The organism is Legionella cardiaca, assembly GCF_029026145.1.
GTDB lineage: Bacteria > Pseudomonadota > Gammaproteobacteria > Legionellales > Legionellaceae > Tatlockia > Tatlockia cardiaca.
In genome coordinates this window covers 1,190,588-1,248,258 of record NZ_CP119078.1, presented here as the reverse complement: position 1 = coordinate 1,248,258, position 57,671 = coordinate 1,190,588, and the positions used below count along the sequence as shown (strand labels likewise).

Below are 57,671 nucleotides of genomic sequence, written 5' to 3'. Positions count from 1 at the left end.
AAATATTAGTCCAGCTATTTCGCAAATCTTCCAGGCGCTTAATTCCGCCATTAATGTCGTTCTCCATAAGATAAACATGAGCCAAGGTATGATGACTCCAGGGCGTAATTGGTCCCATCGCAATTGCTTGCTCAGCCACAGCTTTGGCTTGAGGATAATGACCACATAATTCCAGTGCAAACGAATGGATCGCTAAAAAATGAGACTCATCTTGATTATGTTGTGAACAGCTTTCACAAAGTGCAAGAAATTGCTTCGCTTGAAAAGCCTGGCCACTGCAATAAAAAAGCCATTCAGCAAATTTTATTGCTAAGGTATCCCGTGGATAAAGTTCAATAATGGTAGTCAACAAGGTAATAGCAGCAGCATAATCCAAGCGTAACCAGGCTCGTGCTGCATAATAAGTCAATTTTTCGCGAAGATTTGCTTGCCTTAGTTGTTTTTCAGCTTGTAAAAGATAATTTGCTGCAATTTCAGTTGCCGCGTTTTCCTGAGCATATAAATAAAAAGCTGCAGCATAAGTCTGTAAAAGCAGATTGTCTGGATTTCTCTTTACAGCATCAAGAATTGCGATGGCATTATTACCAGAGCCCAATATCTGGTTATGGAAATAATTAATATCATCGATGACTTGATCTGAATTAGTAGTGACTTTTAAACCTCTGTATGTTTCCATGGTTTATATGCGAGATAAGTTATAAATGAAATCTTAGCATATTATTCCATTTCTCTTTAAACAACACTCCCAAATCGGGTTTTAAGTAAAAAATCCCCGCCAAAACCTGGCCCTTTCTCAAAGCCAGGCGTAGACAATTCTTTTTTCTTAATGTTGTGGTGTTTGGTGATGTCCTGGGTGCGATTCTTTCAATATAAACATTGCAATAATTAAACTGGCCAAAAAGCACAACGGCATCACTAATAACGCTTTGTTATAGCTTGCGACGGAATAGACTGGAATACCATTCATTAGTGACCAGGCATTACTATGATGTAAAATCACCCCTACAAGCGGCTGAAAAATTGCCCCGCCAACAAGCACTGACAAATTATTAAATCCTGAAGCTGTACCTACTAATTCAGGCGGATTATTATCTTTTACCACAGCAAAACTAACCGTTTGCCCACCAGCACCGAACCCCAGCATAAACAACACCGCATACATCCAATTAATGGACACATTAGGTAAATACAATAAGACCAATGTGGCGACTAATCCAAATAAAGAGCTGAGAGCTAAAGCTAAACGGCGACTATAAAAACGATCACTTACCCATCCAAGCAAAGGACTACCTATACCAATACCCAGCCATATCATGCTACATAAACCAGAAGCCATAATGACACTAATTTGATATTTTTGCTGTAGATAAGGTACACCCCATAATGCAGCAAAAACAGCTATTGGAGTCCAAATTGAGAACGCATAAGCACCCGTTAACCAAGTGTAAGAACGTTTACAGACGCTAACAAGTCGATGCCACTCATCAATAAATTGACGCTTTGGAGGGCTTTGGGTAGGTTGATGAGGATAATCTCGAATAACACACCAGATTAGCGCAGCTAACGCTAAGCCAATTACTGCCAAAATAAAACTTGCATTTCGCCATCCCACTTGTGCAATAAGGGCAGCTAAAGGCATTTCCCCAAACATAGCTCCTACAGAGCTCATTAACTGTGCTATCCCCGCCAGAAGAGCAAATTGTTGCGGTGGAAACCAGCGAGACACTAATACTAATACCCCTATAAAGGAAAATGCAGAGGCAATACCAATTAGAAAACGTCCTAAAGCCGCTGTAAATAAACTATCGGTTGATGCAAAAAAGAATGAGCCAACTGCACATAAAACCAATGCAAAAGTCATTAATTTACGTGGTCCATAGCGATCAAATAATAATCCTGCGGGCAACTGCATCGGTGCATAGGCATAAAAATAGAAAGCAGAAACAATACCAAAGCCGGCAGCGCTTACCTTAAATGTTTTCATCATCGATTCAGCCATGACGCTGGGGGCTACCTGCAAAACAAATTCATATAAGTAAAAAGACGCGGACAATAAAAAAATCATGTACGCCGTAAATTTGCCAGGATGTTGATAATTTGATTGGTGTGCGTTCAAAATAGCTTCTTGTTAAATTGGAAAATGCACATTACACCCCAAGCGAATTTCATTTGTCAATGCCTGCTGGATAGATTGTTCCCAATATTGCTAAATGCTTGGCACCGGTGATTTGCCTCATATCTAAAGGAATGTTATTTAATGTTTTTTCAGCCAGCCAAGCAAACATGAGAGCTTCGATGAAATCGGGATTAATGCCATAAGCATGCGTACTCTCAACAGGAGTTGTAGGTAATAATTTTTTTAAAGCATGTAGCAAAGCGTGATTATGCGCCCCGCCACCACAGATTAATACCTGTTGTGAACGTTGTTGCTCCTTATTCACTGCTTCAGCAATAGTATGAGCAGTTAGCATTAGCAATGTTGCTTGGATATCTACAGCGGAATAGGAGGATTGCAAATGCTTATCAAGCCAGAAGAGAGAAAAGTACTCTTTTCCAATACTCTTAGGCAGTTCTCTTTTAAAATAAAAGTCATGTAAAAGCGATTCCAAGAGAGGTTCAATAATTTGACCTGAATTTGCCCAATCCCCATTACGATCATAATCCTGCCCTAGATGTCTTTTGATCCAGGCATCCATGAGACAATTTCCGGGGCCAATATCATAACCATAAATTGTTGACTCATCAGCAAGATAAGTAATATTAGCGATTCCGCCTATGTTAATTACAGCTAAGGGAAAGTGATGATTTTTAAACAGGGCCTGGTGGTAAATAGGGGCAAATGGCGCTCCTTGGCCCCCAACAATAAGATCACGAGTTCTAAAATCCGCGACAACCGTCACGCCAGTTCGCTCAGCAATAGTATGAGGGCAGCCCAGTTGCAGCGTATAGGGAATTTCAGCAGTCGCATCATGACACAAGGTTTGGCCATGACTTCCAATCGCTTTAATTTGAGCTGCTGATATATTTGTTTTTTCCATCAAATCAAGGCTTGCTTGAGCAAACTCCCTCCCTAATAGGGTGTTTAACTGACTGACAGCTTTTAAAGTCAATGATTCTTCTGACAAAACTTGATTGAGAAAATCCTTGGCTATCCCACTATAAGGGCGAGTAAGTCCAGCTATGAACTGATTTCTCTCTAAATCAATTAAAGCAGCATCAACTCCATCCATGCTGGTTCCCGACATTAGACCCATGTATAGTTTTTTTGTATTCGCCATAATTAGTTTCTTTTTTTGATTTTTAATACTGCTTGAGCCACACGGCAACAAAATTGATTTGAAATCACAATAAGCTCTAAATTAAGCTATTAGATCTGCCGTATCAAGTTTAAGTAAGAACTATGCAGAATAAAGCATCTTCTCAACCACATAAAAAAACACCTTTTTTATTTTTAGGGTCTCTTTCTGCATTTTCTTTGCTTACTTTCGATTTATATCAGCCTGCATTACCCGCAATTACTGCCTATTTTAATACAAGTTATGAATTGGGTCAGTTAACATTGAGCTTATTCTTTTTTATTTTTGGATTTTCTCAATTATTCTGGGGACCGCTGATTGACCATTTTGGTCGCAGAAAAACTTTGCGTATTGGTTTAATTCTATTCCTAGTTGCCACATTAGGATGTATTTTTTCAAGGAATATTGAAATGCTCATTGTGGCACGTGCACTACAAGGGTTTACTGTATGCTGCGCTCATGTCGTTGCTTTTTCATCTTCTCGGGATGAAGAAGATAGCACTGATCGTGCCCGGATTTTATCTCATATTGCGATGATTGTTTCAGTATCACCTATTTTTGCACCGCTGGCAGGCTCCCTGATCTTCATGCATTATGGTTGGCAAGCAACTTTTATTTTAATAGGTCTTCTCTGTATCATTTTGTTTGTTTTTGCAGAAAATGTCTTATGCGAATCCCCTTACTGGCTAAAAAAAACTGATTTTGGTTTTCTATGGCAAACGTCATGGAACTCTTATAAAGAAATATTAAAACATAAACGCTTTTGGATTAGTGTTTTTATTGTTACCAGCTCTTATTCGTGTGTCATGATAGTTATTGTCAACGCTGCTTACCTCATCATCGATAAATTAAAAATTTCACCTCTTAATTTTGCTATTCTTTTTGCAAGTAACGGCATTGTTCTCATTCTGGGAAACTATTTAGGTATACGCTTGCGCGAAAAAAAATCTCTGTTTTGGAATATTCATACAGCCAGTGAACTAATGGTTTTCGGCTCAGGCCTAATGATTATCTTATTCTACTTCCAGGGTTTAAGTTTATTGAGTTTAGCTCCTACTTTGCTCATCAACTTAGGGGTTAGTTTATTAAATCCACCTGTTTTTGCTTTAGCCCTGTCTGATTATCAACACCAAGCGGGAACAGCCACAGCGGTTCTCAATACCGTTAGAATGACTTGTTCTGCGATTGTCGGTGGTGGTATCGGGATTTTGATTGTAAAACACAGCATTTTTTTAGCACTCGGCTTGTTCTTTTGCTCTTTAATTTGTCTGTTATTAAGTTTTTTTGTAACGCCGCCAACCCCGTCATCCTGAAATGGCGCAGCTGTTTCAAGGATAACGAGCCAGAATGTTAAGTTGGATTGAGAGCGTGTTAAAAAGAATTAAGGCGGGAAACCCTCATTTAGCGGAGTTTTTAAATCAGGCGACAAATTGAAGCACCGATAAAAATTATCTGTTGTTTGTTGAGCAATTTCTTCATAGGTTACTTGTCGTAACTCACTTAATGCCATAGCCACGTGCTTAACTAGAGCAGGATGATTTTGCTTACCGCGATAGGGAACTGGGGCGAGATAAGGAGAATCGGTTTCAATTAATAGCCGATTCATAGGGACTTTTTTAGCCACCTCATGCAAATTTGTGGCATTTTTAAAAGTCAAAATACCGGATAAAGAAATATAGAAATTCAAATCCAAAGCACGCTGAGCAATATCCCAATCCTCAGCAAAACAATGCATTACCCCTCCTACCTCACTTGCCCTCTCCTCCCTCATCAACAGTAACGTATCCTCTGCTGCCTGACGTGTATGAATAATTAGTGGTTTAGAAGAGCTCAATGCAGCATGAATATGCGTACGAAATCGTTCTCTTTGCTGCTCTTGAGCCTGAACACTTTCAGTGCGGTAATAATCAAGCCCAGTCTCACCAATAGCAATGCAGGCAGGATGTTCTGCGAGTTGACACAAGGTCCTCACATCTGGCTCCCTGGCGACTGCACTGTTAGGATGAAGCCCAACAGAAATACTAATGTCCGTATACTTATCCGCCAATTTGCATAATATAGGATAATCACTGAGTTCAACACAAACACACAGGAAATGTTTAACGTCATTTTCCTTAGCAGCAATGATGACATTAGCTAACTCATTGTTAAAATCGGTTAAATCAATGAAATTGAGATGACAATGTGAATCAACAAGCATATTTTTTACATAGTATCAGTAGCATGTATTGATTCTAGCATGTTAGCGAGATACGTCTCTATTTTATTACTAAAATCTTGATGATTTTCATCCACAAATTGTAAACCAATCCCTGCAACTCTATTCCCTAAAGCGCCAGTTGGCGTGGACCAGATAACTTTAGCCCTTATTTTATAGTTTAGGGGTTCCTTCAATAAAGAGATACACAAAATAACAAAAGTTCCTGGCTTAATATGTTGATAGTTTCGAATAAATAATCCGCCATTTTCAATAAATGGCATATAGGCAAGATACAGTGAGTTTTTATCATTAAAAGAACAGCTTATCTTTTGGTCTGTGGTAGACATGATTTAGTAATCCATTAATTATCCGGGAAATATTTTATCTTATAAAAGAACGACTTCAAGTTCTGTAAAGATTAATTTATAGCGCAGTAGCCTAATAATAGGTTTTCTAAGACCAATAGCTGATTGATGGAAGTATTCTGATTTAATTTTCTTATAATGCTATTTAATTCATCTATTTGATGGAACAATTGCGGCGGCTTAAAATACTTCGACAAATGTTGCAATGGTTTGGTTGAACTTTTCTCTTCAGAGAGACCAATTAAATGATAGTAAAGCATTTGTGAATTAATTAAGTACATTAGCCAAATTAAATCATTTAATTCATAGGCGGCCCATTTTGCTGCCAAACCACAGACCGAAATCTTTTGGCTTACCAAATTCTGTAAGTCACCGAGAATAGTATGCAGTTCGCTAAAAATTTTCCCCCGTTCACTTTCAGGTGTATAACATTCGCCAATTGCCAAATAATCAACAGGTAACGATTCAGTGCGTGAGAGGTGCCACTGTTGGCATCGACTCAATATCGTCGGCAATACAGTGCTAAGCTGCTCAACAATCAATACAAAAATAACACACTCCGGGGGCTCTTCAAGTAGTTTCAATAGAGCATTTGCAGCAGCAGCATTCATTTTTTCAGCAGGATGAATAATAATAAGACGCTTGTCACCCAGTTGTGGCGAATTATATACAACAGTCTGTAACTCCCTAATTTGATCTATCTTTATGATCCCGCCTGCTTTTTCAGGTTGTAAATAATATAAATCAGGATGCTCTTTTGAGCGCATTAAGCGACAGGATTTACATTCCCCGCAGGGTTTTTCTTCTTGAGCACAGAGTAACGCGGTAGCCATTTTGTAAGAAAAATCAATAATACCTGCATGTTGAGAGCCAATTAATAGCAGGGCATGAGGGAAGCGCTGACGTCTATTAATAGTAGAAAATTGCTCCCACCAGTCAGCGTAGGTAGTTTCCATAGATTTAAGCGATTGCATTATGGGCTATGAACGTTTGAAGTTGCATAATTATGGATTTTTGCACCATTTCTAATGGTTGGCTAGCATCTATACAAACTACATTATCCATTGTCTTGATCATTCGATGATAACTATTATAGACATCAGTAAAAAATGACAATGCCTCTTCCTCCATGCGATCAGTAGCTCCACGCTGTTTTACTCGATGCATACCCTGTTCTGGATCAATATCTAAAAAAATAACCAGATCGGGCTTAAAATCTTTTAAACAAAACGAAGATAGGGCTGAAATCATGTTCTCATCAAGATGCCGACCTCCTCCTTGATAGGCATAAGTGGACAATTCAAAACGATCGGCCAGTACCCATTGCCCCCTATTTAGCGCTGGATAAATCACTTGTTCTAACAGTTGCACTCTTGCTGCATAAAACAATAACAATTCAGCACGAGCGTCTAACGTTTCTTCATTAATTTTCTCTTTAATGAGTTTCCGTATGATTTCACCTACCCTTGTGCCACCTGGCTCACGAGTTAATAAAATCTCGGGAAGAAAGCTTTCTAAGTATTCTTTAATAGTCTGGATAGCAGTTGACTTGCCTGCTCCTTCAAGACCCTCAACAACGATAAAACGGCCGCGTTTTGTCATGATGGTCCCTTATTTCGATAACGAGATATTGCTTTTTTTTGCTCTTCATAGGTCACTGAAAAATGATGAGAACCATCACCTTTTGCTACAAAATAAAGGTAATCGGTTGCCTGTGGATGAGCAGCAGCATCAATTGCATCCTTACCTACCATTGCTATGGGGCCAGGCGGTAATCCACGATAACGGTAAGTGTTGTAGGGAGAAGCCACGGCCATATCATTATGGGACAATTTGCCATGATAATTTGGTCCTAAAGCATAAATCACAGTAGGATCCATTTGTAAAGGCATGTTTTTTTTCAGACGATTAGCGACTACACCAGAAATTAATTTTCTTTCCTCAGGAATAGAACTTTCCTTTTCCAGAATCGAGGCAGCAATTAATAATTCATAAGAAGACTTATACGGTAATCCGGGAGTCCGATTTTTCCAACAATCGTCTAAATATTGCAATAAATTTTGATTTGCAAGTAATAACAAGTGTTTAGCATCACTACCTGCATCATAGTGATACGTATCGGCTAACAGCAAGCCTTCTAAATTAGAATTCTGAGTTCTAATAACCAACCAATCATTTACATCATATTTTAAATATTGTGCACTAATTAAATTAGCTTTAACCTGACTAAGCGTTGTTCCTTCTATTATGCTGAACGATTCAACGAGTACATTGCCTGTAACTACTTTTTCAAGAAATTGGATAGCAGTTTCCCCTGGAAGTGCCTCATAGATCCCGGCTTTTAATTGAGGGGCAAGCCCTTTTGCACGAATAAATGCCAAAAATAAACGAGGAGATTCAATGAGATGTTTAGATTTTAAAGTATGAACAAATGCAGAAGCTGAGGTATTTTTATTAATTGAAACGATGACTGGTTTTCCACCAGCCATCGGTTTTGTAAACAATAAATAGAGTTGATAACCAACTATTGAGAAGCTAACGAAACTGAGAATAATAGAGCTCAGTAAAACAAAGCGTAACCAACCTCTCATTTATACACGCTTAAATATCAAGCTTCCGTTAGTGCCGCCAAATCCAAGCGAATTACTTAACGCAATATCAATTCGCCTTTCTTGCGGCTTATGTGGCACGTAATTTAAATCACAATCTTCGTCCGGGTTATCTAAATTGATTGTTGGAGGTGCTACCTGATCTTTAATGGCAAGAATACTAAAAATAGCTTCAACTGCTCCTGCTGCTCCTAATAAATGCCCAGTCATGGACTTGGTTGAGCTAATTGCCAACTCATAAGCGTGGTCTTTAAATAGACGTTTTACAGCTTTTGTTTCGTTTAAATCATTTAAATACGTTGATGTTCCGTGGGCATTAATGTAATCAATCGCACTAATATCAAGTCCGGCATCATTAACTGCTGCTTCCATTGCACGAGTAGCACCATCTGCATCCTCATCTGGGGCAGTAATATGATAGGCATCCCCAGACATTCCAAAACCAACTAGTTCTGCATAAATTTTGGCACCTCGAGCTTTTGCATGCTCATATTCTTCAAGAATTAATATACCAGCACCCTCGCCCATCACAAATCCATCGCGATCTTTATCCCAGGGACGGGAGGCTTTTTCTGGTTCATCATTTCGCTTCGATAATGAACGAACAGCCGAAAAACCAGCAAGGCACAAAGGGGTTGTTGTCATTTCTGCACCACCGCAGATCATAACATCAGCATCACCATAGGCAATCATACGTCCTGCCAAACCAATGTTATGTGTGCCTGTTGTACAAGCAGTTACCACAGAAATATTTGGGCCTTTCAATTTATGTTTAATTGAAATCTGTCCTGCAACCATGTTGATAATGCCAGCAGGAATAAAAAATGGCGATACTTTACGTGGTCCGCCTGCCACTAATCTATCCTGGTTGTTGGTAATGGTTTCAATACCACCGATTCCAGCACCAACAGCGACGCCAGCTCGTAAAGAAAGCTGCTCATCAATAACCAAACCCGAATCAGCCAGCGCCTCATCTGCAGCCGCCATGCCGTATTGGGTAAATACATCCATCTTGCGAGCTTCTTTAAGCGGCACGTGGTTTTCAATATTAAAGTTTTTAACCTTAGCCCAAATTTTTGTCGGATAATCTGTTGTATCGAACCCTTCAACCATTCCGACACCACTTTTACCTGCTAAAATATTTTGCCAGGTTTGCTCTACATTTAAACCGACTGGGGTAATCATCCCCATGCCGGTAATAACAACACGCCGCTTAGTCAATGAAAACTCCTTGAAGTTATCAAGCTTCTTCTTTATTAAGATTTGATTCGATGTAATCAATAGCTTCTTGAATAGTAGTAATTTTCTCAGCTTTTTCATCTGGAATTTCAGTTTCAAACTCTTCTTCCAGAGCCATCACTAATTCCACAGTATCAAGTGAGTCTGCACCTAAGTCATCAACAAACGATGCGTCATTTTTCAACTCTTCATCTTTAACGCCCAATTGCTCAATAACAATCTTGCGAACTCGTTCTTCAACTGTACTCATAACTTGTATTTCCTCTTCGGTTAAAAAAATTTCTGTAGGCTAGTTTATTCAATTATACAAAGAACGCAAGCCTATTTAATCCATGTACATCCCACCATTTACATGGATGGTTGCACCTGTAATATAATTTGCACTATCAGAAGCTAAGAAAGCAACTGCTTCGGCAACATCTTCTGCAGTTCCCAAACGCTTCATGGGAATTCGTTTAAGCATTTCTTCCTTTACCATATCGGGCAAAGCACTTGTCATATCAGTATCAATAAAACCCGGGGCTACCACATTAACAGTAATGTTGCGACTTCCAATTTCCTGTGCAAGTGATTTTGTAAACCCTGTCACACCTGCCTTTGCTGCAGTATAGTTCGCCTGCCCAGAATTACCACTGGCTCCCACAACAGAACCAATACTGATAATACGTCCCCATCGTGCACGAAACATTGGCTTAAGACAAGCTTTACTTAATCGAAATATAGCACTTAAATTAGTTTCTATAACTTTATACCACTCTTCGTCGTCCATTCTTAAGAGTAGATTATCGCAGGTAATACCTGCATTGTTAACTAAAATGGAGGGAACTTTTTCTGAGTCGGAAAGTTCTGTCATTAAATTATCCACACCCTCTCTGCTTGTTACATCAAGGATTTTTCCTTCCCCTTGTAAATTTTCTTGCGCGAATAACGCGGTAATGCTCTCAGCGCCTGACTCTGTAGTAGCAGTTCCAATTACGTAAGCACCTTTTTTTGCCAGATTTAAGGCAATTGCCTTACCAATCCCCCTACTGGCACCAGTAACCAGCGCAATTTTGCCTTGTAAATTTCCCATGCAAGATCCTTAATAAGATTTTTCAAGTAATTGCGATAAAGCCTGCTCTAAACTTGCATTATCGTTAATACTAATTGCTGTCAAACTTTTATCAATGCGTTTAACTAGGCCACTTAATACTTTACCTGGCCCGCACTCAATAACTCGTTCAATACCACGCTTTTTCATCAACTGGATTGTCTCAACCCATCGCACGGGGCTATAGAGCTGCTCTTTTAGCATAAGACGCATTTGCTCAGGTGATTTATAAATACTTAAATCAACGTTTGATATTACTGCAATCTCCGGTGTTTTAAAATTCGCACGCTCGAGATACTCTGCAAACGCATTAGCAGCATTAACCAGTAATGGACAATGACAGGGCACACTCACAGGTATAATTTTCGCCATGCGAGCATCCATATCCTCAGCAAGCACTAAAGCCTTTTCGACTGCTTCAATATGTCCAGCAATAACCACTTGTCCTATAGCATTATAGTTAGCTGGTGTTACTTGATATTTTGAATCGCTGGCTTGCCTGCAAATTGCATCAACCTGTTCATCAGTCAATCCAACTATCGCGGCCATAGCGCCTTGTCCCAATGGAACATATTCCTGCATTAATTGGCCACGTTTAGCTACAAGTTGTGCAGCATCAGTCAAACTAATCGCATTAGCACAAACTAAAGCGGCATATTCACCCAGGCTATGCCCAGCCATTATTTGAGCTTGTTCAACACCTAATTTTTGTAAAAGCTTAAACACGGCGACATCAGCAGTAAGCATAGCCACCTGAGTGTTTTCAGTTTGATTTAATATTGACTCCGGCCCTTCTTGGGTCAATTGCCATAAATCATAACCGACTTTGTCAGAAACGAGGGAAAATAAGTCCTGAATTAGAGGATACCTGGCAGCAAGTTCAGATAACATGCCGACGAATTGAGAACCTTGACCAGGAAAGATAAATGCAGAATTAATCATTAATTATAACTCCAACAAGCAGTCTACTTAATAACGAACAACCATTGCACCCCAAGTCATTCCTCCGCCGAAAGACTCTAGTAAAAGCAAATCACCGCGCTTAATACGGTTTTCTCGGATTGAGTAGTCCAGCGCCAAAGGAATAGAGGCTGCTGAAGTATTACCTTGCTTTTCAATAGTCACAATAACTTGCGACATAGAAAGATTTAATTTTTTGGCAATTGCTTGAATAATTCGGATATTAGCCTGATGAGGAATTAGCCAATTTATATCTGATTTTTGTAAATGACAAGTTTGCAGGACTTCATCAACGATATCTCCCATAATGTTCACGGCAATCTTAAAAACTTCATTACCCCGCATACCAATGAAAGCTTTTTCATCAAGAGATGCATAATTTGGGAGAGTTAACAATCCATCAGCATCATGCGAAGCATGAAGTGTGCTTGCCAAGATACCTGGCTTATCACTCGCACTTAAAATAACCGCACCCGCACCGTCACCGAATAACACACACGTCGTCCTATCGGTCCAATCCAAAGCACGAGACATACTTTCACTACCCACCACCAAAACGTGCTTGGCACTTCCAGTGCCAATATATTGTTTTGCAATATCCATAGCATAAACAAAACCACTACATGCCGCACTGACATCAAACGCTGGAATAGGCCGTTTTATCTTTAGCGCATGCTGCACATGGCAAGCCATACTGGGAAAAAAATGATTAGGAGTACACGTAGCAACTAAAATCAAATCAATATCATCAGCCTCGATATCTGAAGCGGCAAGTGCCTTTATTGCTGCTTGAGAAGCCATAAATGAAGTTGTTTCGTGTGGGGACGCAACGTGCCGACTACTAATACCCGTTCGTGTATAAATCCACTCATGACTAGTATCTAGACTGGATTCTAATTCTTGATTAGTAACAAATCGCTCAGGTAAATAACTGCCTGTTCCATTAATAACGGCATTTTTCATAGTAATAAACCTTGATTGATAAAGTCAGTAATTTGATCGCGAACTAAATCGACCACATTATTTTTTACCTGACGAACCGCCTCTTCAATAGCATATTCAAAAGCTATGTCACTGGCTCCGCCATGACTTTTAACCACAATACCATTTAAACCAAGCATACTAGCTCCATTATATCGAGCTGGATCCATGCGTTTTTTTAAATGACCTAGAGCAGGCTTCGCGAGTAATCCCACAAATTTGGTAAGAACGTTTTGCGAAAATGCTTCTTTAAGAACAGAAATCATCAATTTAGCTAAACCTTCGCTAGCTTTCAAAGCAACATTGCCCACAAAGCCATCGCAAACCACCAAATCAACCTGTCCAGAATAGAACTGATCACCTTCTACATAGCCAACATAATTCATTAAACTACATTCAGCCAGCATATGAGCTGTACGCTTAACTTGATCATTTCCTTTAATTTCTTCGACACCAATATTGAGCAAAGCAATTTTTGGATTGGTTTTTTTGTCAACAGCCTGAATAAGAGCAGAACCCATTACAGCAAATTGAAAAAGATGCTCAGCACATGAATCAACGTTTGCGCCAAGATCAATTACACGCGTTTTCCCTTGCATGGTAGGCAGTTCTGTAATAATTGCAGGCCTGTCTATACCTGGCAAAGTTTTTAAAACAAAACGGGCAGTAGCCATCAAAGCGCCGGTGTTTCCTGCGCTCACACATGCCTGTGCATGCCCCTCTTTCACTAAATTGATAGCAACGCGCATTGATGAGTCTTTTTTGTTACGCATTGCCTGCGATGGAAGTTCATCCATAGCAACAACTTCTGAAGCATGAATGACAGAAAATTGATTACTATTGGCAACGCCAAATTTTTTTAGATGCGCAGTTACCTGATTTTGATCACCAACCAACAACAACTTCAAATCAGGGTTGTGTCGAACAGCACGGACACAAGCAGGAATCACAATTTTTAAACCATGATCCCCGCCCATCGCATCGATAGCAATGGTGATATTTTTCAAGCGATTACTCTTTATCTTCTTCGTAAACGTTTTCAGGATTGTCTAATACTTTCTTGCCACGATAGTAACCATCGGGGGTAATGTGGTGACGTCGATGAGTTTCACCAGTTGTAGGATCTACTGATAATGTAGGTAAACCTAAAGCATCGTGCGAGCGACGCATATCACGACGTGAGCGTGATTTCTTATTTTGTTGTACAGCCATTGTATTACTCCTAAACAATTTGCATTCGTTGGGGCGGAATATTACCGATTTTTTAATGGTAATCCAAGTGTTACAGCGATAATTTACGATTTTATTGTGTTATCAGCTACAATAAAACGATTAATTTCACTATCACAGTAGGTAATTTCAGGATGTGCTTCTGGGCTATATAGATGTAATTCATCCGTCACTAACTCATTTAAATCTACCTGATTGTCTTTAGCAATTATACATTCATACTGCTCCATTAGCTTTTCAGCCATTTCGTCTGAATAACAAACAGCTAACGCGGTTGTATTAATGTATTGATAATTAAACTCTTTTAGACATCGCTGGCAAATTATAGTTAATGTAGAATCAACAACTAAATTTAAAAGATAATAATTATTGAGCTTCTCAACCGTATATTTGCAGTTGACCACACAAGGTGACTTGACATGTATGGGCAATCTTTCCAACAACTCTAGTTTTACATGCCCTGGCTCGGCACTTGCTGCCATGCTTTTTAAATTTATTAACATAATTTCACTTAAAACAATAACTTGTGTCCAAAAATAAAACTGTGTAGGTAATAATTATCTACAAAAATGAGATAATAAAATAATCGCTAAATAACATAAACAACATTTTAAAACTTATGCATAAAATATATTTATCATCGAATATGAACCGAATTTCATATTAATAATGCATAAAGAATTTTAAAATACTCTATTATAGCGTAAAATTAGATTTTTTTTTATACATCTTGATAATCTATGAAAGCCAAAGTTATTGTTGGTATGTCCGGCGGCGTTGATTCATCCGTTGCCGCCTGGCTATTGCTTGAACAAGGCTACCAGGTCGAAGGCCTTTTTATGAAAAATTGGGAACAGGATGATAGCGAAGGCTATTGTGCTGCAGCCGAAGATTTAGCTGATGCACAAGCAGTCTGTAACCAATTACATATACCCCTTCATAGTGTTAACTTTGCCAAAGAATATTGGGATCGCGTATTTGCACATTTCCTTAATGAATATCAACAAGGCCGAACCCCTAATCCAGATGTTCTCTGTAATAAAGAAATTAAATTTAATGCTTTTTTAAATCATGCTCTAACCCTTGGAGCCGATTACATTGCTACCGGACATTATGCAAAAGTTCGTGTAGATAATGGAATTGGTACATTATTAAAAGCAAAGGACAGGGAAAAAGATCAGACTTATTTTCTGCATGCAGTTGAGCCTACAGCGCTAGCCAAGACACTCTTTCCTATTGGAGACTATCACAAAAGTCAAATTAGAGAATTTGCTAAAGCACTAGGCTTGGTTACTCATAATAAAAAAGATTCTACAGGAATATGCTTTATTGGTGAAAAACGTTTTAAAGCCTTTCTTAAAGAATTTATTTTAGCCAAACCCGGTGACATTAAGAGTAGTGTTGGCGAATTACTGGGACGACATGATGGTTTAATGTTTTATACTCTAGGGCAACGTCAAGGTCTAGGAATAGGTGGTCGCCAGAGTGCAAATGATGAACCTTGGTATGTTGTTGATAAGGAAATACCAACAAATACATTGATTGTTGCTCAAGGCAGTGACCATCCCATGTTGTACGCTCAGGGATTAGTGTGTGGTCCACTCCATTGGTTAGATGATCGCAGTGAAAATTTGCCATTAACTTGCTATGCAAAAACACGCTATCGTCAACTTGAGCAAGCTTGTGTTGTATCACCTGCCAGTAATGGGCAGCATTATGTAATGTTTTCTACTCCACAGCGAGCAGTGACACCTGGCCAATATATTGTGTTTTATGAAAAAAACCAATGTTTAGGTGGTACGACGATAGAACAAATTATTCGATAATATTGTACAATTAGAATAATTACCGCTTTAGTACATAACTAAATATCTTTTGGAGTAAATAATGGCCGCAATTAATGCTTCTTCTGCTTCAGGTATTCATTTTTCGGTAAGTGCAGCAGATAAAGTTGCATCACTTATTGCTGAAGAAGAAAATCCTAATTTAAATCTGCGCGTTTTCGTAACCGGCGGAGGGTGTTCAGGATTTCAATATGGGTTTACTTTTGATGAAAAAATTCAAGATGATGACACTGTAATTGAACAAACCTGTTCCAATGGTGAGTCTTCAGTCAAACTTTTAGTTGATTCAATGAGTTATCAATATCTCAGTGACGCTGAAATAGATTACGTACAAAATATACAAGGCGAGCAATTCGTTATTCGCAATCCTAATGCCAAAACAACCTGTGGTTGCGGATCATCTTTCAGCATGGATGATGAAGATGAATAAGATTACAAAAATAGTCGTTAATCATAGCGATTAACGACTATTTTTTTAATAGGGCAATACCACTACTTTAGTCCCAATCTTTATAAAATTTCGATGCAACCAAAGTGCATCACTGGGCCTTACACGAATGCAGCCATGGCTTGCATTGTAATTAGGTACATCATAAGAGCCATGAATAGCATAGTATTTACTGTAAAACATGCAGTATGGCATTTTAGCCCCACCCCCTCCCAAAGGATATCGACTCGAACGACAATTCGCGCCGCCTTTACTAATGATATGATAGGTGCCTGAAGGAGTTCGGCAAGCACGTTTTATATCACGACAATAATTGCTCCCTCCGGAAGCTTTGCCGGTTTTCACCACCTTCCCATTTTGAACAGCTTTCCAGCTTCGTGAGCGAGGATTGAAAATAAAAGTGTTTGATGCGAGGGTTAAATAAGGACCATTTGCCGGGAAGGATGATGCGTGTAGGGGATTTTCAGCCCCTGAAAGCAAAAAAATCAAGCTAAACAAAGAAATAGACCAATACTTACGACTCTTTACTTCTTCCATGATTGTCCTTTTGAACTAAGTAAGCCTGACTTAAATATAGTTCAATAATTAGACAATTTCCTCATCGGTACTCCACAAATTAATTCCAGCTTTTTTTGTTAAAAAATTAATAAAATCCTCATGTCTTTGTTTTTCTTCTTCTGTGGCAAGGATAATTGGGGAGCGACTTATCAGGGCATTTAAATTCTCAACGACGTTATGAGCAGTAGTTTTTACTGACTCTTCTTCATCACCAAAAAGAGTTCCTTGGCCACCAGTCATTGCCAGATAGACAGAAGCCAAAATCTCAGCGTCTAACAAAGCCCCGTGCAACGTACGGTTTGAGTTATCTATTTCATAGCGCTTACAAAGCGCATCGAGACTATTTCTTTGCCCAGGATGCTTCTCTCTGGCGAGCATTAATGTGTCACAAACCGAGCAATAATCATTAATAACAGCGGGCCAATTAAGTCTTTTGAATTCAGCATCAAGAAAGCCTACGTCAAACGCAGCATTGTGAATAATTAATTCAGATCCTTGAATGAATTCTACAAAATCTTTAACAATGTCTTTATACAAAGGTTTGTCTTGCAGAAACTCATTACTAATTCCGTGAACGCGAAATGCACCTTCATCGACTGCTCGTTCAGGATTAATATAAACATGAAAATGATTTCCGGTTAATTTACGATCGAATAGCTCAACACAACCAATCTCAATGATTCGATGACCTAATTCGTGCCCAATACCTGTGGTCTCAGTGTCTAAAACTACTTGGCGCATAAAAAAACTCGAGAAAATAGGAACAGCACGATTCTATCGTAAATAAACATGAACTTAAATCTAAGTAAGGGACTATTTAGAAACACCACTTAAGGGGTGCTCATGAGTTCAATAATCGCTATATTAGCTAATTCATCGGCTCGTTCATTTTCAGGGTGCCCGGCATGACCTTTTACCCAATGCCAATGAATAGTATGGGTTTGAGTTAATACATCCAATTCCTGCCATAAATCAGCATTTTTTACTGCTTCTCGCTTAGAGTTACGCCAGTTATTTTTTTTCCATTGCGCAATCCAAGTAGTCATACCAAGGCGTAAGTATTGGGAATCAGTATATAAATCAACTTCACAAGGACGTTTTAAAGCCTCTAGTGCTTTAATTGCAGCAGTTAATTCCATGCGGTTATTGGTTGTATGGGGTTCAGCGCCATAAAGGGTTTTCTCATGGCCGTTATAACGCAGCAACGCTCCCCAGCCACCTACCCCAGGATTTCCCTTGCAGGCACCATCTGTATAAATTTTTATGGTCATATAAAAAGATCTTGGTAAGGCTCAATATTAGGGTCAATAGCATACCTTGAAAAATCTGTAATACCAGCTTTTACTAGTACTTCTTCATCAATAAAAAACTGTCCAGTGAGCATGTTTGCCGGTTGAGTTAAAATCCAATAAGCCGCATCAGCAACAATCTCAGGCTTTCTACTGGCCTTGTAAATTTGTTCAGGAAAATTAACGCGGATGGCTGCTGTTCCGATGGTTGTTCTAGGCCATAGAGAATTTGCAGCAATACCAGAGGATTTTAATTCTTCAGCAAGGCCTAAAGTACACATACTCATGCCATATTTACTGATGGTGTAGGCAAGGTGCGGTGCAAACCACTTACTATTCATCGTTAGTGGCGGAGATAGCGTTAAAATGTGAGGATTTTTTGATTTCTTTAAATGGGGAATTGCAGCTTGCGCACAGGCAAAGGTTGCTCTCGCGTTGACAGACTGCATTAAATCATAACGTTTCATCGGTGTAGAAACAGTATCGGTTAAACTGATAGCACTGGCATTATTGATCAAAATATCAAGTTGTCCGAAAGTATCAACTGTCTTTTCTATAGCACGATGAATTTGCTCTTCATCCCTTACATCCACCATCAATGGTAAAGCTTTTCCTCCGAGTTGTTCAATCTCCTCGGCGACGCTATGTATGGTTCCTTCAAGCGTTGGATGAGGCGTGTCAGTTTTGGCGGCAATGGTGATACATGTCTTTTCCTTTGCAAATCGATGAGCAATAGCTCGCCCTATTCCACGACTACCGCCCGTAATAAATAGAACCTTTGTCATCATTTCTCCTTAAGATTAATTCCAGCTATCCATCCAAGTACAAATCTGATAAGCCGTCCATGAGGTGGATAAAACCAAGAAACCGTTGTAAAGCGTCGCTGTATAAAAACAGGTTTTAATTTGGAAAAAATATCAAACCCTTCTTGACCATGATAATGTCCCATGCCACTTTGCCCCACTCCACCAAATGGCAAAGAATCAATGGCAACATGAGTTAGGGTGTCATTGACCGTCAATGCGCCGGACAGTGTTTTCTTTTCCAATAGTCTTATTTCATTAGAATCTGTACCAAAATAGTAAATCACTAAAGGATTAGGCAAGGAATTAATTTTTTCAATTGCCTGTGTTAAAGAATCGTAACTTACAACGGGTAATATTGGTCCAAATATTTCTTCTTGCATAACCCTCATCGTGCTATTTACATCAAACAGTAAGTAAAAAGGCAGTCTTCTACTGTAATTACCACCATTTTTGCCGATTTGCACAAGACGAGCGCCTTTTTGGCATGCATCGTCGATAATACGAAGCAACCTCTCTTGATGAGTCATTGAAATAATACTGGTATAATCCTGATTGCTTAATAATTGTGGGTAGTGATTAGCAATAAACTCCTGTGCAAAATTTTCAATTTGTTCTTCCCACGATTTTGGTGCTAATAAATAGTCAGGAGCGATGCAGGTTTGCCCAGCATTGACCATCTTTCCCATAAAAAGTCGCTCAAAATAGTTGTGATGCATTGTTGTAGAAACAAAAGCTGGTGACTTCCCTCCCAGTTCCAAAGTAACGGGTGTCAGATTCTCGGCAGCCTCTTTCATCACTAACTTGCCAACTTTTGGTGAGCCCGTAAACAAGAGATGTCCAAAAGGCAGATTGGTAAATTTTTGAGCAATTTCACTATCACCATTAATTATGATAATTTGTTTTGCAAGACTTGAGGTGCTTATTAATTTTTCCAAAAACGCACCTGTCTGAGGTGTCAACTCGGAGCATTTGATCATGACCCGATTGCCTGCGGCCAAGGCATAGGCTAATGGGCCTAAGGCTAAAAGAATGGGATAGTTCCACGGGACAATAATACCAACAATACCTAAAGGCTGAGGATATAAATAACAGTATGCTGGTTTAAAAAGCCAGGAAACATGGCGTTTACGGGCTTTGGTCCATTTTTTAAGATGCTTTACACAATAGTTAATAGCATTAATTGTTGGAAAAATTTCTAGCAACAATGTTTCATAACGAGATCGATGAGAAAAATCCTGACTAATGGTCTTTGCGATTTCTTCAGCATTGATTTGTAAAATTTTTTTTAAGGTAACCAGGTGGTTTAATCGCTCTTTAACAGAGGGATAAGGATGTTTTGCAAACTCCTCTTTCAACTGGGCGAATAAAAAACTCAACTCCATTTGCTTATATCCTTATCCATGAATGCATGCTCGCTAAATATTGAATCAAGAGCCTGCCAACGTCAATGAGCAGTCTCTTGAGGCAACGAAGTTCACATGCATTGATTAATTACAAACTCACCTTTGAAAATCATTTGCTTAACTACCTCAATATCAGGTGCAAAATAGCGATCTTTGTCATAAGGCTTAACATACTCTCTTAGTTTTTCATAAATTTTTTGTAAACGAGGTGATGTCGTTAAGGGTTTATGAAACTCTAATCCCTGGCAGGCAGCTAAAAGTTCAATGGCAAGAATAGTAGCAGTGTTATCAACCATTGCATGCAATCTTCGCCCAGCATTCGTAGCCATGGATACATGATCTTCCTGATTTGCAGATGTTGGTATGCTATCCACGGAATGTGGATGCGCAAGAGCCTTATTATCGCTGGCACAAGCAGCAGCGGTAACATGAGCAATCATAAAGCCTGAATTTAAACCACCTTCTTTTACTAAATACGCCGGAAGACCACTGAAATTTTTATCGATTAATAAAGCAATACGACGCTCAGAATTTGCTCCAATTTCTGCAACAGCAAGCGCTAAATTGTCTGCAGCCATAGCGACAATTTCTCCATGAAAATTACCACCGGACAAAACGTCTTCTTGCTCGACAAAAACCAGGGGATTATCTGATACAGCGTTTGCTTCCACTTGTAATGTTTGTCCAACAAACTGCATCTGGTGTAAAACTGCCCCCATGATTTGTGGCTGACATCTCAAAGAATAAGGATCCTGCACCCGGGAACAATCCCTATGTGACTCTCTGATAGGGCTGTCAATTAACAATTCTCTATACATTGCTGCTACATCTATTTGCGCTTGATGACCACGTGCTTTATGAATACGCTCATCAAAAGGCACATCACTACCACTCGTGGCATCGACAGATAAGCTACCAGCCATTATTGCAGTTTCAAAAAGCAATTCACTGGCAAAAAATGCTTCCATACACAATGCAGTTGATGCCTGTAGTCCATTTAACAGGGCTAATCCTTCTTTAGGAGCTAATTCTAGTGGTTTTATGCCAGCCAACTTCAATCCTTCTGCTGCACTGATGATTTCACCAGCAACACGGACTTCTCCTTCACCCAATAAGGGAAGCGCTAAATGAGCAAGAGGGGCTAAATCACCCGAGGCACCTACTGACCCTTTTGCAGGGATACATGGATAAATGCGCTTATTATAAAGAGTAGATAAGGCTTCAATCAGTTCTTGACGAACCCCCGAGTAGCCTTGTGCCAAGTTATTAATTTTAAGAAGTAAGATCAAGGAAACTTGATTATCCGACAATAATTCGCCCGTTCCGCAGGCATGAGAAAGGACAATATTTCGCTGGAGTTGTTTCAGATGTTCGGCACTTATTGATTGTTTCGCCAAAGAACCGAAACCGGTATTCACGCCATAAACCGTTCTTTTATCATGAAGAATTTGCTGAATAACTTCACATGAAGCTTGAATCAACGGCAAAGAGCTCTCATCGATTACAAATGGTTGCTGCTTACTTAACAACATTCTAATTTCTTGAAGAGTCAATTGTCCGGGAACAAGAGTAAAAACATCAGTCATTGTTAGGACCTCCAATTGATTCCATCGGTAACCATAGATTATTTTCTTTAGCGCATTGTTTGGCTATTTCATAACCCGCATCTGCATGTCGCATAACCCCTGAGGCCGGATCATTATGAAGAACTCGCTTAAGTCTTCGGGCAGCTTTGTCAGTACCATCCGCGACAATTACCATCCCCGCATGCTGAGAAAAACCTAAACCAACACCCCCACCATGATGGATACTGACCCAAGTAGCCCCACTAGCGCAATTTAATAAGGCATTTAATAAAGGCCAATCAGAAACCGCGTCGCTACCGTCTATCATCGCTTCAGTTTCACGATTGGGGCTTGCTACAGAACCTGAATCCAAGTGATCACGACCAATTACGATCGGTGCTTTCACTTCTTTATTTCTAACCATTTCATTAAATGCCAAAGCCAGGCGTGCTCTATCTTTTAATCCTACCCAACAAATCCTGGCTGGCAATCCCTGAAAGGCTATCTTGTGGCGTGCCATATCCAACCAACGATGTAAATGCTTATCATCCGGGATAAGGCTCTTTACTTTTTCATCTGTTGCATAAATATCTTCAGGATCACCTGATAAAGCAACCCAGCGAAATGGTCCTGTTCCTTCACAAAATAGTGGACGAATATAAGTTGGCACGAAACCAGGGATAGTAAACGCGTCAGTCACCCCTTCTTCATAAGCCATTTGACGAATATTATTGCCATAATCAAAGACAGGGATACCACGTTGTTGAAAGGCCAACATTGCTCGAACCTGCTCGGCCATTGATTTCTTAGCAGCAGTAATAACCTTTTGTGGCGCTGTTTCCCGCATCTTTGCAGCTTCCTCCAAAGTCCATCCGAGGGGCAAATAACCATTCAATGGATCATGGGCGCTTGTTTGATCTGTTACTAAAAAGGGTTTAATACCGCGTCGAACTAATTCAGGATAAATTTCTGCGGCATTCCCTAAAAGCCCTACGGAGAGCGGTTTTCGCTGCTGACAAGATTCGTTTATCCAGGTTAATGCTTCATCAAGATTTTCTGTATACTTATCTAAATAACGCGTTTTTAAGCGTTTTTTAAGACGTGCTATATCACACTCTACCGCAAGTACGCTTGCTCCTGCCATGATTGCTGCCAAGGGTTGAGCGCCCCCCATCCCTCCCAGACCAGCAGTCAAAACCCACTTTCCAGAAAGATCTCCATGATAGTGTTTTTTGGCACAAGCAACAAAGGTCTCATAGGTTCCCTGAACAATCCCCTGAGAACCAATATAGATCCAGCTTCCTGCCGTCATCTGCCCATACATCATCAGCCCTTTTTTATCGAGCTCGTTAAAATGCTCCCAGGTAGCCCAGCGAGGTACCAAATTAGAATTTGCTATTAATACACGCGGAGCATCTTCATGGGTTGTAAATACACCCACAGGTTTACCTGATTGAATAAGTAATGTTTGGTTTTCTTCAAGCTTCTTTAAAACTTCTACAATTTTATCGAAAGAAGGCCAATTGCGTGCTGCACGACCAATACCCCCATAGACGACAAGTGATTCAGGGGCTTCAGCTACCTCAGGATCCAAATTATTACGTAGCATTCGCAGAGCGGCCTCGGTAAGCCAGTTTTTTGCTTCCAGGTGCTGTCCTCTTTGAGCAGAAATATGGCGCTCTTTATCGTTTATATTCATTATCTTACTCCATCCTAGGAATTCCAGTGCGTTATCATACTGGCGGAAATGACTAAATGACAAGCCATACTGTCAAAGGAACCATCAACATGGTAAACTGGAGGGATGTTTTAAAAAATTTAGAGCCTTATCTTGAACAATCTACAAGCAAAGCATCCACCGTCTCTAGGTATTTTTTTTGCAACTGAAATGTGGGAGCGATATGGCTTTTATGTAGTACAAACATTACTAGCACTCTATCTGGCGTTTCACTTCAAATGGCAAGATGAGCGCGTGTATGCCCTAGTTGGCACCTTTACTGCGCTAACTTATCTTTCACCGGTGATTGGTGGTTGGATTGCCGATCATTTACTAGGCCAAAAAAGAGCTATTTTAGTCGGTGCAGTTTTTTTATTTTTTAGTTATTTGTCTCTTTTCCTGATAGCGTCAGATAATGCGCTTACTGCAGCTCTGGCAGGAATCGCTGTAGGAACTGGATTATTAAAACCTAACATATCCTCCCTCTTAGGTAATGAGTATCATGAAGGCTCACCTCGCAGAGAAAGCGGTTTTACCATTTTTTATATGGGCATAACCACCGGGATTATTCTCGGAACGACCCTTCCAAGCTTGCTACATTATCATTTTGGTTGGTCCATTGCCTTTGCAAGCGCTGCATTGGGAATGGTCATTGCCTTTTTTGTTTTTCTTTTTGGGGTTCATCGTTATAAAATTGCAGACTATCACCCTTCCGAATTAACTCCTCCAAAAGCTATTAAAGCTTTTTTTATAATGTTTTTACTATGGATAGCTTCCTTCACTATTCTTCATTATCCTTCATTAGCTGATATTACTTTCGCGGTGGTTATTCTTTTATGTTTTATTTATTTGATTGATGTTATTAAAAGAGAGACTCCCAAGCAGGCAAGACAAACCATTGTTATTGGCCTCCTATGTATTATCTCGGTTATGTTTTGGGCCTTTTATTTTCAAATGTTTTTATCGCTAACCTTGTTTATTTCAAGAGTAGTTGAGCCAAAACTTTTCGGGATATTATTTCCACCACCCTACTACGTGAGTATTCAGAGTATCGGAATGATCATTTTTGGCTATTTTCTCTCCCGTAGCCGTCCTCAACTTGACTCCACGCACAGCGGCATTAAAACGGGAAATAAATTTATTCTTTCTATGATTTTTATTACTCTGGCTTATGTATTGATTATGTTAGTTTCAAAAAGTAGCCATGGAACAACCTTGCTGTCTCCACTTTATTTCATTCCTGCCTATTTAATGATTTCAATTGCGGAGTTATTGCTATCCCCAGTAGGTTTATCAGCAATTACAGTGCTCGCCAGTCGTAAAAAGGTTAGTACCATGATGGGCATATTTTTCGTCTCTTTAGGAATTGGTGCTTTTTTATCTGGGAAATTGGCTACACTCACTGCGGTTAAACCTGAAGAGCTTTCTATTTTGCAGCTGAAGGCGCATTACACGCATACATTTACTCACCTCTTATACATTCTTTTAGCAGCCACTTTTATTTGTATCATCCTAAATAAAGTTATTAAATCGCTGCTAAGCAAGACTGATAGTGATGAGCCGAACACAATAAAATCTTAAATTGACGGTTACCCGAATTGTAACCCAAAAGTTCTCTTCACTTACATTCGGGATAATTAAAAGTATTGTCGGTTTTTTTTCCAAAAATTGACGCTTAAATACAGATATGACATTATTCACCCACTGCATTTTAGGTTATCACCATGACTCACTCTAAGTCCTCCAAATCAATCCTTCCTTTATTCTTGGTATTATTTATTGATGGAATGGGATTAGGATTATTATTTCCAATATTAAATACAATTTTAGTTGAACCACAATCAGGTTTTTTATCCCCAACAATTAGCGTGGGGCTGCGTGACTTTTATTATGGCTTAACTATAGGTATTTTTATGATCTGCTGGTTTTTTGGCGCAGCAATCTTAGGCGATTTATCTGATAATGTGGGTAGAAAAAAATCGTTAATGATTTGTTTAATCGGCTCTTTTTTAGGTTATTTACTCTCTGCAATTGCGATTGCCATTTCTAGTTTTTGGCTTCTGCTTTTAGGACGAATTATTGCAGGATTTACTTCAGGCAGTCAGCCAATAGCGCAGGCAGCAATTGTGGATGTAAGTACCGAAGAGAATAAAGCAAGAAATATCGGACTCATTTTATTAGCAGTTTCTTTAGGTTTTGTTTTTGGCCCTATCTTTGGTGGACTTTTGTCTGATAATCGCCTGATAAGTTGGTTTAACTTTCAAACTCCTCTTTATTTTGCTGCTTTGTTGTCATTAATCAATGCCTTTTTACTTCATTGGTTTTTCTCAGAAACATTTACTAAAGCTCATAATAAAATAAAAATTAAATGGCATCATGCCATCAATATTTTTATTTCTGCTTTTAAACATCCGTCAATAGAGCAATATTCTCTGGTTTTGTTAATCATGATTTTTGGTTGGTCGAATTACTTTTCATTCATTTCATTCTATCTATTCCAAACCTATCATTACTCAGCATTAGCAAATTCTTTCTTTCTTGCTGTATTGGGCCTGGGCTTTAGTATTGGCTGTGGTTATATTGTCAACTATTGCACCAAACGTTATAACTATGACTCTATTGTTATTATGACTCTATTGCTCACTGCCACAAGTGTATTTTTTACCGTTATGATTCAAATACAATGGGTTGCCTGGGTAGCAACTTTGTGCATCGGTATGAGCCTCTCTGTTGCCTATTCGGTTCTTTTGACAATTTTCTCCAACCAGGTCAATGAAAACGAACAAGGGTGGGTCATGGGGGTAACTGGTTCCATTTCGGCACTTTGCTTTGGACTTACATCCATCTTTACTGGGGTCATTGCCCAAGCTGGCGCAGTATTGCCAATGATATTATCAACTATAGGTTTAGCAGGAAGCGCTGCTCTTTTAGCTATGTTCAAGCGCTCAGGGACACTTGAACAATCAACAGAATACTAGGACATGTTTTAATTAAAAGGGATATTAACTACTGAAGGAACAAACCATGAATGAAGAAATTTCATATTTACCAGAGGGTTATGCAACAATTACCCCTTATTTAGTTGTTACAGATGGTGTGAAAGCCATTGAGTTTTATAAAAATGTTTTTGGGGCTAAAGAAGTGATGCGTATGGAAAGTCCGGATAAGAGAGTCGGCCATGCAGAATTAACCATTGGCGAATCAAAATTCATGCTTGCAGATGAATGTCCTGAATCAAATGCAAAAAGCCCCAAGGCATTTGGTGGTTCTCCTGTTGGCATTCACCTCTATGTGAAAGATGTAGATGCCACTGCTGAAAAAGCCGTTAACCACGGCGCCAAAATAGTTAGAAAAATTGAAAATCAATTTTATGGTGATCGTAGCGGCTCGTTAGAAGATCCTTTTGGACACACATGGCATATTGCGACTCACATTGAAGATGTTTCGGAAGAAGAAATGAGTAAGCGATTGCAGAAACTATGCGAATAAACTCAGGCCCAAAATGAGTAACTCATTATGAAATGAGTTACTCATTTTGCTCTAGCGGACTGCTCTTTTTTAAATTCTCTAACCATTTGTTTCTATTGGACATTCCCATATCAGGTTCTTTGATAACATAATGAAGTACATAAAATCCCTTTTCCCCTTTTGTAACTAACTGCAACTCATCCTGTGCCATATTTTTCGGGCTGGTAATGCGAAACTCAAAAAGAACTCGATTAGGAGATTTTTCAAAATAAGTGACTTCCGGTTTAAATCCTGAGCGGTTTAGCGAATAGAGGATTTCTTCGCTAAATTGCAAAGGAGTTGTTTTTTTCTGAATTCCGGGAATAAACTGGCTGGTAATTAACTCATACCAATCCTCCACATTATCCCCCGCTGGCACATACTCTACTGTGGTAATATTGTTAGTCTGCTTTCCCCAGGCTGTTTGCCAGGGTCGATTATCAAAAATAATTTTTTGTTTTTCATAGGTAACAATTTGTGGATCAGGCTTATCTTGTCCTGAGGCAGTAGGACTGCAATATAAATCATTTTTGTAATGATAATAGATAACACATTTAGGATTGTTATCATTGGTCACTTTGATTAAGTTTTTCAAATCGACGGATGATGCATAAGCGCATCCAAAAATTGCAGTAAGGGAGAGAGCGAAAAGGAACCTGATAAATTTATACATGATGTTCTTCCTGAATGAGGTTCTTTATAAGTCTAGCAATTTTAATTTAAAAATTTTGCTCCATAAAAAATATTTAAGGACATCTTCTAATATCTTAAACTTAATATCACTCATTGAACAATATTATAGACTTCTTTACTACTTCCAGGATATGAGATGAAACAATTAATTATTGAGCAGTTGAGAGATGAAACTCCCGGTTGTCACCATGTTCTGCATTTCAATAATGCAGGTTCCTCTCTGCCGCCCATCGCTGTGTATAATGCAGTAAAAAACCATCTTGATTTGGAGTTAATAAACGGTGGTTACGAAGCAGCTAAAATGGCCTCTGATAAAATACAGCAATTTTATGACAATGCTTCTTCATTAATTAACTGCAGTCCGAGCGAGATTGCTTTCCTTGAAAATGCCACAAGAGCATGGGATATGGCATTTTATAGCCTTCAATTTAAACCAGGTGACAGAATATTAACTGCCGTTAGCGAGTATGCTAGCAATTATTTGGCCTTTTTACACCGTGCCAAAAAAACTGGAGTCATTATTGATGTCATTGACAATGATGAATTTGGACAATTAGATTTAGATGATCTCAGAAAGAAAATTAATGAAAAGGTGAAATTGATTGCCATTACCCATGTTCCGACACAAGGTGGCTTAATTAATCCAGCACACGAGATAGGAAAGCTAGCAAATGAGTTCCAAATTCCTTATCTTCTTGATGCAACACAATCAGTCGGGCAAATGCCCATTGACGTTAAAACGCTAAGATGTGATTTTCTGTGTGCGACAGGTCGTAAATATTTACGCGGTCCACGAGGCACTGGTTTTTTATATGTAAGCAAGGAGATTATTCAACAGTGTAACCCTCCTTTTATCGATCTTCATTCAGCAATATGGACTGCAGATAATACTTACATTTTACAAGATGATGCCCTTCGCTTTGAAACTTGGGAACAGAATATTGCAGCCAAAATAGGATTAAGTGAAGCAATTCACTATGCCCTGCAACTCGGCATCCTCCATACGTGGCATCGAATTCAACAATTGGCAAATAAACTACGCCAGAAATTAGAAGAGATCGATTGTGTGAAGTTACAAGATTTGGGTAAAAATAAGTGCGGTATAGTAACATTTTCATCGCCTGATAAATCCCCGGAAGAAATTCAGCAATATTTAGCAACTAAAAAAATCAATATTTCTATTTCTTTCCAAGAGTACGCGCGCCTGGATATGGCAAAAAGAAACTTGCCAGCCTTAGCACGTGCCTCAGTGCACTATTACAACACTGAAAGCGAAATCGATATTTTTTGCGATGAACTGCAAAAATTTTTAAAGCAATAAACTGTCAAAGTCAGAAATATCATCACTTTTATATATTAGATTTTTTAATAATCACCATTAATTGCAATAGTACATTTTGATCTAAAATTAACGTCGCTCCCGCGTAGACGGGACAATTTTCCAGGCAAATAAAGGAATTAATAGGATAGATAGACTCCCGTATCCGTGAAAATGACACCATATGTTATTTTTTTGGAGTAAGTTCTTTTTGGTAATAACAGTTTATTTTTTAATAAGTAGTCGCGCTATTCTACTTAGATCCTTTGAGAGTTTTATCATTTACTGCTATTATCCCCCCCTTTTAAAGAAGATTCCTACTCGCTATGTCTGAGCAACCATTACTTTTAAAGCAGCTTGTTAAAGCCCTGGATGACAATCAAGCAATTGATATCGTTACCATTAATGTGACACAACAAACTTCAGTAACTGACTACATGATTATTTGTAGTGGACGTTCGTCACGTCATGTTAAAGCGATTGCTGAACTGGTTATTGAAAAAATGAAAGCTGAGGGCCTATCCCCCTTGAGCCAAAACGGCTTGGAAACCGGCGAATGGGTTTTAGTTGATTTTGGTGATTTCGTTTTACACGTTATGCAAGCAGATATTCGCTCCTTTTATAATTTAGAAGGCCTTTGGCAAAATCCCAATAAATAAAATACGATGCTTAAAATTACACTACTTGCATGTGGTAATAAAATGCCACCTTGGGTTATAGAAGCAGTTTCTGAGTTCTCGAAGCGCCTGCAGGAGTATGCCAATTTTAATTTAATTGAAATTCCTTTAGCTAAACGCGGTAAGCCCAGTGATTTAGCTCGGATTTTGGATAAAGAAGCAGGTCTAATCGCTGGCGCCATTCCCCAAGGAGCAAGAATTATTGCATTAGATATGAAAGGTGAGACTTTTGATAGTGAAAATTTAGCGCAAAAAATTGAACAACTGCAAAATATTGCGAGTCATTTATGTTTTATCATTGGTGGTCCAGAAGGTTTAGCTCCAGAAATTTTGAATAAAAGCCATGAACGGTGGTCTTTATCGAAATTAACGCTTCCACATCCTTTAGTAAGGATTATTTTACTCGAAGCACTTTATAGAGCTTGGTCTATTCTTCATAATCACCCTTACCATCGATGAAATTTTACGTTAAGATGTGTTGTTTTGTTCTTCTATTTTATAGCAATTTAATATGCGTTCAAACAGATCTGTAAGACATGACCGTGTGGATTCACACCTACAACGCTTTCGATTAAATTTGCTGGTAGCTATTATTATTTTATTGTCGTTTATTCTTTTTTTCCGTCTCGCCTATCTGCAAATAGCACAATTTACTCGGTATCAAACTTTATCGCTTAAAAATCAAATGAATATTATTCCCATTGCCCCACCAAGAGGAATAATTCTTGATAAAAATGGTGTGGTTCTGGCTGAAAATATTCCTGTTTATGTTTTAGAAATCATTCCTGAACGCATAAAAAACACATCCCACACTTTAGATGAACTAAAAAAATTACTTCCCTCCATCACAGATGAAGACATTGATAATTTTAATAAAGCTCGCAAACAAAATCGCTCCTTTGTTCCAATTCCGCTAAAACTCAAATTAACGCAAGAGGAAGTTGCAGTTTTTGCCAGTAATCAATATCGTTTTCCTGGCGTTAGCATCAAAGCACGATTAATGCGTTTTTATCCTTTAGGGGAGGAAACGGCTCATATTCTTGGCTATGTAGGACGCATTAACGTTCAAGAATTACGCCAGGTTGACCCGACTAACTATCGCGCCACTAACTTTATTGGTAAATCTGGTATTGAGAAATTTTACGAAGATATTCTTCATGGCGAAGTCGGCTATCAACAAGTAGAGATTGACGTTAGTGGTAGGACAATACGTGTTCTTAACAAGCAAAATCCCGTTTCAGGTGAAAAACTTTATTTAACGATTGACTCACGTCTCCAAAGAGCAGCATACCAGGCATTGCAGGACAAACGTGGGGCAGTCGTTGCTATGAACACTCGTAATGGTGAAATACTCGCCATGGTTAGCTCTCCGAGCTTTGATCCCAATATTTTCGTTAATGGTATTACTGCAGGTGAATATCAAAAACTTGCTACCGCCAAAGATAGACCTCTCTATAACAGAGCAGTGAGAGGTTTGTACCCTCCTGCCTCAACAATCAAACCTTTTATGGGATTAGCGGGCTTGGAAAAAGGCGTTGTGGATGCGCACTACAGTATTTATGATCCAGGATGGTTTCGCTTGCCAGGTGTAAGCCATGCCTATCGTGATTGGAAGAAAACAGGCCATGGAGTAATCAATTTAAAACGAGCGATTACCGTGTCTTGTGATACTTATTTTTATCAATTAGGGCATAAAATGGGAATTGCAGCTATTGAAGATATGTTGGTGCAATTTGGTTTTGGTCAATTGACGCATGTTGATCTCAACGAAGAAGCAGCAGGTTTAGTCCCTAACAAGCATTGGAAAGCCCAAACTAAGGGTGTTTCCTGGTATCCTGGTGACACGGTAATTACTTCCATTGGTCAAGGTTTTATGTTGGTTTCACCTTTGCAATTGGCTAATGCTACCGCATCTTTAAGCCAACAAGGCAGGCGTTTTCGTCCACATTTATTACAAAAGTCTGTTCAGAGTGATAAGGGCGAAACCCACGAGTACCAAGTTTTGGAAGAATATCCTATGCGTCTTAAGGATGACAGTTATTGGGGCATTGTTGCTGAAGGTATGCAGGCGGTGATTACCAGCAACGAAGGAACAGGTTATCGTTTTGGTCGCAATGCTCCCTACTCTGTTGCGGCTAAAACTGGAACAGCGCAAGTTTTTGGTGGCCGTCAGTATGAAAAGGCACGTTATGAAGATATTCCTGAATATTTACGAGATAACTCACTATTTATTGCCTTTGCACCTGTTGAAAATCCTGAAATTGCAATTGCCGTCATTGTTGAAAATGATGTTGCGGCTTCTTTTGTAGCACGTAAAGTTTTGGATACTTACTTTGAATTGAAAAAAAGTGAAGAAAAACCATGAAAGCACGTTCTGTAAGACCCGTTTATCGGTTTACCACCAAGTCAATTCATATTGATCTACCTCTTTTAGGTTTCCTGCTGACTTTAATTGTCTTTGGCATGTTAATTCTTTATAGCGCATCTAATCAAAATATCAGTATGGTCTTTCGTCAATCAATGCGCCTTGTTTTTGCATTGGGAATTATGATGATTTTTGCCGTCATTCCACCTCATAAATACAAAACATGGACACCTTGGATCTACGGCATAGGCTTAGGCTTGCTTATTGCCGTTATGCTCATGGGAAAAATTGGTAAAGGCGCGCAGCGATGGCTAGATTTAGGATTATTTCGCTTTCAACCTTCTGAAATCATGAAGCTGGCGATACCCATGATGACCGCTTGGTATTTTGATCGTAAATCGCTCCCTATCGATTTAAAATCATTGATCATTGCAGGTGTCATTATATTTTTTCCAGCCTTATTGATTGCAAAGCAACCAGATTTAGGTACAGCTATTATGGTCATTGCCTCTGGTTTGAGCGTTGTTTTTCTTGCAGGAATTAGCATACAAATTTTACTGAGTCTGACTGTAATAATCGGATGTTCAATCCCTTTAGTGTGGCATTTCATGCATGACTACCAAAAACAACGAATCTTTACTTTACTCAACCCAGAACATGATCCCCTAGGCTCGGGATATCATATTATCCAATCAAAGATCGCTATTGGTTCAGGGGGTGCCTTTGGTAAGGGTTGGCTCGAAGGTAGTCAATCTCACTTAAATTTTTTACCTGAACATGCAACTGATTTCATTTTTGCTGTGAGTGGAGAAGAGTTTGGTTTTGTTGGTAGTAGCATTCTAATTATTTTAATTATTCTCATTTCTTTGCGTGGCCTTTATATCGCAAGAAATGCTCAAACAAGCTTTACACGTCTATTGGCTGCAAGCTTATCCATGACATTTTTTCTCTCGGCATTTGTAAATATTGGGATGGTCATGGGTATCTTACCTGTTGTGGGGATTCCTTTGCCATTAGTTAGTTATGGTGGCACGGCTATGGTTACCTTCTTAACCAGTTTTGGCATCCTCATGTCGATTAGTTCACATCGAATTTTATTCAATAGTAATTTTTAAATTGTGCAGTTGATAGAGGCATTGTATGTGTGTCATTCCCGCGCAGGCATAATTCTTTACCCTGTTTGGGGGGATGGATTCCCACCTGCGGGGAATGACATGGATTTAAAGAAAAGCAAGCGTAGGTTGAGCCGTTAAGCTCAATAATTCTAGATAAATTGCTATACCAATGCTGGGCTCCGCAACCGAACCTAGTTGAAATCTATGTTTAACCTAGGTTTTCTGCTGCTAAAAGTCCTGAAACAGGTGCAAAACTTTTACGGTGAATAGCACAAGGACCTAATTCCAGTAACGCATTCCGATGCTTTTCTGTTGCATATCCTTTATGGGCTGCAAAGCCGTAACCGGGATAGACTAAATCTAACTCCTCCATTTCTTGATCACGTAATACTTTGGCTAAAATTGATGCAGCTCCAATGACAGGAATTAAACCATCACCGTCAATGATTGCTTTGCAAGGTATTACTACCTGAGGAACAAAAATACCATCAACTAAAATTTCATCTGGTTGAACTGGCAATGCCTCAATGGCTCTTTTCATTGCTAATAAAGTTGCAAAATGGATGTTTAGTTGTTCAATTTCTTCGACTTCTGCACGTCCATAAGCAAAGCAATAAGCTTCTTGTTTAATTTTGGCAGCAAGTTGTTGACGTTTTAAAGGAGTGAGCTTTTTTGAATCCATAACGCCCTCAATGGGTTTATGCAAAATAACTGCCGCGGTGACAACAGGGCCTGCCAATGGACCACGCCCAACCTCATCAACGCCAGCTATCAATCTATCCACTGCTTAAGCTCCTACTTTTCCTAAAAGAAGTGATAATACCCATTTAAATTCGATTTAGCATCTAAAAAATGGGGGGAAGCAGATAATTTGGACTTATAGATTAATTATTAACCTTTTTTGTTTTTTTGAAAATAAAACCTGGCTTAAATGATGAATTACTGCGTTTTAGAACAAGTTTTTAAATCGTTACCCATTAATGCTTGTTAAGTTAGCTACCTATTTTTACCGGTATTAAAAACTTTGCCTTACGGTGATAATCAATACTCAGGAATATTGAATTTAATTGATTTATCACTGGGGAAATGCGATCATTCGCACAAATTATTACCAATGTTGTGCTTATGACTATGTTAAAATGCGCTGTTATCGGAGTAGGCTATTTAGGCCGTTTTCATGCTCAAAAATATCAAATGCTCCCTCATGTTGAATTAATTGCTGTGTGCGATGTTAACAAAGAAGCATGTGAAAACGTCTCAAGAGAACTTAATGTTCCTGCTTTTTTCGATTACCGCGAACTATTTGGTAAAGTTGATGCGGTCAGTATTGCTGCAACTACTAGCAGACATTATGAAATAGCAAAAGAATGTCTTGCAAATGGTATTCATGTATTAATTGAAAAACCAATTACAGAAACTGTTGAGCAGGCGAATGGATTAATCGCTTTGGCAAAGCAACATCAGGTCAAGTTGCAAGTTGGTCATTTAGAACGTTTTAATGCGGCTCGTTTAGCGCTTGATGCTCACCTTGAACATCCTCTTTTCATCGAATCACAACGTCTGGCACCATTTAATCCGCGAGGGACTGATGTGAATGTGATTCTTGATTTAATGATTCATGACATTGATTTGATTCAAGCCATTGTCAAAAGTCCAATTGTCAATATTGATGCTCAAGGCGCCCCTATTTTGTCGAAATCAATCGACATAGCTAACGCCAGATTAACATTTGAAAATCATTGTGTAGCGAATGTCACAGCCAGCCGCATTAGTTTTAAAACCGAAAGAAAAACAAGAATTTTTCAACCTAATTCTTACATTTCGATTGATTATCAAAATAAACAATTTGCCGTTTTTCAAAAGGGAGAGGGAGAAATGTTCCCAGGTATCCCTGAAATTACCAGACACCAATCCGTATTTGAAAAAGGTGATGCATTATTCGAGGAAATCAAGGCATTTGTAGATTGTATTCAACAGAATACAGTACCATTGGTTACAGGTGAGGATGGACGCGATGCCTTGGAAGTGGCTGCTAAAATTACCTCTTTAATTCACAATAACTTAACGCTACGCAATGCCATCTAATAAAAAGATTGTTATTATTGCTGGTGAAGAATCAGGTGACAAACATGCCGCGAACCTGGTGCATCAGCTCCTTGCAGAAAATCCTAATCTTGAGATTAGCGGGATTGGGGGACGCCATATGCAAGAAGCCGGTGTTCATCTCATTAGTGATTTGGCACGTTTTGGAGTTACTGGTTTAACTGAAGTTGTACGCCATTTAAAAGTAATAAAAAAAGCCTTTAACGCGATTAAGCTGCATCTGCAGGCAACCAAACCTGACTTACTTATTTTGGTTGACTATCCTGGCTTTAACTTGCGTTTGGCTAAATTTGCCAAGCAAGAATTAGGTATTCGCATTTTATATTACATCAGCCCTCAAATCTGGGCCTGGAAGCCGAATCGCATTGAAACTATTCGCGCCAATATTGATAGAATGGCCGTTATTCTACCTTTCGAGAGAGATATTTATCAAAAAGCCGGTGTCCCTGTATCTTTTGTAGGTCATCCGCTGGTTGAGAAAATAAGCCCTTGCCTAGACGCAGAAAAAACGCGCACCAATTTAGGATTACCAACGAATAAACGTCTTATTGCCATGCTACCAGGCAGCAGGAATAATGAGATAGAAAAACATCTTCCTGTATTAATAAAAACTGCCAAGATACTAAGTCAAGAACATGAGAATTTACATTTTGTTCTCCCCATTGCAGGGAGTTTAAAACCGGAATTTGTGACTTCTTATTTTAATAACAGCAATCTACAGATATCGTTTATACTTGGTAAAGCAACAGATGTAGTCGCCTGCAGTGATTGTGTTGTTGTTGCCTCGGGTACAGCTTCTTTAGAATGTGCTTTATTAGAAAAGCCCATGTGTATCATTTATAAAGCCTCTTTGCTTAGTTACATTGCTGCTACTAAAGTAATTCGTGTGAAATACCTCGGCCTATGTAATTTATTAAAAAATGAAATGGTTGTACCGGAATTATTACAGTATGATTGCAATGCGAGAGAATTAAGCCGAATGCTAACTCAATTATTGACAGATAATGACACCATTAATCGCATGATTACTCGTCTTAAACAACTAAAACATTCTCTTTCAGGTCCTCAAGCTGATTGCAGTTTAAGTGAGTTGGTTAAACAGGAATTAAACCTAATTCCTTAATACATTATCGCAAAAAATCCTCTTAATTAATCATAAAAAGGCTGCAATTTTTTCGTAAATTCTAGATTATCAATTAGCCTTCATGTACAATTAATTTTGCTTTCATTTGATGATGAAAGTATTTGGATAGAATGATTTAACTAGAATAAGGAAGTTATGATGAATGTCATTGAAACACAAGCCACTTCACAAATCGTGAAACAAGATCAAGGGCTTCAAGATTTGGTATATAGTTTAGTAACCCGTTTTCTTGCTGAAAATAAAAATAAGCCTATTGACGATCTCTATGACATGATTCTTTCAGAAGTTGAACCACCTCTTTTACAAGCCGTTATGGAAAAGCGTCGTGGAAACCAACTACAAGCAGCAAAAATGCTTGGAATCAGCCGTGGTACAATAAGAAAAAAATTGCAGCGTTACTTTGGCACAAAGTATTTCCGCTTAACAGACGAGTAATGCTTCAGGTCTATATCAGACTATTTCTTTGCAATACTAGAATTCTGCGTAACCATGGTCGTTGGGCTTATAAACAAGCCCAACAGAAAGCCATTAACACAGATCACTAAACTCGTCTCTAGCGTGGCAACACTGCTGCGCTTTATTTCTGTTAACAAATTCACTTTAACGATTATTTTTGTACGATATAATAACTATTCAATATATCGTGTTCTAAATAATGTCGGGAAATTTTTGTAAATCCAGCATCCCGCAACATCTCTTCGGCCAGCTCCTCTCCCCATGCAGCTCCAAGCCCTGCACCATTTTGAGACAAGGAAACAGTCATACAATGCATACAAGAAATTGTATAAACGAACGGTGCTATAGGATTCCCAATATTTTTTTCTACAGCGGTTGAAGTTCTGATATCTTGCATAAGAAAAAAACCATCCGGCTTCAGTGCATCGTACACTCCTTGTAAAACATCTTTTGGTTTTGCCTGATCATGAATAACATCAAAAGCAGTAATCAAATCATATACTTCCTTTTCATGCCAATTGGCTAGATCTTTTTGGATAAAATCGATATTGGTCAATGCGTTTTCTTTAGCTAGCTTCTGCCCATGCTCAATCGTTTCAGTACATAGATCATAGCCAACAAAATGGCTTTTAGGATACGTTTTTGCCATATGAAGAAGTGCATGACCATAACCACAACCAATATCCAATACACGAATACCCCTTTCTAATTTAGGTACTAACCCATTTACTAATGGTAAAATACTATCAATCAGGGCAGATAAAATTGTTTGTGCGCTTTCTTCTGCCATTACCTCATGAAATCGTGGATAAGCTTCATAAGGTACCCCACCACCGTTAACAAATGAATCCACAAGTGCATCCTCTACATTTGCAAGAACGGGAATAAATTGAGCCATTACAGCTAAATTATTGGGGGAGGCTTTTCTAGTGAGAAATGCGGCATGTTCCAAGGGTAAGTAATATTTTTTTTCATTCATGTCATAGTGAATAATGCCACCAGTGACTAATGCGTTAAGCCACTCACGAACATAACGCTCATTCAAATTAGCCTCTTTTGCAATTTCAGAACTCGTCGCAAAAGACATCTTACTCATTGCATCAAACAGCCCTGTCCGATGCCCAATTGATAACATCAATGTCAATGCAGCTTGATTCATCATAGTTAGTACATTTTCGGCAAACTTATCTGCTGTTGCTTGATTAAATTCTGCGGCTCTCATGGTGGCTCTCCTTAAATAATCATTCCCTTTGACATGATGATTAAATAATTTGTAGCCTTGACGCCGCTGATAATTATAAGGACCAGATGAAAATCTTGATTTTGCTGCTCGACATCAAAGCTACATCTGTATACTTCCATTAAATTCTGTATATATTAAATTTACTTACAAGTTTAAACACCCTACATTCAATTTTAGGCAACTTCTTTAATAATCTGTAGATACTGTCTTTCAATAGTGTCTGCAATATTCTAGTTTATCTCTGTTTATTTTGATAATATATAAACCATTTTGAGCAAAATCACACTCTCATGAAAAAACAGTTTAAAATTTTTTTACCTATCCCATCAGTAAAAACTCTATCCCTTGGTGGGGGTGGAGCCAGAGGCGCAGTCTATGCTCCGGTTTTGGGGTATTTAGAGGAAACAGATGTTTTATCAGGTATTGAATGTGTCTATGGAGTATCTGCTGGAGCCATCACATCTTTGCTTATAAGTTACGGCGCTACTGCTGAAGAAATTAATGAGCTGACTCAAACAGATTTCCGTTCTCTCCTTACAGACTGGAGCATATTCAGAGGTGGAAAAGGAATTTATTATACGACTCAATTAAAACACATGATTGAAGAGAATGGAAAACGATTTTTCTTAAAGCGACTCATGGAAGCTAAGGAAATTTGTCAAACCAATAAAAATGAAGGTTTACTAAAACAAATCATGATGTTGGAAACCCATCAAGATAAAATTACATTTGAGGATTTGGAAAAGCTGAAAAATGTGTTTAATGAGTTAGGCTTTCTTAACAAGGTGAAATCATTGTCTGTTTTAGCGGTAAGTCTGGCCGATGGTAAACCGCATCTATTCTCTTACTCCACTCATAAAGACATTCGCATTGTGGATGCAGTCGCAGCCTCTTGTGCTATACCTCCGGTTTTTAAACCTCATTATATTAATATAGGCGGTCAAGAAGTTGCCTTTGTTGACGGAGGTATGTATCGCAGTCTGTTAACGCCGACGCATCAAACTGCCTTTGCTACTGATCTTGAGAAACGGCTTGATAGCCTCTTACTGCTATTATTGCCTGAGGATGAGGCCAACATGCACACCTATGGCCCGGGCAAACCATTAAATTTTATAATGGCTTTTATTGGTTATTTAATAAAAATCTTTTTTGGAGCCAATGGCGTGAGCGGTCGTTATGAGATGCAAAAAAGCGTTAAGGAATATGGTCCTAATGTAGTATCCATGAATGTAGATATTAAGCCCAATGATTTCGGGGTCTCTACAGATAGAAAGAAAGCCGCAGGCGAAAAAGCAGTTGAAAGCATTAAAAATTATTTTGCACTCCGAAGAGATAGCGATTCCGGTTATTTGCTTGAAGGCTCTTTTATTTTTTGCTTATATCAAGTACCTCTTCATCAATTTCAAATTGCAAAAGAAGAACTTGTCAAACAACTAGACGCAGAATCTGAAGAAGAAAAAAACTTTTTTATATCCATGGCTCAAAAAATTAGCGACCACCGAACTATGCAGAAACAATGGGAAGAGCAGATTAGCGAGGAAATTAAAATAACCATCCAGCTCTTGAAGCAAAACCCCGCTGAAGCAGAAAGTGCAGGATTAAATCGATTAAATAATCTCTTGGAGAACTATTGTACTCTTCCTTTTGAAATGCAAGATCAACAAATTTTTGACATCAATAGGGAGCGTTTGCTCAATGGAACCCAATACCAATTAAAGGAATTATTTTCATTGTTAGAAACACAACAAATTTCTCTGCCAACCGGAGGCTTGTTGGAAGATTTGTTACACAATAGTCAAATACAATCGTTATCAATGGGATAATGACGAGTTATATATCAATCAGTAGAAGGTTGCGTTCATACAACCTTCTACTGATTTAATTATGCTTCGAGCAAAAGCTTATTAACCCGGCTAACAAAATCAGCTGGATTATCTAATTGTCCTCCTTCAGCCAAAACTGCCTGCTCAAATAACATAACCACCCACTCAGCAAAACGACTATCATCCGTAATGCCGTGCAAGCGCTTAATCAAAGTATGTTCAGGATTAATCTCAAATATTGGCTTGATATCGGGCAATTGTTGACCTGCAGCTTGTAAAATACGTTGCATTTCCAATCCCATGTCATTTTCATCCGCCACAATACATGCTGGCGAATCGGTTAGGCGATTTGTTAATTGCACATCTTTAATTTTGTCAGCTAAAACTTCCTTAATATGTTTCAACATAGGGGCTAATGATTCCTCTTGCTGTTTAATTTCTGGTGCATCTTCTATATCTAAATCAATTTTACCTTTGCTAATTGACTGTAGCTTTTTACCATCAAATTCACTTAAATAACTGACTAACCATTCATCAATACGATCACCGAGCAAGAGAACTTCAATATCTTTTTTCTTAAAAATTTCAAGATGAGGACTATGCTTTGCCGCATTATAGCTTGATGCAGTGAGATAATAGATTTTATCTTGCCCCTCTTTCATGCGAGAAACATAATCTGTCAATGAAACATTTTGTTTTTCAGAATCATTCTTGGTTGTAGTAAAACGCAACAATTTAGCAACTGCTTCGCGGTTACTATAATCCTCAATAGGGCCCTCTTTCAGCACTAAACCAAATTGATCCCAAAATTTTTGATAAGTCTCTTGATCTTGAGTACTAAGTTTCTCCAGCATTGAAAGCACACGTTTAGTAGATGCTGACTTAATCGCTTCAACCTGCTTATTTTCCTGTAAAATTTCGCGTGACACGTTTAAGGGCAAATCACTCGCATCAATGATTCCTTTTACAAAGCGCAGGTATCTTGGTAAAAATTGAACAGCATCATCCATAATGAAAACGCGTTTTACATAAAGTTTTAGACCATGCTTCGTTTCCTGCTGCCATAAATCAAAGGGCGCATGAGAAGGAATATATAATAAACTGATATAATCTTGTTTCCCTTCAACATGATTGTGAGACCAGGTTAACGGCTCCTGGAAATCATGAGAGATATGTTTATAGAGCGTTTTATAATCTTCATCACTGATTTCAGATTTCTGTAATGTCCAAAGTGCGGTTGCTTTATTCACTGTTTCAAAATCATTGGATTCCTTACCGTCCTCTTCTCTTTTTTTCATAATGATTGGCCAGCAGATGTGGTCCGAATACTTAGTAATGACATTGCGCAGCCGCCAATCACTTAAAAACTCATCCTGATCTTTCTTCAGATGTAATATTACCTCTGTACCCCGCTCTGCTTTCTTTTCCTGGCTTATAGTAAATTCGCCCTCGCCATTAGACTGCCAAACAATTCCGTCTTCGGGTTTCAGGCCTGCCTTGCGACTTTTTACTGTCACCTTATCAGCAACAATAAATGCTGAGTAAAAACCCACCCCGAATTGACCAATTAGGTGAGCATCTTTAGCCCCTTCGCCAGTTAGATGACTAACGAACTCTTTTGTTCCTGATTTAGCAATAGTACCTAAATTTTCCACCGCCTCATCCCAGCTTAAGCCAATGCCATTGTCTTTGATACTGATGGTTTTATTTTTTTCATTAAAATCAATAGAGATACGTAAATCAGAATCATCTTCATAGAGAGCAGAATCTGAAAGAGCAAGAAAACGCAGTTTGTCTAAAGCATCCGAAGCATTAGAAATTAATTCGCGTAAAAATATCTCTTTATTTGAATAAAGAGAATGAACCACTAAGTGCAACATTTGCTTTACTTCAGTTTGAAAACCCATCGTTTGCTGCTTACTTGCCATTTATAAATCTCCAAATTTCTACAAAAAATAGTCTATTAGGTCATGTTATATGAGGGTTATATCGATAATTTCAAGAGGGAATTTCGTTATTTCCAGCACTTCTAAATCTTGTGGTCAGGATGGATATAAGGTCTATGCATATAAAAGATTACTGGTTTGCTGGTAAAAAGAACACTGTCTTTTTCATCAAGTACTTCTACAACTAAATTATGCGTACCTCGCTCAATCCCATTCAGGATGAAAGTCAATGTTGTTTTAGACTGCTTCACTTTTTTCCCATCCAAAACTAGTATTAATTGATAATTAGGCCTCAACAACTGGTTAATATGTACATTGACGATTAATTTCCCCTGATTATTACGAATAGTCGCTTTATCTTCAGGTTGAATAATAGTGAGTTCATAAGGTTGTAATTTCTGCTGCTGATTAACAACCTTCTCTTTTTTTGCTGGTACTGGGACTAAATTATATTGTGTGGCAGGCAATTTAATATGGTTGCCACCTTCATGAGGAGAATCACTAAAATGAGTAATACCCTGGTCATCAATCCATTTGTAAATTTCAGCAAACAAAGGATTAATGACCAGAAACAATAAAATGGCGAAATACTTCACTATTTAGAGACTGTAATACCATTCAAATTCAAGTGGATGAACCATGCTTCGAATTAGCGATATTTCCTGTTGGCGAAGTTCAATATAACTATTGATGAAATCCTTGGAGAATACATCGCCTTGTAATAAAAATTCCTGATCTTGCTGCAGATGATATACAGCCTGTTCCAGAGAGTTGCACACTGTGGGTACATCAATTAATTCCTCTGGTGGTAAATCATACAAATCTTTGTCCATTGGTTGTCCAGGATGGATTTTTTTCTGTATTCCATCAAGTCCAGCCATCATCATTGCGGAAAAAGCAAGGTAGGGATTCGCCATAGGATCAGGGAAACGGACTTCAATGCGACGTGCCTTCGGACTGCTAACGTGTGGAATACGAATTGCCGCAGAACGGTTACGAGCTGAATAAGCCAGAAGTACAGGCGCTTCAAAACCAGGAACTAACCGCTTGTAGCTGTTGGTTGCGGGGTTAGTCAATGCGTTTAGAGCACGAGCATGCTTGATAATGCCACCAATATAATAAAGTGCTGTTTCTGATAAACCTGCATATTGATCACCGGCAAATAAGTTTACACCATCCTTCACCAATGATTGATGGCAATGCATCCCGTTACCATTATCACCAACTAAGGGTTTTGGCATAAAGGTTGCTGTTTTACCGTAATTGTGTGCCACGTTGTGAATTACATATTTTAATAGCTGCATCTCATCTGCTTTCTTAGTCAAACTATTAAACTTGGTTGCTACCTCACATTGGTTAGCAGTAGCGACTTCATGATGATGAGCCTCAACAACCATCCCTAATGATTCTAGTGTCAAACAAATAGCTGAACGAATATCCTGTGAAGAGTCTACAGGTGGCACAGGGAAATACCCGCCTTTAACACTTGGTCTGTGTCCAATGTTACCGCCTTCAAAAACCTTGGCTGAATTCCACTGACCTTCATCCGACTCTATTTCGTAAAATGCTCCATGAATATTGTTGCCCCAACGCACGCTATCAAACAGGAAAAATTCAGGTTCAGGTCCAAAAAGCGCTTCGTCGGCAATCCCGGTTGATTTCAAATAGATTTCAGCTCGTCGTGCTATTGAGCGAGGATCCCTGTCATAACCCAACATGGTTTGTGGATCGACAACATCACAGCGAACAATAAGTGTATTATCTTGGTAAAAGGGGTCTGGTAGAGTAGTCGTTAAATCAGGTATAAGCGCCAGATCCGATTGATGAATCTTCTGCCATCCCTTAATAGACGAACCATCAATCATCTTTCCATTTTCAATAAAATCATCATCCACTGCAGATACTGGAATTGTTATATGCTGTTCCTTCCCGCGAGTATCGGTAAATCGCAAATCAATAAATTTAGCATCATGTTCTTTTATTGCCGCAAGTAGTATATCTTTACTCATTTTTCTCTCCAAGATTAGCCACCGCTAGTCTACCTTAAGTGACTTACGAAACCCAATAGATTAAACTGGTTTATCAGTAAACTATTTTTAATTATTATGGGCGCCTATCATTACCAAGCGCTAAACAAAACTGGAAATATCACCAAAGGCGTTATTGAAGCTGATTCAGAACGCCATGCACGCCAATTATTGCGTGAACGTGGGATGATCCCAACTCAAATTCGCACCTTGGCTAAACAGCAGCAAGCTCGAAAAAAAGATAAACTGTCGGCGCAAGAATTAGCGCTATTAACTCGACAATTAGCTACTTTACTTGCAGCAGGGATTCCTGTTGAAGAGTCGTTACGTGGTGTAAGTGAGCAAACCGAAAAAGATAAGGTACGTGAATTAATTATAGGTGTTCGTGCGAAAGTTGTAGAAGGATATGCCCTTGCGCAAGCAATGGGAGAGTTTCCAAATGCCTTTCCGGAACTATATCGAGCAACTGTCGGAGCCGGCGAACAAACCGGACGATTAGATTTAGTACTTGAAAAACTGGCTGACTACACTGAGAATCAGCAAGAAACCAGACAAAAAATTCAACAGGCCTTGATTTATCCTTCACTAATGATTATCGTTTCCACGGCAATTATTAGTTTCTTGTTAGCTTTTGTTGTTCCCAAAATTATTGAAGTATTCACCAGTAGCGGCCAATCCTTACCAGCAATGACCCAGGTATTGATTACTATCAGCGAATTTATTAAATCCTATGGGCTAATTGTTCTATTAATAATTATTGCGCTTTTAGTTGCATTCAAGAAAAGCCTTGCCAACGTTAACATTCGCACAGGCTGGCATAGAATTCTGTTAAAATTGCCCATTACGTCTTATCTTGTTCGCTCAGTCAATGTGGCGCGTTATATTCATACTTTTGGGATTTTATTTGCCGCAGGGGTTAGTGTTCTTGAAACGATGCGAGTTTCTGCGAGTTTGATTACAAATCTTGTGATGCGAAATGCATTTGATCAAGCCACTATCCGCGTTCGTGAGGGAACAGCGATAAATCAGGCACTTAAAGAAACTGGTTTTTTAAGTCCTATGGCAACACATCTTATTGCAAGCGGTGAAAAAAGCGGACAGATTGCCATAATGATGGAGCGTGCGGCTTCTCATCTGGATAGTGAAGTAAAACGCTTAATCGATACAGCATTAACGTTGCTTGAGCCGATGGTTATTTTATTTATGGGGGCAGTTGTTCTATTTATTGTTTTAGCAACCCTGCTCCCTATTTTCTCTATGGAGCAATTAGTAAGTTAGATATTTAAATTCAGTCAATTAGGAGTTTTTTAATGAGTAAACAAAGCGGCTTTTCATTAATTGAAATTATGGTTGTAGTGGTTATTCTTGGTATTCTTGCCTCAATTGTTGTGCCTAAAATTATTAGCCGCCCAGATGAGGCTAGAGTTGTTAAAGCAAAACAAGACGTATTAGCTATTCAAAATGCACTCGATCTTTATAAATTAGATAATGGCGTTTATCCAAGCACTGACCAGGGTTTAGTAGCCCTCGTTGAAAAGCCAACCAGCAATCCCATTCCAAGAGATTGGAAACAATATCTGCAGTCCCTCCCTAAAGATCCATGGGGCAGAGATTATTTATATTTAAATCCAGGAGAACATGGTGAAGTGGATGTTTTCACATTGGGTGCTGATGGACAACCCGGAGGTACTGGAATCAATGCTGAAATAGGTAATTGGAATGCGCGCTAAGGGTTTTACCCTTATCGAAATTTTGGTGGTACTGATTATTATTGGTATCACCATAGGATTTGCTTTACTTTCTTTTGGCGATTTTGGCGCCTCCAGACGAGCAGTGGTGTCTGCTGAACAGTTTGCAAACTATATTAAACTCACTCAACATCGCGCCATACTGGAAATGACCCCGTTGGGAATTACCATTAACAAAGAAAACTTTCAAACCTTCAGATTTGAACAAAACGTATGGAAACCTATGGTAGAGAAAACAATATTTCGTACCCAATATTTTCCAAGTAATATTACTGTTAATTTGCAAAGGATGCACACTATTACTAAAAATCCAGACATTATCATTAGCGCTTCAGGAGATATCACTCCTTTTAGCTTGGATTTTGGTACGAATCAAAAACCAAAACTTGCTACTGTTGTTGGCAAACCTAATGGCATCGTCACTGTATTATTACCGCGAACACCATGAAAAAATTCTCTTCCCCCAAGCAATGTGGTTTTACACTGATAGAAGTTCTTATTGCTCTATCTGTTATTGCCATTGCTTTAACCGCCCTTCTTAAAGCAACTGCACAAAATGTTGCAAATACGCAACGACTGCAAGAAAAAACCATCAGTCATTGGATTGCTATCCAAGGTGTGACCATGGTCCAATTAGGTCTATTAACGGTTACACCAAGCAAAGAAGTAACCCAAATTACAAACATGCTTGGGCAACGCTGGTACTGGCGAGTAAAAATTAACGCGACACCAATCAAGTCAGTACAGCAAATTACGATAACAACGAGTAAAAATCAGGCAGGGCCTTTCACTAATCCCCTAATTGCTTTTCGGTATTTAAATGAGTAAAAAAGCAGGTTTTACATTAATTGAAATTCTTATAGCTCTGGCCGTGTTTGCTATTCTTGCAACCATTACCTCTTCTGCAATGTATTATTCATTTAATACGAAAGCCCGAGTTAGTCAACAAGCCGAGCGTCTTAACATTTTGCAATTAGCCGTCATTCTGATGCAAAGAGATTCGATACAAATTATCCCACGCTCTATTCGCGGTAATGAAATGCATCTGTTTCCTGCCTTTATTGGTCAACCTCAATATCTTGAATTTACTCGAGTTGGTGTGGAAAATCCCAATAGCCAGGAAAAGCGTAGTACTCTTCAACGTATTGCTTACGTTTGCCATGATAATCAATTGTTGCGTCGAAGCTGGCAAGTTCTTGATCCGGTAAATCGTGATCATTATAGCGATAAAGTACTTATTGATAATCTCCTTGCTTGTCGTTTTGCATACCTGAATCAGACGCTACAGGTTTTGCCAGAATGGCGAGAGAATGCTTTGCAGCAAAATCAGCGAGCCGAGCCTCTTCCCAAAGCCATTCAATTAAATCTTACATTAAAAGACTGGGATAAAATGAGCCTGCTCTTTGCCATTCCTGAGGCACTATATAGTGAACATTAAAACCAAACAGCAAGGAAGTGCGCTAATCTCGGCCTTGTTTATTATGACAATGGTTGCCATCGCCGCAACAGCGATGAGCACACGTCTCCAACTTGATATTTATCGAACCCGTCTAAGCATACTCAGCGATAAACTTTATTTAGCATCTCAAGCAGTTTCTTTTTGGGCGCTAAGTGAATTAGCGGATAAAAAACATCGCTATACAGTGGGTGATCGATTTGGAAAAGTTCTTGATTTTCCCCCAAAATTACAAACCATCTATCCTGAGTTAAAAATTAAGGGCGGTTTATATGATCTACAGGCTCAATTTAATCTGAATAATTTAGCAGATAAAACCTATGCAGCGACTTTTTTAAAACTTTTAGATGTAATACCGACAAAATTAAATCCTACACAACGCGGAGAAATGATTTTGACGATGCGTGATTGGATGACTCCTTATCAGCCTGGCCGTGGGCAGGATGAATTTATTAATTATTATTTACATCAAAAGCCCCCTTATTATCCAGGACAACAATTGTTGCAACATCCATCCGAACTGCGTTTACTAAAAAATGTCGATGCGAAGCTTTATATGACACTGCAAAGCTACCTGACCGCACTGCCAGAAACAACCCCTATTAATATCAATACAGCATCTAAAGAAGTATTAACCAGCTTGGGCAATGGTTTAAATAATGAGCAAGTTCGTGAATTACTTACTGCCCGTGGTGAAAATGGTATTCAAGATTTAAAAGATATTGGACCGTTATTACAAAAATTAAATATTCGCAATGAACAAATCACGATTGATAGTCAGTATTTTTTAAGCGTCGCCACTGTTTCAAGTGAGGAATTAAACTTGACAACCTATACCATCATTAAACGCAGTAAAGACAAAAAAGGCAATATTGCGGTAAGTATACTTAGGGAGAGTTTGAATACACCTTAGTACGCATTCTCTCCTAATTTATGCATTATTAAGCATTTTTAACTGCTGTGTTAATGCACCATAAGCAGCTTCAATATTAATATAAACTTTATTTCCCAAGTAGTAGGATAAAGAACCATCATTCGTTGCTTTGTTAGCTTGTAGGGCTACATTAAACTGCAATTTTTTCAAACGACTAAAATCTCGCCGTTGAGTCACAAAATAAAAATTGCGATAACTTGATGTGGGAATATAATTCAACGCCTTGGCATCGCCGGCTAAGGGATGGCGTGGAAAATATTCTTTAATGGAATACCCACGATTATTATGAACAGCAATTACTTTCCCTGGTGGAATTAAACATATAATTTTTCGCGCAAGCTTCCTAACTTCCTGGTGGGCCTCAAAAGAATAGGGACCAAATTGTTTAAGCGTTTTAGTAATACCTGCATTGGTAAAAATACGGTTTGGATCAAATTCGTAACGAACACGATTTAAGTGAAAGACAATATTACGATTACCAGAATGTTTTAATGTAATCAGAGTACCACCGTGACGTTTCACATAGATTTTGGCTGCTTGTAACGCCGTGACTTCGTTCTCATGCAAATGAACAAACGTTTTACCATGGCCAATTTGCTTTATAATGTTAACGTTTGTATCACCAAGTTTGACAGTATAGTTTTTTGCATGAATCAAGCTACTTATTGTTAGCAGAAGATAAGCAAAATATTTCATAGACAATGTGAATAAATACGAATTATGCAGGCATTATACGTGATTGGTAGTCAATTTATCAAACTTGTGACTTTTTTACCCAAATCTTGATCATAACCAATTTGAGTCGCTTGTGAGGGGATATCGAATATCAAGCGACATGATTTAAAATTGGGCGACCGATGGGTTAATTAGGTTTTGGTTTTCTCTTTCATTAGATTCACTGACTTCGATTACTTGCTTAACCTCTGAAGGCAGCAATACCTCATGAATAAATTGGATACGCTTTGCTAGTGGATCTTTTTCCGCCACATTAATTTTCTGTAATTGTGTTAACAACTCAACAACAGTCTGGATTTCTCCTTTGTTAATTTTTTTAACGATGGCACCAATCTCTTGGCTATAAAGTTTTTTCCAAGAACCTGAAAATATACGAGGACTTACATAATCTTTAAGTAAAATGTTTGCTTTCTCCAAGTTACTATCACATTTCTCACATACTTTATTGTAACGTTGAAATTGTTTGGTGAGTGGATGTTCCTTACTTATTCGTTCAGTATCTTGTTCCCGCGTAATTTCAGCTTTTTCCATTTTCTTAAATAAAGAGCTTAGATAATATTTTGCGACTCTTAATAAGTCTCTGAACGTTGGTGATGGATTGAAGTTGTTTGTTTTTGCTTTTGTAGAGCAAACCGTATAAGCATCGACCATTTCCATTGCTACCTCGGGAGCAATTCCCTTTTTGTGGAGAATTTCTTGCATTTCCTTTGGCGTGTAAGGATTCAATATGGCCTTAATCAGGCGCCTGCCAAGCGCATTTCCCATGGCTAAACGCCCTGCCATTGTGATTGGATTTTGTGTGCCGATTAATAAAAAACCAGGGTGCATGGGAGATTTTCCTTCAGGTGTTTTGCCCATTAATAAATCATTCAATAAACGCTCCATCATCGGCGAGCTATTGATTTCATCAATGATAACAACAGCCCCCTCGTCAAATGCTTTCAATAATAAGCGCTTTTTATCTTCATACTGCATGCTAACAGGCATACGATAAAAGATTTTTTGTGGTTTTGTTATGGATTCCAGTACCTCAGATTTTTTATCCAGCAGAACTGCCTCTTTGTATCCATGAGCGATCAATGTTGCAATGACCATTTCACTTTTACCAATACCTGGTTCACCTTCCAAAACAATGCCATTAATTCCGCCGTATTTTTGAGCTTTATTTGTCGTTGTCTGGCGAAGCATACGCAGTTGCAATAACTCATCTAATTGGCGATGAATTTCCTGACGAGAAGGCGCTATAAGAAAATCTGTTGTACGCTCCTCCTCAACAAAAATGCTGTTTAATGAGGCCACTGATTCAAATTGCTCTTTGAATTTTTTTTCCAACATCGACGGTACAAGTGTTTTACCAAGTTGATAAGCATAATGTTTGGCAAGGCTTTCTAAATCAGCATTAACTCCTTGCTCATAGGCAGACAATGCCAACAGTGCCATCATCTGAATTTCACGTGGAGAAATAAGAACTTCATCTTTGGAGTGCTCACAAAGAAAACGATAAACTTTCAATAGCGGTTCAGCGATAGATAAGGTTTGATTTTCAATATTCGTACCAATAAAAATGGGTTTAATTATTTCTTCATAAATAAATTCTTGCGGCATGGGTTCAAATAAAACTGCATTACCATGTTGTGCAAAAAATGGAGCAAGTTGACGTTCTCCCCCATAATTTAATGGATTCCCCGCAAAAATAACCTTATGTTTATCGGTTAAAGGATAATATTTGCCATTAATTAAAATTCCAGGGGGCTTGTTGAATAATCCTTCAAACTCGCTCCACTGACGACTTTCAATATTGGCTTCGTCAATAAATAAAATTTTTCTTGCATTAGAAGAGTCCTGCGCCCACGCAAGAATCTGAGACTCGCCTTGATAAAGTGTATTATTTTTATCGTGTAAATATTTTTCAACAAAGGTTGATTTACCCACTGCCGTCAAACCAGTTAGAAAAGCATAAGGGCTCCTCTTAAGTATGCGATTAACCGCCTCCAAGCGTTGAGCTGTAAAAATATCAGCCTTTTCCTTACTATTCATTGCATTAAAGTCTGTAAAACGTATTGCTATTGGTAAGTCATGCATGCCTTGCCAGGCATCATCGCTTGATCTTTCGGGATGATCCTGAAAAAAATAAAGCCTTGCTTTAAGTTGATTGAGTGATTCTTGTTCCCATTGCTCCTTAGTCAAGCAATTAAGAAGCTCTCGTGGAAACTCTTGTGATAGGCAATCATCGATGTCTTTGATACTCACATCATCACGCAAAGGATCAAAGTAATTAAACGCGCTGGTATCCTCACTGACTAAAATCAATTGTCCTTCTGGCTCTTTTGTTGTCTTACGGGCAAGCAGAAGAGACGCTAAAGAATCACCGAGTTCTTTGGAAAATTTTCCTTTTAAAATGACCTTTTTCTTTGTAGCTAGAGCTGTTAAGAGTGCTTTTTCACTTTGATTGAATTCAAATTTCAATTTTTCCGTATTGAATTTTCCTTCTATAGCAACAAGCAGATCCGCGCTTTGACATTCAGTAACATCAATCACTTGCCAGTCAAGGTCATTCTTGGTGAGTTTCTTAACTGTAACATTGACCTCATTGCTGGCAATCACCATCGTAGAGTCAAGTTCACCCATCCAAAGTTTACTGATGGGCATTTCGCCAGAGGGCACTTTGTACTTCAGCAATGAAGGAACACTAACGCCTGCCGCAATGTGACAGGTTAATTTAACCTGGTGCTTTTGACAGGCGCTCAAAAGCATGGCCCATTCGTCATCAGAAAGAGGTGATGTTACATTAACTTCCAGCTCTTTGTGAGAAAAACATTCGATAACACCAGGTGTTTGATCGAGTGTATTATTGGTATTATCACATTGATAGCAATTAAAAAATTCGCTAAAACAGGTGCTATTAAGCACTTTGGCATTTGGCGAACAACCAGCACGCATTGTCACCTGCTGACCTAATGCGCTCCAGTCGTAACCTTCACTTTTTAACAATTGCAAATTTGCCGGTATTTCTATTGTTTGTCCCAGCTGATGAACTTTCTTATGGATCTGTGCAGAAAGCCAAAATTGGACAAAACGTTCATCTTCCCAAGGTGCATTCTGCAACTCAATGGGTAAACCCGATTTTAAAGCATTGGCTAACTCGCCTTCTTCAAAATAAAGATTATCTTTATGAAGCACCCAACGTCCTAAAAGTCGTTCCTCCCAATCGGAGGCATGATAAAGATTAAGAGGAAAAGACGGACCTGAGTTTTGAGCACTCTCTAATACAGCTAAAGAAGGCGCTGAATCCTGCAACAAAACAGACGCTAATGGAAACGTTTGCACGTCATCAAATCGTGAGTAAAAATCCTCCCCTTGATAGCTTTGCGGTTTATGGGGATTGGTCAGACCAATTATCGACGTTGATTCGGGTAAAAGTGTACCATCAGCATGACGTATATCATCAAGCAAACCATTAAATCGCACGATATCATCGGCACTAAAATGAGCATAATTTATAATAAGAACCGGGGCTTCTGCAGTATGGCGATGGGCTTCTAAAAAATCATAAAGCGGACCACCCGGCCCTTGGCAAATTATCCCTTGTGTTCCTTTACGCTCAATAAAAGGTGCGGAGCAAACCAAATCATCAGGACTGTTAATATAATAGACAGGCTTTGATACATGCTGACAATAATTTTGCAAAACTAACTGAAGCGCATTTACATCATTGTCATTAGACAGTTCAATTAACTGTTTTTTACTATCATTTTTTTGCAGTAAATGCTGGCAATAATGCTCAATCGAAACAAAATTTAGTCGTCGCTTGCTCCATGTTTCAAGCCACGAAATAAATGGATTTCTTTTAATTGCTTGGGGTTTCGTTGTTTCATCCAGGATTAATTCAGCTGGATAACCTCCTAAATCACAGCCAACCCATTGATCATCATGGTAGATTTCCACATAAGAATGGCAGGTATTATTCATGATACGGACTGGATTATTTGGATAATTTTTTTCCATCCAATCTTTAAAAGCAATCGCTCGATGACGACATGCCCCCTTTTCTTGTTCTTGGATATAACGTAAATAGTCATAACCATTTGGATTTTCTTTATCTTTTTTCAGTGCTCCAGCACTGAAATGATTATAACGCGCAATCATTTCATTAATTGCCACAGGTAAGGTAGTTGTCTGATTTGGTACCTTAAGCAAAAAATCGATGGAGACTTCCTGGGTTCCTTTCTTAGAGCGAATATAATACTGGTTATCACGTAATGAATATTGAATTTCAACACCCAAGGTATCGGGTTCAATATGGTAATGAGTCATTTTCTCATTAGGTGACAAAGAAGCTAATGCTTGCCACTCTTGATTTAAGAGTAACTCTTGTTTTGCGTAATATCGGCGAAAATTTTCATTTTTTTTGAGCGACTCCCCAATAGCGAAAACATCATCGTTACACGCTTGGAGTTCAACTGCTACAAGCTCTGCTGATCCCTCTTTAGTCAATGTAAAGGCATCTTCCAGAGTACAAGGAGAGGAGGTTATTCGTACACCATTAAAGACTTTGAGGCGATCATAATTTACCGGAGGTAATGAATCATTTGCATCAATGGGGTAAAAAATTCGTTTAACATTAAATTTTTTGTCAGGGTTGATGCGTGTATCTGCATCAACTTTTTCAACCGTATCGATTTTATTGTTCAGAGGCTCCTGATGTATGGTTTTTTTATTGTCTTCTTCGAAGGGTATATGATTACTGACACCCTGTTCTGAAGCATAGTGAGCCAATTGACGTGATTTTAATAATTGCTCTAATTCTGCATCGATCACTAGCTCAGAACAATTACTAAAATCCATCTTGTTTAATCTTGGCGCTGATTGAATCAATCGTTTTAAGTTTTTGCAATCAATATTGCATTGCCGAAAACTTATTGTTTCAATTGATTCCAAGTTTAAGCTGTCGATTAAACTTTCCCAGTTCGCCTCACAGAGATCACAAGATAGATTCTTCAATTTTGTCGTTACGGAGAATAGTTTTTGCAAGTTCGCAGGAGGTAGACTTCCATCGATCGTTAAAGACTCGAGGTTGCTACAATTTAATTCATTAAAATCTTCTGTTAAATTCGTGCAAGAATTCAACTTTAGAGTTTTAAGGTTGGGTATTTTACTAAGGAGTACTTGAAATTGGGCTGAAGTGATTTCACTGCGATTTAAGGCCAAACTTTTAAGATTTGCGTAAATTGGCAACATCAAGAAAGCGTCTGCACTCTGTAAGGAATTACTAAATTTCAATGTTTCCAGATTGGGGGCATTCATAAGAATCTGCAAAAGATTATGTGCAGAAAGATTACTTCTTTGACAATCCAGCTTTCTAAGTGCTGCAAGCTCGACTGCATCCTCCCCTTCTTCAAGTTCATCTTGAGGTAATTTACAATTGATAAATATTAAAGAAGTTAGTTTTTTTGAGGAAAGTAGCTCTTTTAAGCTAAAAGCTTCAAGGTTCATATTCATAAAGTCTATTTTTTCAATCTCTGGAAAATGAACCTTAATTGCTGGGGTGCTCGAAAGCCCCCGACAAGATAAAAATAACTCTTTAAGATTTGTAGCTCCAGTAAGTAATGCCCCCAGATTTTCATTCGATACAACACAAGAATGTAGATCTAACTTCTCTAACTTGGGAAAGGTCTGGGGCAAAATTTTACCATCAACAAAATGACGACAAGCCACGAAAGATAATTCTGTTAACGCTTTTGGCTTAGAAAGGAGTTGATTCAACTCATCAGCGGTAACGAAAGAACTACTAAATCCGAGGGTGTCTACATCAGTAAGATCATTGATCTCGAAAATTAAATCATCAAGAACAAGTCGTCCATTTTTTAATAATTCTGCCGCTGCATCACTCCCCAACTGAAGAGAGCGATAATTATTTGTTGTTACCAGATGAGGAAGGTTTTGGCGTATCTTTGCGGTAAGGCGATTAGTTGTCAAAGAAAATTCATTGAGTACTAATTGTTCTATTTGGGGATTTGCGCGAGCAAGTGCATGGACAATTTCTTCAGCGGTCTTGTTAGCAATAAATTGGCTGTTATAAATTTTGCGCGGTTCTTCTGCTGTTTTTGGTTCCAATAAACAATTGAGTCGATAATCATCGAGAATACAGGTAGCTGGCTTTAGTAATTTTTTTTGCTCTACCGCTAGAGTCATCACCTCGTCTGACGGTATTGCCTTCATTGACCCTGCTTTAATGGTATGTATTGTTTCTTTTGTTAGCGGGGTAAATGTATTGTCTCGCCAGATGTAAATTTCAAAACCTGTTTCCAACAACTCATTTAACTTTAATTTAATGGCTTGCGTCTTCGAATAGGACCAGGATGAAAAGCTCCAATCCGCCAGGATGAGTGTTTTTTTTGTATCTTCCAGAATTGAACGGTTTAGACGCCAATAAGGTTGACTCTTTATTAAACGATTTATATCAGGATAACCAACTGGGGTATAGCTATATTGAGCCTGTGTACGTTTTTTTTGGTAATATAAGTCAATGTTATTACTCATCCACATTGCTCACAAATTGTTCATTTAAACATTATAGATTAAATATGCTCAATTTTAGACAATGCTTCCAATTTTTAACTGTATTTTCTGGATAAGTATTCATATTTCAAATAAGATACATTTATACGGCTAATAAATAGACAAAGAAATTATGACCAAACAGTTATGTATGCACTGCTATATTTCTGGGAAAGTCCAAGGGGTATGGTTTCGAGCGTCCACAAAAGAGCAAGCAGATAAATTAGGTGTAACCGGTTGGGCACGCAATTTAATTGATGGCCGTGTTGAGGTTTTTGCTTGCGGTGATGAAGAGCAACTTGAAAAATTTGCACTTTGGTTAAAAGAAGGGCCGCCTCTTGCTGATGTTACGAACTATACACAAGAAGATCTAGCTTGGAAAAAGTATGTTGGATTCGATACTTTATAAGCCAAATAATCAGTGGCTTCTTGCTTTCATTTGCTGAAATATTTGGTCGCCTAATTGTCTTTCCTGAGAAGTTAGCCTTGGTTCTAAACGAGAAAGCTCTTTCGCCGCTTGTTCATTTTTATTGGTAGCAGCGAGCTTTAACCATGCATAAGCCCTACTTAAATCCTTGCTTACGCCAAGACCTGCTGTATATAAATATCCTAACTTTCCTTGGGCCACAGCATTCCCTTGATCGGCTGCTTTACTAAACCAATAGGCTGCTTGTTGATAGTCCTTATCAATTCCCGTTCCACTAAGTAATAATTGTCCTAATTCAGCTTGAGCTTGAGCATTGCCTTGTTCAGCTGAAGCCTGATACCAGTAGGCGGCTTTTTCGGCATTTTGCTCTACCCCTAATCCATTTAAATATTGATAGGCCAAGTAAGCTTGCGCATTTTTATGTCCTTGATTAGCAGCACTTGAAAACCAATATGCCGCTGCACGCTGATCTTGTGCTATCCCATATTTGCCAGTGTATAGAAGACCCAGGCTATATTGTCCTTTGGCATCACCTTGTTCAGCTGCTTTTTCATACCAATATAATGCTTTTTCCACATCCTTAGGTGTTCCGTGACCAACCATATATTGATAACCTAAATTAACCTGTGCTCGTGCATAACCCTGTTCAGCGGATTTTTTAAACCAATCAAACGCTTTTGCCTCACTTGCCTCAACCCCATCACCCACTGCATACATTAAACCAATGTTACGTTGTGCAATTGGATTCCCTTGTGCCGCAGCTTTCATATACCAGGCAAAAGCTTGTTGGAAATCTTGTTTTACACCTTTACCATTATCATATAGAAAACCTAAACTCAGTTGGGCAAGCGCATTATTTTTTTCAGCTGATTTTTGGTACCATTCTTTTGCTTTAGCATCGTCTTTAATAACACCATAGCCATATTGATACATACGCCCTAATAAATACATTGCCTCTTCATTGCCTTCATCAGCGGCTTGCACCAAATGTGGAAATGCAGTCGTGTAATCACCATTTTCATAGGCAGAAAAACCAATGATTACATCAGCAAAAACAGAATTAACGAAAAGACAAGCAGCGATAAAAAACTTAATTCGCATGCTGACTCCTAAAATTACTCTCTTATGTAAAAGAGTAGAATATTTATACAAACAAAGCCAAATAAAGCATAAATTTAAGGTATATTGCAATGTTATTTGTCACTCCTGAACGTACACTCTGTTTCTTCCCTGCGATTTGGCTAGATACATTGCTTGGTTCACGTGCTCAAGAGACTCCTCTATCGGTTTCTTAGGCTCGAGTAGCGCCAAACCAAGTGATCTAAATCCACTGTGATAAAACAACAATTTTACCACTGGCCCTGGTCATATTTTTTATCTTTTCTCTTCTGATGGAATTCCGTAGCGATGTGAATGCGCCCTTCACGATTACTTCTTTCATTTTATTCAAGCGTATGTAGCTCATAATAACAAATCAAATTTTATGTTATGTCTCAGAGGCGGCTTTTTATCAGGCTCATTCTTTAAGAAATAAAAATTACGCACAAAAATCAATTTAATATGATAAATCAATAATCAGTCCACTTGCTCTTAATAATAATTACACTCACTTGGGTTACTGTTTCTGTGCAAGGTTACTTCCTCCTTTTCTTGGGATTTAGGATTACTAAAAAATCCATTGGTTTTATACCCTGCGGTACAAACCTTTGTCCATTCTTCCATTTCATCAGGCGCAACAAGAGGCGTTAAATGCGGATCTGTTGTATAGGCATCAACAACAATTTGGAACTCAGGAA

At 38.6% G+C, this 57,671-nt stretch carries 55 protein-coding genes (2 of these 55 running past the window's edge); 22 read left to right on the top strand and 33 right to left on the bottom strand.

The features are described from left to right. The 3 genes from PXX05_RS05415 to PXX05_RS05405 all read right to left on the bottom strand — a co-directional run. Window positions 1–676: the 5' portion of a tetratricopeptide repeat protein gene (locus PXX05_RS05415; RefSeq protein WP_275090042.1), read on the bottom strand. The gene continues 632 nt to the left of window position 1, outside the view; only the first 676 of its 1,308 coding nucleotides appear in the window; it begins with the start codon at window positions 674–676; its stop codon lies off the left edge, out of view. 147 nt (window positions 677–823) lie between these two features. Beyond that, window positions 824–2,065 carry an MFS transporter gene (locus PXX05_RS05410; RefSeq protein WP_275090468.1) on the bottom strand — a complete coding sequence of 414 codons (1,242 nt, stop codon included), beginning with the start codon at window positions 2,063–2,065 and terminating at the stop codon, window positions 824–826. 100 nt (window positions 2,066–2,165) lie between these two features. After that, window positions 2,166–3,230, bottom strand: a complete 1,065-nt coding sequence (locus PXX05_RS05405; RefSeq protein ID WP_275090041.1) for an anhydro-N-acetylmuramic acid kinase — start codon at window positions 3,228–3,230, stop codon at window positions 2,166–2,168. Window positions 3,231–3,400: 170 nt separating this feature from the next. Here PXX05_RS05405 and PXX05_RS05400 point away from each other — a divergent pair, with 170 nt between their 5' ends. Beyond that, on the top strand, window positions 3,401–4,609 hold the full coding sequence (locus tag PXX05_RS05400) for a multidrug effflux MFS transporter (RefSeq protein WP_275090040.1): 1,209 nt from the start codon (window positions 3,401–3,403) through the stop codon (window positions 4,607–4,609). Between the two features lie 68 nt (window positions 4,610–4,677). On the opposite strand, the gene PXX05_RS05395 is transcribed toward PXX05_RS05400, so the two are convergent. From PXX05_RS05395 to PXX05_RS05335, 13 genes are all read right to left on the bottom strand, one after another. Then, window positions 4,678–5,496: a TatD family hydrolase gene (locus PXX05_RS05395; protein ID WP_275090039.1), complete on the bottom strand. Its 819-nt coding sequence runs from the start codon at window positions 5,494–5,496 to the stop codon at window positions 4,678–4,680. 5 nt (window positions 5,497–5,501) lie between these two features. Next, window positions 5,502–5,843 carry a PilZ domain-containing protein gene (locus tag PXX05_RS05390; protein WP_275090038.1) on the bottom strand — a complete coding sequence of 114 codons (342 nt, stop codon included), beginning with the start codon at window positions 5,841–5,843 and terminating at the stop codon, window positions 5,502–5,504. Window positions 5,844–5,914: 71 nt separating this feature from the next. Next, window positions 5,915–6,817, bottom strand: coding sequence for a DNA polymerase III subunit delta' (holB, locus tag PXX05_RS05385; protein WP_275090037.1), 903 nt, complete (start codon window positions 6,815–6,817; stop codon window positions 5,915–5,917). Between the two features lie 4 nt (window positions 6,818–6,821). Continuing rightward, complete coding sequence (tmk, locus tag PXX05_RS05380) at window positions 6,822–7,466, bottom strand: dTMP kinase (protein WP_275090467.1); 645 nt, start codon at window positions 7,464–7,466, stop codon at window positions 6,822–6,824. Beyond that, window positions 7,460–8,452 carry an endolytic transglycosylase MltG gene (gene mltG, locus PXX05_RS05375; protein ID WP_275090036.1) on the bottom strand — a complete coding sequence of 331 codons (993 nt, stop codon included), beginning with the start codon at window positions 8,450–8,452 and terminating at the stop codon, window positions 7,460–7,462. Before mltG ends, tmk begins: the two co-directional genes overlap by 7 nt. Continuing rightward, window positions 8,453–9,691 carry a beta-ketoacyl-ACP synthase II gene (gene fabF, locus PXX05_RS05370; protein WP_275090035.1) on the bottom strand — a complete coding sequence of 413 codons (1,239 nt, stop codon included), beginning with the start codon at window positions 9,689–9,691 and terminating at the stop codon, window positions 8,453–8,455. 19 nt (window positions 9,692–9,710) lie between these two features. Further along, window positions 9,711–9,959, bottom strand: a complete 249-nt coding sequence (acpP, locus tag PXX05_RS05365) for an acyl carrier protein (protein WP_045106116.1) — start codon at window positions 9,957–9,959, stop codon at window positions 9,711–9,713. A 75-nt stretch (window positions 9,960–10,034) separates the two neighbouring features. After that, entirely contained in the window at window positions 10,035–10,781 is a 747-nt protein-coding gene (fabG, locus tag PXX05_RS05360; protein ID WP_275090034.1) for a 3-oxoacyl-ACP reductase FabG, read from the bottom strand. 9 nt (window positions 10,782–10,790) lie between these two features. After that, window positions 10,791–11,741: an ACP S-malonyltransferase gene (gene fabD / locus PXX05_RS05355; RefSeq protein WP_275090033.1), complete on the bottom strand. Its 951-nt coding sequence runs from the start codon at window positions 11,739–11,741 to the stop codon at window positions 10,791–10,793. 27 nt (window positions 11,742–11,768) lie between these two features. Further along, window positions 11,769–12,722 carry a beta-ketoacyl-ACP synthase III gene (locus tag PXX05_RS05350; protein ID WP_275090032.1) on the bottom strand — a complete coding sequence of 318 codons (954 nt, stop codon included), beginning with the start codon at window positions 12,720–12,722 and terminating at the stop codon, window positions 11,769–11,771. After that, window positions 12,719–13,747: a phosphate acyltransferase PlsX gene (plsX, locus tag PXX05_RS05345; protein WP_275090031.1), complete on the bottom strand. Its 1,029-nt coding sequence runs from the start codon at window positions 13,745–13,747 to the stop codon at window positions 12,719–12,721. The genes PXX05_RS05350 and plsX overlap by 4 nt, the downstream gene beginning before the upstream one ends. Window positions 13,748–13,751: 4 nt before the next feature. Beyond that, window positions 13,752–13,952 carry a 50S ribosomal protein L32 gene (gene rpmF / locus PXX05_RS05340; protein WP_275090030.1) on the bottom strand — a complete coding sequence of 67 codons (201 nt, stop codon included), beginning with the start codon at window positions 13,950–13,952 and terminating at the stop codon, window positions 13,752–13,754. Window positions 13,953–14,035: 83 nt separating this feature from the next. Next, the gene (locus PXX05_RS05335) at window positions 14,036–14,473 is read right to left on the bottom strand and encodes a YceD family protein (protein WP_275090029.1); all 438 of its coding nucleotides are present in this window, start codon (window positions 14,471–14,473) and stop codon (window positions 14,036–14,038) included. Window positions 14,474–14,710: 237 nt separating this feature from the next. Between PXX05_RS05335 and mnmA the strand changes: the two genes are divergently transcribed. Together mnmA and erpA are read left to right on the top strand one after the other, a co-directional pair. After that, the gene (mnmA, locus tag PXX05_RS05330) at window positions 14,711–15,796 is read left to right on the top strand and encodes a tRNA 2-thiouridine(34) synthase MnmA (protein WP_275090028.1); all 1,086 of its coding nucleotides are present in this window, start codon (window positions 14,711–14,713) and stop codon (window positions 15,794–15,796) included. Window positions 15,797–15,857: 61 nt separating this feature from the next. Continuing rightward, complete coding sequence (erpA, locus tag PXX05_RS05325) at window positions 15,858–16,244, top strand: iron-sulfur cluster insertion protein ErpA (RefSeq protein ID WP_275090027.1); 387 nt, start codon at window positions 15,858–15,860, stop codon at window positions 16,242–16,244. Window positions 16,245–16,289: 45 nt separating this feature from the next. Here erpA and PXX05_RS05320 read toward each other — a convergent pair whose 3' ends face one another. From PXX05_RS05320 to hutU, 7 genes are all read right to left on the bottom strand, one after another. Continuing rightward, window positions 16,290–16,799: a L,D-transpeptidase gene (locus PXX05_RS05320; RefSeq protein WP_275090026.1), complete on the bottom strand. Its 510-nt coding sequence runs from the start codon at window positions 16,797–16,799 to the stop codon at window positions 16,290–16,292. 48 nt (window positions 16,800–16,847) lie between these two features. Beyond that, window positions 16,848–17,561 (bottom strand): DNA polymerase III subunit epsilon, encoded by a 714-nt coding sequence (dnaQ, locus tag PXX05_RS05315; protein ID WP_275090025.1) that lies wholly within the window; start codon window positions 17,559–17,561, stop codon window positions 16,848–16,850. Window positions 17,562–17,650: 89 nt separating this feature from the next. Then, complete coding sequence (gene rnhA, locus PXX05_RS05310; RefSeq protein WP_275090024.1) at window positions 17,651–18,091, bottom strand: ribonuclease HI; 441 nt, start codon at window positions 18,089–18,091, stop codon at window positions 17,651–17,653. Then, window positions 18,088–18,894 (bottom strand): SDR family oxidoreductase, encoded by an 807-nt coding sequence (locus PXX05_RS05305; protein WP_338034434.1) that lies wholly within the window; start codon window positions 18,892–18,894, stop codon window positions 18,088–18,090. Before PXX05_RS05305 ends, rnhA begins: the two co-directional genes overlap by 4 nt. Beyond that, window positions 18,894–20,297 (bottom strand): coniferyl aldehyde dehydrogenase, encoded by a 1,404-nt coding sequence (locus PXX05_RS05300; RefSeq protein WP_275090022.1) that lies wholly within the window; start codon window positions 20,295–20,297, stop codon window positions 18,894–18,896. Before PXX05_RS05300 ends, PXX05_RS05305 begins: the two co-directional genes overlap by 1 nt. Before the next feature lie 92 nt (window positions 20,298–20,389). Next, a complete protein-coding gene (hutH, locus tag PXX05_RS05295) occupies window positions 20,390–21,904 on the bottom strand; it encodes a histidine ammonia-lyase (protein WP_275090021.1) in 1,515 nt (504 codons plus the stop codon). Further along, window positions 21,897–23,582 (bottom strand): urocanate hydratase, encoded by a 1,686-nt coding sequence (gene hutU, locus PXX05_RS05290; protein ID WP_275090020.1) that lies wholly within the window; start codon window positions 23,580–23,582, stop codon window positions 21,897–21,899. Before hutU ends, hutH begins: the two co-directional genes overlap by 8 nt. A 189-nt stretch (window positions 23,583–23,771) precedes the next feature. On the opposite strand from hutU, the gene PXX05_RS05285 reads away from it, so the two are divergent. From PXX05_RS05285 to PXX05_RS05275, 3 genes are all read left to right on the top strand, one after another. Continuing rightward, window positions 23,772–25,181, top strand: a complete 1,410-nt coding sequence (locus PXX05_RS05285) for a peptide MFS transporter (RefSeq protein WP_275090466.1) — start codon at window positions 23,772–23,774, stop codon at window positions 25,179–25,181. Window positions 25,182–25,324: 143 nt separating this feature from the next. Then, window positions 25,325–26,578, top strand: coding sequence for an MFS transporter (locus PXX05_RS05280; protein ID WP_275090019.1), 1,254 nt, complete (start codon window positions 25,325–25,327; stop codon window positions 26,576–26,578). Between the two features lie 46 nt (window positions 26,579–26,624). Then, on the top strand, window positions 26,625–27,089 hold the full coding sequence (locus PXX05_RS05275) for a VOC family protein (RefSeq protein ID WP_275090018.1): 465 nt from the start codon (window positions 26,625–26,627) through the stop codon (window positions 27,087–27,089). A 37-nt stretch (window positions 27,090–27,126) separates the two neighbouring features. On the opposite strand, the gene PXX05_RS05270 is transcribed toward PXX05_RS05275, so the two are convergent. After that, window positions 27,127–27,780 (bottom strand): hypothetical protein, encoded by a 654-nt coding sequence (locus PXX05_RS05270; protein ID WP_275090017.1) that lies wholly within the window; start codon window positions 27,778–27,780, stop codon window positions 27,127–27,129. Window positions 27,781–27,936: 156 nt separating this feature from the next. Between PXX05_RS05270 and PXX05_RS05265 the strand changes: the two genes are divergently transcribed. From PXX05_RS05265 to rodA, 5 genes are all read left to right on the top strand, one after another. Further along, window positions 27,937–29,121: an aminotransferase class V-fold PLP-dependent enzyme gene (locus PXX05_RS05265; RefSeq protein WP_275090016.1), complete on the top strand. Its 1,185-nt coding sequence runs from the start codon at window positions 27,937–27,939 to the stop codon at window positions 29,119–29,121. A gap of 323 nt (window positions 29,122–29,444) precedes the next feature. Next, on the top strand, window positions 29,445–29,777 hold the full coding sequence (rsfS, locus tag PXX05_RS05260; protein WP_275090015.1) for a ribosome silencing factor: 333 nt from the start codon (window positions 29,445–29,447) through the stop codon (window positions 29,775–29,777). Between the two features lie 6 nt (window positions 29,778–29,783). Continuing rightward, window positions 29,784–30,254: a 23S rRNA (pseudouridine(1915)-N(3))-methyltransferase RlmH gene (gene rlmH, locus PXX05_RS05255; protein ID WP_275090014.1), complete on the top strand. Its 471-nt coding sequence runs from the start codon at window positions 29,784–29,786 to the stop codon at window positions 30,252–30,254. A gap of 52 nt (window positions 30,255–30,306) precedes the next feature. Next, entirely contained in the window at window positions 30,307–32,160 is a 1,854-nt protein-coding gene (gene mrdA, locus PXX05_RS05250) for a penicillin-binding protein 2 (protein ID WP_275090013.1), read from the top strand. Further along, on the top strand, window positions 32,157–33,275 hold the full coding sequence (gene rodA, locus PXX05_RS05245) for a rod shape-determining protein RodA (protein WP_275090012.1): 1,119 nt from the start codon (window positions 32,157–32,159) through the stop codon (window positions 33,273–33,275). The genes mrdA and rodA overlap by 4 nt, the downstream gene beginning before the upstream one ends. Before the next feature lie 208 nt (window positions 33,276–33,483). Here rodA and rnhB read toward each other — a convergent pair whose 3' ends face one another. After that, window positions 33,484–34,059 (bottom strand): ribonuclease HII, encoded by a 576-nt coding sequence (rnhB, locus tag PXX05_RS05240; RefSeq protein WP_275090011.1) that lies wholly within the window; start codon window positions 34,057–34,059, stop codon window positions 33,484–33,486. Window positions 34,060–34,400: 341 nt separating this feature from the next. Between rnhB and PXX05_RS05235 the strand changes: the two genes are divergently transcribed. The 3 genes from PXX05_RS05235 to PXX05_RS05225 all read left to right on the top strand — a co-directional run bounded on the left by PXX05_RS05235 (window position 34,401) and on the right by PXX05_RS05225 (window position 36,957). Further along, the gene (locus PXX05_RS05235) at window positions 34,401–35,360 is read left to right on the top strand and encodes a Gfo/Idh/MocA family protein (RefSeq protein WP_275090010.1); all 960 of its coding nucleotides are present in this window, start codon (window positions 34,401–34,403) and stop codon (window positions 35,358–35,360) included. Next, window positions 35,350–36,501, top strand: coding sequence for a lipid-A-disaccharide synthase (gene lpxB, locus PXX05_RS05230; RefSeq protein ID WP_275090009.1), 1,152 nt, complete (start codon window positions 35,350–35,352; stop codon window positions 36,499–36,501). The genes PXX05_RS05235 and lpxB overlap by 11 nt, the downstream gene beginning before the upstream one ends. A 159-nt stretch (window positions 36,502–36,660) precedes the next feature. After that, window positions 36,661–36,957, top strand: coding sequence for a helix-turn-helix domain-containing protein (locus PXX05_RS05225; RefSeq protein ID WP_275090465.1), 297 nt, complete (start codon window positions 36,661–36,663; stop codon window positions 36,955–36,957). A gap of 172 nt (window positions 36,958–37,129) precedes the next feature. Here the strand turns inward: PXX05_RS05225 and PXX05_RS05220 are convergent, their stop codons facing one another. Next, complete coding sequence (locus PXX05_RS05220) at window positions 37,130–38,200, bottom strand: class I SAM-dependent methyltransferase (protein ID WP_275090008.1); 1,071 nt, start codon at window positions 38,198–38,200, stop codon at window positions 37,130–37,132. 311 nt (window positions 38,201–38,511) lie between these two features. Between PXX05_RS05220 and PXX05_RS05215 the strand changes: the two genes are divergently transcribed. Beyond that, the gene (locus PXX05_RS05215; RefSeq protein ID WP_275090007.1) at window positions 38,512–40,044 is read left to right on the top strand and encodes a patatin-like phospholipase family protein; all 1,533 of its coding nucleotides are present in this window, start codon (window positions 38,512–38,514) and stop codon (window positions 40,042–40,044) included. 59 nt (window positions 40,045–40,103) lie between these two features. On the opposite strand, the gene htpG is transcribed toward PXX05_RS05215, so the two are convergent. The 3 genes from htpG to glnA form a co-directional block, all read right to left on the bottom strand. Then, a complete protein-coding gene (htpG, locus tag PXX05_RS05210; protein ID WP_275090006.1) occupies window positions 40,104–41,972 on the bottom strand; it encodes a molecular chaperone HtpG in 1,869 nt (622 codons plus the stop codon). A gap of 101 nt (window positions 41,973–42,073) precedes the next feature. Further along, the gene (locus PXX05_RS05205; RefSeq protein ID WP_275090005.1) at window positions 42,074–42,565 is read right to left on the bottom strand and encodes a DUF4124 domain-containing protein; all 492 of its coding nucleotides are present in this window, start codon (window positions 42,563–42,565) and stop codon (window positions 42,074–42,076) included. A 24-nt stretch (window positions 42,566–42,589) separates the two neighbouring features. Further along, window positions 42,590–43,999, bottom strand: a complete 1,410-nt coding sequence (gene glnA / locus PXX05_RS05200) for a glutamate--ammonia ligase (RefSeq protein WP_275090004.1) — start codon at window positions 43,997–43,999, stop codon at window positions 42,590–42,592. A 96-nt stretch (window positions 44,000–44,095) separates the two neighbouring features. Between glnA and lspF the strand changes: the two genes are divergently transcribed. The 6 genes from lspF to gspK are packed head-to-tail and all read left to right on the top strand — an operon-like array spanning window position 44,096 to window position 48,134. Further along, complete coding sequence (gene lspF / locus PXX05_RS05195; protein ID WP_275090003.1) at window positions 44,096–45,295, top strand: GspF family T2SS innner membrane protein variant LspF; 1,200 nt, start codon at window positions 44,096–44,098, stop codon at window positions 45,293–45,295. A 32-nt stretch (window positions 45,296–45,327) separates the two neighbouring features. Then, entirely contained in the window at window positions 45,328–45,747 is a 420-nt protein-coding gene (lspG, locus tag PXX05_RS05190; RefSeq protein WP_275090002.1) for a GspG family T2SS major pseudopilin variant LspG, read from the top strand. Beyond that, on the top strand, window positions 45,737–46,213 hold the full coding sequence (gspH, locus tag PXX05_RS05185) for a type II secretion system minor pseudopilin GspH (RefSeq protein ID WP_275090001.1): 477 nt from the start codon (window positions 45,737–45,739) through the stop codon (window positions 46,211–46,213). Before lspG ends, gspH begins: the two co-directional genes overlap by 11 nt. Next, a complete protein-coding gene (gene lspI, locus PXX05_RS05180) occupies window positions 46,210–46,593 on the top strand; it encodes a GspI family T2SS minor pseudopilin variant LspI (RefSeq protein ID WP_275090000.1) in 384 nt (127 codons plus the stop codon). The genes gspH and lspI overlap by 4 nt, the downstream gene beginning before the upstream one ends. Beyond that, on the top strand, window positions 46,586–47,203 hold the full coding sequence (lspJ, locus tag PXX05_RS05175; RefSeq protein WP_275089999.1) for a GspJ family T2SS minor pseudopilin variant LspJ: 618 nt from the start codon (window positions 46,586–46,588) through the stop codon (window positions 47,201–47,203). Before lspI ends, lspJ begins: the two co-directional genes overlap by 8 nt. Beyond that, complete coding sequence (gene gspK, locus PXX05_RS05170; RefSeq protein WP_275089998.1) at window positions 47,193–48,134, top strand: type II secretion system minor pseudopilin GspK; 942 nt, start codon at window positions 47,193–47,195, stop codon at window positions 48,132–48,134. The genes lspJ and gspK overlap by 11 nt, the downstream gene beginning before the upstream one ends. Before the next feature lie 18 nt (window positions 48,135–48,152). On the opposite strand, the gene PXX05_RS05165 is transcribed toward gspK, so the two are convergent. Continuing rightward, window positions 48,153–48,851 (bottom strand): protein tyrosine phosphatase, encoded by a 699-nt coding sequence (locus PXX05_RS05165; protein ID WP_275089997.1) that lies wholly within the window; start codon window positions 48,849–48,851, stop codon window positions 48,153–48,155. Window positions 48,852–48,995: 144 nt separating this feature from the next. Beyond that, window positions 48,996–55,430, bottom strand: a complete 6,435-nt coding sequence (locus PXX05_RS05160) for a DUF5617 domain-containing protein (RefSeq protein WP_275089996.1) — start codon at window positions 55,428–55,430, stop codon at window positions 48,996–48,998. Between the two features lie 151 nt (window positions 55,431–55,581). Between PXX05_RS05160 and PXX05_RS05155 the strand changes: the two genes are divergently transcribed. Then, on the top strand, window positions 55,582–55,857 hold the full coding sequence (locus tag PXX05_RS05155) for an acylphosphatase (RefSeq protein WP_275089995.1): 276 nt from the start codon (window positions 55,582–55,584) through the stop codon (window positions 55,855–55,857). Between the two features lie 9 nt (window positions 55,858–55,866). Here the strand turns inward: PXX05_RS05155 and PXX05_RS05150 are convergent, their stop codons facing one another. After that, a complete protein-coding gene (locus PXX05_RS05150; RefSeq protein WP_275089994.1) occupies window positions 55,867–56,976 on the bottom strand; it encodes an SEL1-like repeat protein in 1,110 nt (369 codons plus the stop codon). Between the two features lie 489 nt (window positions 56,977–57,465). Beyond that, window positions 57,466–57,671 carry the final stretch of a hypothetical protein gene (locus PXX05_RS05145; protein WP_275089993.1) on the bottom strand. It continues 2,431 nt past the right edge of the window, so only the last 206 of its 2,637 coding nucleotides appear in the window; its start codon lies beyond the right edge, outside the window — the gene reads right to left on this strand; its stop codon occupies window positions 57,466–57,468.

Bases quoted from the DNA above. Each gene is read 5' to 3' on its own strand.
- PXX05_RS05215 (WP_275090007.1), top strand. From the start codon at position 38,512: ATGAAAAAACAGTTTAAAATTTTTTTACCTATCCCATCAGTAAAAACT.
- PXX05_RS05320 (WP_275090026.1), bottom strand. From the start codon at position 16,799: ATGGAAGAAGTAAAGAGTCGTAAGTATTGGTCTATTTCTTTGTTTAGC.
- PXX05_RS05305 (WP_338034434.1), bottom strand. From the start codon at position 18,894: ATGACAAAGGTTCTATTTATTACGGGCGGTAGTCGTGGAATAGGGCGA.
- PXX05_RS05270 (WP_275090017.1), bottom strand. From the start codon at position 27,780: ATGTATAAATTTATCAGGTTCCTTTTCGCTCTCTCCCTTACTGCAATT.
- mnmA (WP_275090028.1), top strand. From the start codon at position 14,711: ATGAAAGCCAAAGTTATTGTTGGTATGTCCGGCGGCGTTGATTCATCC.
- PXX05_RS05285 (WP_275090466.1), top strand. From the start codon at position 23,772: ATGTGGGAGCGATATGGCTTTTATGTAGTACAAACATTACTAGCACTC.
- PXX05_RS05400 (WP_275090040.1), top strand. From the start codon at position 3,401: ATGCAGAATAAAGCATCTTCTCAACCACATAAAAAAACACCTTTTTTA.
- lspI (WP_275090000.1), top strand. From the start codon at position 46,210: ATGAAAAAATTCTCTTCCCCCAAGCAATGTGGTTTTACACTGATAGAA.
- rpmF (WP_275090030.1), bottom strand. From the start codon at position 13,952: ATGGCTGTACAACAAAATAAGAAATCACGCTCACGTCGTGATATGCGT.
- PXX05_RS05390 (WP_275090038.1), bottom strand. From the start codon at position 5,843: ATGTCTACCACAGACCAAAAGATAAGCTGTTCTTTTAATGATAAAAAC.
- holB (WP_275090037.1), bottom strand. From the start codon at position 6,817: ATGGAAACTACCTACGCTGACTGGTGGGAGCAATTTTCTACTATTAAT.
- fabG (WP_275090034.1), bottom strand. From the start codon at position 10,781: ATGGGAAATTTACAAGGCAAAATTGCGCTGGTTACTGGTGCCAGTAGG.
- hutU (WP_275090020.1), bottom strand. From the start codon at position 23,582: ATGAATATAAACGATAAAGAGCGCCATATTTCTGCTCAAAGAGGACAG.
- PXX05_RS05235 (WP_275090010.1), top strand. From the start codon at position 34,401: ATGACTATGTTAAAATGCGCTGTTATCGGAGTAGGCTATTTAGGCCGT.
- PXX05_RS05150 (WP_275089994.1), bottom strand. From the start codon at position 56,976: ATGCGAATTAAGTTTTTTATCGCTGCTTGTCTTTTCGTTAATTCTGTT.
- erpA (WP_275090027.1), top strand. From the start codon at position 15,858: ATGGCCGCAATTAATGCTTCTTCTGCTTCAGGTATTCATTTTTCGGTA.
- PXX05_RS05335 (WP_275090029.1), bottom strand. From the start codon at position 14,473: ATGTTAATAAATTTAAAAAGCATGGCAGCAAGTGCCGAGCCAGGGCAT.
- hutH (WP_275090021.1), bottom strand. From the start codon at position 21,904: ATGACTGATGTTTTTACTCTTGTTCCCGGACAATTGACTCTTCAAGAA.
- PXX05_RS05395 (WP_275090039.1), bottom strand. From the start codon at position 5,496: ATGCTTGTTGATTCACATTGTCATCTCAATTTCATTGATTTAACCGAT.
- PXX05_RS05275 (WP_275090018.1), top strand. From the start codon at position 26,625: ATGAATGAAGAAATTTCATATTTACCAGAGGGTTATGCAACAATTACC.
- htpG (WP_275090006.1), bottom strand. From the start codon at position 41,972: ATGGCAAGTAAGCAGCAAACGATGGGTTTTCAAACTGAAGTAAAGCAA.
- mltG (WP_275090036.1), bottom strand. From the start codon at position 8,452: ATGAGAGGTTGGTTACGCTTTGTTTTACTGAGCTCTATTATTCTCAGT.
- PXX05_RS05300 (WP_275090022.1), bottom strand. From the start codon at position 20,297: ATGGAGTTGAGTTTTTTATTCGCCCAGTTGAAAGAGGAGTTTGCAAAA.
- rnhA (WP_275090024.1), bottom strand. From the start codon at position 18,091: ATGACCATAAAAATTTATACAGATGGTGCCTGCAAGGGAAATCCTGGG.
- lpxB (WP_275090009.1), top strand. From the start codon at position 35,350: ATGCCATCTAATAAAAAGATTGTTATTATTGCTGGTGAAGAATCAGGT.
- PXX05_RS05155 (WP_275089995.1), top strand. From the start codon at position 55,582: ATGACCAAACAGTTATGTATGCACTGCTATATTTCTGGGAAAGTCCAA.
- gspH (WP_275090001.1), top strand. From the start codon at position 45,737: ATGCGCGCTAAGGGTTTTACCCTTATCGAAATTTTGGTGGTACTGATT.
- lspF (WP_275090003.1), top strand. From the start codon at position 44,096: ATGGGCGCCTATCATTACCAAGCGCTAAACAAAACTGGAAATATCACC.
- lspJ (WP_275089999.1), top strand. From the start codon at position 46,586: ATGAGTAAAAAAGCAGGTTTTACATTAATTGAAATTCTTATAGCTCTG.
- mrdA (WP_275090013.1), top strand. From the start codon at position 30,307: ATGCGTTCAAACAGATCTGTAAGACATGACCGTGTGGATTCACACCTA.
- PXX05_RS05405 (WP_275090041.1), bottom strand. From the start codon at position 3,230: ATGGATGGAGTTGATGCTGCTTTAATTGATTTAGAGAGAAATCAGTTC.
- PXX05_RS05265 (WP_275090016.1), top strand. From the start codon at position 27,937: ATGAAACAATTAATTATTGAGCAGTTGAGAGATGAAACTCCCGGTTGT.
- rsfS (WP_275090015.1), top strand. From the start codon at position 29,445: ATGTCTGAGCAACCATTACTTTTAAAGCAGCTTGTTAAAGCCCTGGAT.
- lspG (WP_275090002.1), top strand. From the start codon at position 45,328: ATGAGTAAACAAAGCGGCTTTTCATTAATTGAAATTATGGTTGTAGTG.
- rlmH (WP_275090014.1), top strand. From the start codon at position 29,784: ATGCTTAAAATTACACTACTTGCATGTGGTAATAAAATGCCACCTTGG.
- PXX05_RS05410 (WP_275090468.1), bottom strand. From the start codon at position 2,065: ATGATTTTTTTATTGTCCGCGTCTTTTTACTTATATGAATTTGTTTTG.
- glnA (WP_275090004.1), bottom strand. From the start codon at position 43,999: ATGAGTAAAGATATACTACTTGCGGCAATAAAAGAACATGATGCTAAA.
- PXX05_RS05220 (WP_275090008.1), bottom strand. From the start codon at position 38,200: ATGAGAGCCGCAGAATTTAATCAAGCAACAGCAGATAAGTTTGCCGAA.
- PXX05_RS05350 (WP_275090032.1), bottom strand. From the start codon at position 12,722: ATGAAAAATGCCGTTATTAATGGAACAGGCAGTTATTTACCTGAGCGA.
- PXX05_RS05165 (WP_275089997.1), bottom strand. From the start codon at position 48,851: ATGAAATATTTTGCTTATCTTCTGCTAACAATAAGTAGCTTGATTCAT.
- PXX05_RS05280 (WP_275090019.1), top strand. From the start codon at position 25,325: ATGACTCACTCTAAGTCCTCCAAATCAATCCTTCCTTTATTCTTGGTA.
- dnaQ (WP_275090025.1), bottom strand. From the start codon at position 17,561: ATGCGCCAAGTAGTTTTAGACACTGAGACCACAGGTATTGGGCACGAA.
- rodA (WP_275090012.1), top strand. From the start codon at position 32,157: ATGAAAGCACGTTCTGTAAGACCCGTTTATCGGTTTACCACCAAGTCA.
- fabD (WP_275090033.1), bottom strand. From the start codon at position 11,741: ATGATTAATTCTGCATTTATCTTTCCTGGTCAAGGTTCTCAATTCGTC.
- acpP (WP_045106116.1), bottom strand. From the start codon at position 9,959: ATGAGTACAGTTGAAGAACGAGTTCGCAAGATTGTTATTGAGCAATTG.
- PXX05_RS05160 (WP_275089996.1), bottom strand. From the start codon at position 55,430: ATGAGTAATAACATTGACTTATATTACCAAAAAAAACGTACACAGGCT.
- PXX05_RS05225 (WP_275090465.1), top strand. From the start codon at position 36,661: ATGAATGTCATTGAAACACAAGCCACTTCACAAATCGTGAAACAAGAT.